Genomic DNA, 45,394 nt, shown 5'->3' with positions numbered 1-45,394 from the left:
CCGAGGCGTCCTCTACGACGAGGGCGTCCACCAAGCCAACCGCAACCGAGCCCTCGGCAACGCCGCCTGAGCCGGTGGTTGACAGAGGGTGTCTCACCGTCGCTGCATGCCCACGCGCGGGGCCGGCCGACACACGATCACGCGTCAGCCGAGGTGCTCCCGGAACCAGCGCACCTGGGCCGGTGCCGACCGCGCGAAGGCGTCGCCGACGTAGGCGTCGAAGTGCCCGACCGGCAGCAGGACCAGCTCCTTGGGCTCCCGGGCGCGGGCGTAGTACTCCAGCGAGAGGTCGGCGACGGTCAGGTGGTCGCGGGTGGCCACCACCATCATCAGCGGGGTGGGCGAGATGTCCGCGATGTAGGCGCCTGGCTCGTACTCGACGAACATCTCCACCGAGCGCAGCGTCACCTCGTTGCGCCAGGACGGCGCGCGCTCCTGCACGGGGCCGAAGAAGAAGTCGTGGGTGTCCTCGGTGGGCAGCGCCGCCACCTCGGTCGGCTCCTTCTCCCAGGCCACCGGAATCATGCCCGGCGGCTGCCCGGCGTAGCGGGCCGCGCGGTCGGCGTCGAACATCCCGCGCAGGCCGGCGAACGCGTCGGCACGGATCAGCCGGCGTGCGTTGGCCAGGCCGCTCACCAGCGGCACCTGCGAGACGACGGCCCGGACCCGCCGGTCCAGCGCGGCCACCACGAGCACGTGCCCGCCGCTGTAGCTGGAGCCCCACACCCCGATGCGCTCGGGGTCGGTCCACGGCTGGGTGCCCGCCCAGGTGATCGCCGTGCGGTAGTCGCGGATCTGCTGCCAGGGGTCGATCTCCCCGCGCGGCGTCCCGTCGCTGGCCCCGAGGTTGCGGTTGTCGTAGACCAGCACGCCCAGCCCGCCGGCGGCGAAGCGCTCGGCGAAGTCGTCGAGCAGGTGCTCCTTGACGGCGGAGAAGCCGTGCGCCATGACCACCAGCGGGGCGGGGGCGTCGGCGGCGGCGCCCTCGGGGGAGTAGTGCCACCCGCGCAGGGTGACGCCGTCCTCGGTGCGGAACTCGATGTCCTCTCGCATGCCGCGACCCTGCGCCGGTGGGCCGCGCCGGTCACGACGACGCCTGCACGGGACCGGGCGTTCCCTGCACGTCCGCCGCGGAGGGCCGCGAGCGGGGAGGCCTTGCGCGGGCCGGGGACCGGCGGGTTGGGTGCGGACAGGCAGCGCGGCCGACGGGAGGACGCCCATGGCCCTGACGGCGGAGCGGTGGAGCACGGCGGCGCTCCCGGAGCCGGACCGGGTCGACGCCCTCCGCGAGATCGTCAGCGCCACGCACCTCCCGTGGGCGCTGACCCCGGCCGGTGACGACGGGGGGCCGCCGGTCGGCGCCGAGCTCACCCGGTACCGGCTCGGGGACGTCTCCCTCGTGGACTGCCGGTGCGGGCCATGCGCGGGCCGGCGCGGCCGGCCGCAGCTGGCGGCGACCGACGACGACGTGGTCGGGGTGCTGTTCGTGCGGTCCGGCAGGGAGGAGGTAGAGCTCGCCGGCCGGCGGCTCGTCGTCCCGGCGGGGTCGGCCCTCGTGTGGCACGCCGACGAGGCGGTCCGCTTCCGGGTCCCCGGACCGCTGCACAAGCAGACGCTCCTGGTGCCGCGGACCCGGCTGCCGCTGCCCGGCGACCGTCGCCTCCTCGGGCCGGCCGCGGCCGGGTTGGTCACCGGGGTGCTCTCCGCGGCCGTGGCCGGAGCGGGCCGGCTGGACGGCCGCCTGGGCGCCACCGTGGCCGACGCGGCGATCGACCTCCTGGCCGCGGCGCTGGCCGGCGACGACGGCCCGGCCGACGACGCCACCTGGCGGCGGGTCACCGCCCACGTCGACGCGCACCTGGGCGACCCCGGCCTGACGCCCGAGGCGCTGGCCGCCGCGGTCTGGGTCTCGGTCCGTTCGCTGTACGGCGTCTTCGCCGCCCGCGGGCTCACCCCGGCCGGCTACGTGCGCCGACGGCGGCTCGAGGCGGCCCGGCGGGAGCTGCAGCGGCGCGGCACCGCCGTCACCGTGGCGGAGGTGGCGCACCGGTGGGGGTTCCGGGAGCAGGCCACCTTCTCCCGCGGCTTCCGCGCCGCCTTCGGCAGCACTCCCGACCAGGTGCGGCGCGGCGGCGCTCAGACCCGGACCGGGACCGCCCGCTGATCCACGGCGGACCACTCCGTCGCCTCGCGGCCCATGGTCACCGCCGCCTCCGTGCGCAGCGAGCCGGCCAGCCAGAGCAGCACGTCGTGCAGCCGCAGCCGGGTCACCCGGTGGCCCAGGACCGCCGCCACCCGGGCCTCCAGCAGCGCGAAGGCCGCCGCGTTCGCCTGCAGCTCGCGCAGCACCACCGCGTGCACCCCGCTGTCGCCCTCGGCGGTGTGCGGCCACAGCTGCCGCCGCGTGATGCCGTCCAGCAGCGGGAACAGCTCCGGGCGGCGGTGGTGCAGCGCCGCCAGCACGTGGGGCCCGTGCGGCCCCTCGGCCAGCGACCGCAGCGCCGATCCCACGGTGCCCGGCTCGGCGAGCACGCTCGTCTCCTCCTCGGGCAGCTCCCAGAACGCCCGCCGGGCGGCGCGCCGCAGCGCCCGCTCGGCCACCGGCAGCGCCGCGTCCAGCGCGGCGCGCACCGCGCTCCAGCCCGCCGGGTCGAGCCGGCCGTGCAGCCCCTCGGCGAGCAGGACGTCCCGGTCGGTCATCCGGGGCCCGGTCTCCGGCGGTTGCCGGTCGAAGCGGTCGAAGGCGAACGCCCGCACCCGCACCCACCGGCCCTCGCGGGCGTTGGGCGCGCGGAAGCGCAGCGGGCGGCGCCCGAGGGCGTAGCCGACGACGGCGTCGAGCGCGTCGTCCACGCCGATCGGTTCTGGACCGGCGCTGGGCAGCATCAGAGTGACGTCCATCGGATCCCCCTCCGACGTCGGCGTCCCCGCTGACCGTACCCATCACCGCGCGGTCCGGCCGGGCGAGTGCTCAGGTCAGGGTGACCAGCTCGGTCGTGCGCGCGTCGTCGCAGGTCACCGCCGCGAACGCCGGCCCGCCGGCGTCCGGGACGACGAGGGCGTCCACCGACGACCCGGCGCACAGCGGCACGCCGGGCCCGGCCCGGCCGGTCGCCAGGTCCACGGCGGTGACCGTGACGGCGTCGGCACCGATCGGCTGCCGCAGCCCGCCGAGGTAGGCGAACCGGCCCTCCGGGTCGACGGCGAGGGAGTCCACGACCTGCTCCTCCGACACGGTGGCCACGCGGGTCGCCGTCGCCGCGCCCGGTGCGACCAGCACCAGCGCCAGCACGTTCGCCTCGTCCCCGATCGCGCCGTCGTGGACCACCAGGACCGCGGCCCCCTCGGGTGTCACCGCCAGCCGGCGGACGTCGTACGCGGGTGTCCCCGGCAGCAGGGGCACCGTGCCGGCCGGCTCGAGCGCCGGGCTGAAGCGGGCCAGCTCGGCGGTCTGCGCGCCCTCGGGTGCTGTGTGGGTGTCCAGGCCCACGAACACGGTCCCGTCGGCCGCCACCGCGATCGCGTCGGCGCGGTTGGACCCCTGCCCGGTGGACGGCACCACCCGCTCGACGGTGACCGCGCCGGTGCCCGCGTCCACGGCGAGCAGCCGGAGGGGCTCGCCCACCCGATGCACGGCCAGGTAGAGCGTGGTGCCGTCCGGGGAGAGGGCGGTGGCGCTGACCAGGTCGGTGTCGGGGCGCAGCCCGGCGGTGACGGCAACGGTGCTCACCGTGCCGTCCGGCGCGATCCGCGAGACGGCCACGGACCCGCCGGTCCAGCCGGCCACGACCACGGTGCCGTCGGGTGCGACGTCCAGCCCCGACTCCCGGATCGGCCGGTCGTAGGCGTCGAGCACGACCTCCGCCCAGCCGTCCCTCGCCGTGGGGCGGACGACGGCCAGCGGCCCGCCGGCGTCGACGTCGACGGCGAACAGCAGCACCGGCTCCCCGTCGGGACCGACCGCGACGTCCTCCGGGGTGGTCAGCGTGCCGCGCTCGGGCACGGGGAGCGATCCGGCGACCGTGTCCAGGGCGCCGCCGTCGGCGGCCGGCTGCGTCACGGCGGGCCGGTCGGCACCGGACGGGGGAGCCGGGGAGGCGGTGCAGCCGGCGGCGAGCAGCAACGCGGCGACCCCGAGGACGGGGACGGCGCGGACGGCGACGGCGCGGACGGGGACGGAACGGGCGGGGACGGAACGGGCGGGAACGGCGCGGGCGGGGACGGAACGGCGGGACACGGCGGCTCAGCCGATCAGCGAGACGGTGGAGGTCGCCCCGACGCGCACGAAGCAGGCCGAACCGGTGGTGACGGTCCGGGCGTCGGCGGCCAGGACGACGAAGCCGACGCCACCCCCGCCGTCCCCGCACAGCGGCACCGACGCGACGACCTCGCCGGTGGTGAGGTCGAGCGTGACCAGGGTGGGCTCGTACGTGGTGGTGTTGTACGGCAGGTAGGCGTAGCGCCCGTCGGGGTCGGCCGCGAGGTGGTGCGGGGCGTCGGAGGTGTCCTCCAGCTCGATCGACTCCACGACCTCGCCGCCGCGGACGACGACCAGCCGCGGGTCGCCGGTGACGTAGTGGCCGGCGGTCACGGTGGCCAGCACGGTGCCGTCGGGCCGCACGTGCAGGGCGCCGGTGACGCTGTCGGGCTCGTCGGCCACGAGCTCGACCGGCTCGGCGGCGGGCTCCAGGTCCCGGTCGTAGCGCGCCAGGACGGCGCCGGACTCCTCCCCGTCGGCGTCCCGGTCGAGCGCGGCCAGGGCGAGCAGGTCACCGTCGGGGCCCACCGCGAGGTCGTAGAGCACCGCCTCGCCCGGCGTCTCCAGGCCGAGCGGCGCGCTCTCCTCGACCTCGCCGCTGCCGACGTCGACGGCCAGCAGCCGGCTGCCCTCGCCGTCCTCGCGCCAGTACCCGGCGACGTACACCGTCGTGCCGTCGGGGCTGAGCGCCGCGGCCGTCGTGTCCGGCGTGCCGTCGACCCCGGCGTCGACGAGGTGCTCGACGACCTCGCCGTCGTGCACGGCGGCGACGGTGAGCCCGTACCCCTCCGCGCCGGGGGCGACGCCGACCACGACCACCGTGCCGTCGCCGGCGGTGAGGACCTGCGAGTACTCGACGAAGCCGGGCAGCTCGGTGACCTCCTCGACCTGCAGGCCGCCCGGCCCGGGCACCAGGCGCACCAGCCAGCCGGTGCGGCCGTACCCGTCGGGGTCGCCGAGCAGGGCCAGGGTCGAGCCGTCCGGCTGGGCGGCGAGGTCGAACAGCCGGGCGCCGGGGTTCCCGACCGCCTCCACCAGGTCGAGGTCGCCGAGCTCCTCGGTGAGCGGACCGGCGCTGACCGCCGGCGGCCGCTCGTGCGTCGCCACGCCGGGCACGGCGGTCGAGCAGCCGGCGACCAGCAGCAGGCCGGCGCCGAGCAGGGTGGGCAGCGGGGGTCGGGCGGTCATCGGGGGCTCCGGGGGAGGTGGGGAGGGACGCCGCCAGGATCGGATCGGGCGCTTGCACGCCACTCGGACCCGTCTTGGGGACCGCCGGGCCGCCGGCCGGCGGGGGGCGTCGCTCAGCGCAGGAGGACGGCGACGTCCTCCCGGTCGCCCTCGCCGCAGCCACCGCCGGCGACCAGTTCGGTCCCGTCGGACCCGACCGCCACGGTCGCCGCGAAGCCCGGGCCGTCGCACAGCGGGACCTGCGCGACCGCCTCGCCGGTGGCGAGGTCCACCGTGGTGACGCCGTGGGTGTCGCCGTCCCCACCGGTCCACGGCACGTAGAGGTAGTGGCCACCGGGCCCGAGGTCGACGTCGTCGGGGACGGCCTCCAGGTCGACCACCTCGTCGAGGGCGTGCACCCGGTCGACCGCGCCGTCGCGGACGACCACCAGGCGGACCCGCGAGGACTGGTAGGTGCCGTCGACGGCGACCGCGAGCCAGCCGCCGCCGGGCAGGGCGAACAGCTCCCGGCTGATGCTCTCCACCGCATCGGGCAGCAGGGTCACCGGCTCGCCGACCGGCTCCAGGCCGGCGTCGTACTCGACGAGCACGGCGCGCGGGGTGTCGTCGCCGGCCCCGTCGTCGTAGGCGCTGACCAGGACGGCGACGCCACCGGCGGGGCGGACGGCGAGGTGCCGGCCGTAGTGCCCGCCGGGGCCGCTGCCGGGGTCGACGTCGACCTCGTCCAGGACCTCGCCGGTGGCCGCGTCGAAGGCGACGACCCGCCCGGGGACGTCGTCGTGGTAGCCGAAGGAGACGTACAGGACCCGCCCGTCCGGGCTGAGCGCGGTGCCGCCGACCTGCGGGAGGAAGTCGCCGTACGCGTGCTCGAGGTCGACGGTCCCGGCCGAGTCCGCGCCGGGGGCGACGGTGGCGAGCACGACCTGCTCCCCGGTGTCCTCGGCGTCGGCGGTGCCGACGACGACGACGGTGCCGTCGGCGGCCACGTGCAGGCCGGGGTCGTCCTCGATCGGCGGGACCGGGACGGTGCCCAGCACCGCGAGCCCGTCCTCGCCCGGCGCCAGCCGCACCACGACCGCGTCCTCCTCGGAGGTGCCGGCCATGAGCGCGACGACGGTGCCGTCGGGTGCGGCGGCGAGGTCGGCGAGGTAGTGCTGCGGGTCGTCGATGACGTCGGTCAGCGACACCCCGTCGACGCGCTCGGTGAAGGCCGTGCCGAGGTCGGGCGCGGCCGTGCCGGCGACGGCGGTGGTGCAGCCGGCGAGGGCGGCGGCCATCAGGGCGGGGACCAGGGCGCGGGCGGGGGTCGGGCGTGTCACGCGCTCAGCGTCGGGTGCGCTCCTTGCGGCGCGCTGGTGCCCGGCTTGGTCCCCGCGCCGGGGCACGTGGTCTGATGCCTGCGAAGGGTTCCCGACGCAGAAGAGGTGCACGCGTGTCCGAGTCCGGCTCCGGCGAGGTCCTGCTCGAGGTCGACGGCGGGGTGGCCGTCGTGACGCTGAACGCGCCCGACCGGCGCAACGCGCTCACCCCGGGGATGGCCCGGGAGCTGATCGGGGTGCTCGAGGAGGTCGACGCCCGTCCCGAGGTCGGCGCGCTCGTCGTGACCGCGGTCGGCAAGTCGTTCTGCGCCGGGGGCGACGTCGCCACGCTGACCGCCGCCGGCGAGGACCCGGCCCGCCCCGACCTCTACGACGGCATGACGTCGATCTACGACTCCTTCTACCGGCTGGGCCAGGTGAAGGTGCCCACGATCGCCGCCGTCCGCGGCTCGGCGGTCGGCGCCGGGATGAACATGCTGCTGGCCACCGACCTGCGCGTCGTCGCCTCCGACGCCCGGCTGCTGGCCGGCTTCCTCAAGCGCGGCATGCACCCCGGCGGCGGGCACTTCGTCATCCTGTCCCGGCTGATCGGCCGGGAGGCCGCCGCGGCGATGGTGCTGTTCGGCGAGGAGATCAGCGGCGCCAAGGCCGTCGAGCTGGGGCTGGCCTGGGAGGCCGTGGACGCCGACGCCGTCGAGTCCCGCGCCCGTGAGCTGGCCGCCCGCGTCGCCGCCGACCCGGAGCTGGCGCGGGTGACCGTGGGCAACTTCCGCAAGGAGACGGCGACCGCGGTCTCGTGGGAGGTCGCCACGCAGTTCGAGCGTCCGGCGCAGATGTGGTCCATGCGCCGCCAGGCCGCGAAGAAGTAGCCGAAGTAGCCACTTCGGCGGGGTTCCCCGCCGAAGTGGCTACTTCGGCTAGGTATCCCCCCGCCGAAGTAGCCACATCGGCGGTCAGGGGCGCAGCAGCACCTTGACCGCCTCCCGGGCGTCCATCGCCCGGTAGCCCTCGGCGGCCTCGCGCAGCGGCAGCTCCCGGTCGAACACCCGGCCGGGGCGCAGGCCGCCGGTGAGGACGGCGTCCAGCAGCCCGGGCAGGTACGTGCGCACCGGCGCGACCCCGCCGCCGGCGCGGACGTTCCTCATGAACAGGCGGCGGAACGGCAGGACCGCCTGCGGCGCGCCGACGAAGCCGACCGCGCCGCCCGGGCGGGCCAGCGCCACGGCGGTGTCGACGGCGTCCTGGCTGCCCACGCACTCGCACACCGCGTCGGCGCCGTCGCGGCCGAGCAGCTCGCGGACCGCGGCCACGCCGTCCCGGCCGCGCTCGGCGACGACGTCGGTGGCGCCGAGCTCCCGGGCCAGCGCCGCCCTGGCGGGGTGCCGGGACATCGCCACCACCCGCGCGGCGCCCAGCCGGCGGGCGGCGAGCACCGCGCACAGGCCGACCGCCCCGTCGCCGACGACCACCACGGTCGAGCCGGGGCCGACGCCGGAGCTCACCGCCGCGTGGTGGCCGGTACCCATGACGTCGGCCAGCGCCAGCAAGTCGGCGTCGGTGACGTCGGCGGGCCGGTCGCCGGGGACGCGGACCAGCGTGCCGTCGGCCAGCGGCACCCGGACCAGCTCCGACTGGCCGCCCACGGTGGGCAGGCCCTCGGCGTCCGGCAGCCCGTAGAAGGACAGCCGCGCGCAGGACCCGGGGACGCCGCGGCGGCAGCTGGCGCAGCTGCCGTCGACGACCGCGAAGTGCGGGACCACCAGGTCGCCGGGCGCGACGGTGGTGACGGCCGGGCCGACGTCGGTGACGACGGCGAGGAACTCGTGGCCCATGAGCAGTGGCAGCCCGGCGCCGGCCCCGCGGTAGGAGTGCAGGTCCGAACCGCAGATGCAGGTGGCGGTGACCCGCACGAGCGCGTCGGTGGGCCGCTCGACGACCGGCTCGGGGACCTCGCGGACCGTTACCGTGCGCGCGGCGTCGAGGCTGGTGGTCAGCACGGCCAGGAGTGCAGCACACCGGAGGTCCCGCACGGGGTGGCGCGCGACGTCCCACCCGGCACCGCAGACCTCGGGCGTTCCTGCGGCGACACCGCGGCGTAACGCCGCGCGCCTAGCGTCGGTGGGCGTGAGCTTCCGGGTGCCCGTCGTCGACATCTCGCCGTACGTGATCGGGGAGGGGGACCGGGCGGCCGTCGCCGCGGCCTTCGACGCGGCCTGCCGCGAGGTCGGCTTCGTCCAGGTGGTCGAGCACGGCGTGCCGGACGACGTGGTCGCCGGCCTGACGAGCGCCATGGACGAGTTCTTCGCGCTGGACCCCGCGACCAAGAAGACCTACCGGACACCGCCGGAGATCAACCGCGGGTACAGCCCGCCGCGGTCGGAGGCGCTGTCGCTCTCCCTCGGTGTGGACGCCGCCGGCAACGACTTCTTCGAGGCGTTCAACGTCGGCGCCGCGCGGTCCACCTACGGCCGCGACGACCTCCCTGCCGACCACTACGCGGAGAACCTGTGGCCGGCGGAGGTGCCGGGATTCGCCGACCGCGTGTGGACCTACTTCACCGAGGCCCGCCGGGTCGCCCGCACGCTCACCCGGGTCGCCGCCGACGCGCTCGGCCTGCCCGCGGCCTTCTTCGACGCCTACCTCGACCACTCCGTCGACGTCCTCCGGATGAACCACTACGCGCTGCCGCCGGGCACGGCCGACGTCGGCGACGACCTGACCGGCATGGGCGCGCACACCGACTACGGGATCCTCACCGTGCTGTGGGCCGACCCGGTGCCCGGCCTGCAGGTGCTCGGCGGCGACGGCGCCTGGCACGACGTCCGCCCGGCGGAGGGCGCGCTGCTGGTCAACCTGGGCGACCTCACCGGCCGCTGGACCAACGACCGCTGGCTGTCGACGCTGCACCGGGTGAAGCCGCCGGTCGTCGACGGCACCGTGCAGCGGCGCCGGTCGGCGGCCTTCTTCTGCGACGGCGACATCGACGCGGTGGTCCAGACGCTGCCGCAGTGCGTGGACGCCGCGCACCCCGACCGGTACCTGCCGGTGACGGTCGGGGAGCACCTGACGGCGAAGCTGGCCGGATCGCGGGCCGGCGTCCGCAACCCGAGCACCGGGCGGGAGACCGAGCGGGTCCTCGCGAGCCGGGAGTAGCCCTCGTCACCGTTCCGTGACCGCGCCGGACTGCCGATGAGGAGGGCATGGCAGGACGACGGCGCATCGGGGACGGCCTCGCGACCCTCGGCGGAGCCCGGCCGGAGCTGCTGGAGGTGGCCCCGGGGGCGCGGCCGCGGTTCGTGGCGCTCGGCGGCGTGCTGCTGAGCACCGGCGGGCTCGCCGTCCTGTCGATGGCCTTCGCCGTGGCGATGGCGCTGGGCGTGTGGTGGCCGATCGCGGTGCTGGTGGGCCTGGGCTGGGGCTTCGTCGTCGTCAACCTCGACCGGATGCTGCTGGTCGGCATGGCGCACGACGCGTCGGTGGGCCGCAACATCGCGCTGGCGATCCCGCGGCTGGGGCTCGCCCTGGTGCTGGGGGTGGTGATCGCGACCCCGCTGACGCTGCAGGTCTTCCACAAGGAGATCGACACCGAGATCGTCACGATGCAGGCCGAGGCCGCCGACGGGTACCGCACCTCGCTGGAGGCCGACGCGCGCTTCGCCGGGCTGCCGGAGCTGTCCGAGCGGGTCGCCCTCGGGGAGCAGATCGTGGCCACCGGCGGCGCCGCCGACCCGGCGCTGGCCGGCGTGCAGACCGAGGTCGCCGCCCGGCAGGCCGCCCTGGACCAGGCCGTCGCCACCCACCAGGAGCTGCAGGCCCGCGCCCAGTGCGAGCTCGACGGCACCTGCGGCACCGGCGCCGCCGGCACCGGCCAGGCCTACGTCGAGGCGCGCGCCGCCGCCGACGCCGCGGCCGTCGCGGTGACCGCCGCGCGCACCGCCCTGGACGACGCCCGCGCGGCCGCCGCCGACGCCGAGGACCGCAGCTTCGCGCTGGCGTCGTCCTCGCTGGCGACCGACCAGGAGCAGCTCGCGCGGCTGACCGCCGAGCAGGACCGGCTGCAGGCGCAGTTCGACGACACCAACGAGGGGTCCGGCGGCATCCTGCTGCGGCTGGAGGCCCTGGACCGGCTCAGCGACAGCAGCACCACGCTGTGGGCGGCCAAGACGATGCTGTCGTTGCTCTTCCTCTGCGTCGAGCTGCTGCCGGTGCTGGTCAAGCTGCTGCTGAACTTCGGCCCGCCGTCGGCCTACGACGAGCTGGCCGCGCTGCGCGACCGCGGCGACGTCGAGGTCGAGGAGCTGCAGAAGCGGTCCCGGCTGGAGATCGCGCAGGCGCAGGAGGAGCTGCTGGTCCTGGCCGAGAAGGAACGGGTCGACCGGCAGAAGGAGGCCGTCCTGGCCCGCCGGCGGACGGCACTGGCCGCGGCCGCCGCAGCCGCCGCGGCCCGGCAGCAGCCGGCCGCCCCGGCGCCGGCGCCCGCCGAGGCTCCGGCCGCCGGTGGCGACGACCCGCTGCGCGCCCTGTGGGACACGGGCCCGATCCGGCTGGCCCGCAGCGCCGCCCGGACCGTGCGCACCGCCCGCCGCCGTCCCGGGGTGCCCGCGTAGCCGGCTCACCCCTTCGGGCCACGGCTCTCGCCCGACCGTGTCCCTGCCCCGCGCCGGCGTGTTCCCTGATCAGGGATCGCGACGACGAGGGAGGGCAGGGATGGGCTGGTTGTTCGGGTGCGACCACGGCGTCGTCGGCCGCTGCCCGGCCTGCAGCCGCCTCGCCGAGCCGGGCCGGGCGACCACCGAGCCGGGCCGGGTGACCACCGAGCCGGGCCGGGTGACCACCGGGTCCGCCGCCGGGCAGGCCGTGCCGGACGCCGGGGAGGCCGTGCCGGACGCCGGGGAAGCTGTGCCGGACGCCGGGGAAGCTGTGCCGGACTCCCGCGACGTCCCCCGGTGGCGCCGCAGCGCCGGCCGCCCCCGCTGAGCTCCGCTCTCGACGCTGCGGCCGCACCCTTGTAGTTTCCGCGGGCAACCTCCCGTGTGACCCGCGCCCTCGGCGCGCGTCCGGAAGCTCCAGGAGCGCAGCGTGGCGCGACCCTCGGCCGACGAGCCCCTCGACGCGTTCCGCGCGCGCGTGCGCACGTGGTTCGCCGAGCACGTCGCCCTGACCGGCGGGGTTACGGAGTCGCCGGACGGCGTGGAGGTCGCCCGCCGGTTCCAGGCCGCGCTGTTCGACGCGCACCTGGCCGGGATCACCTGGCCGGTCGAGTACGGCGGGCAGGGGCTGACCACGGCGCACCAGTTGGCGTTCAACGAGGAGGCCGAGCCCTACGCCGTCCCCACGCTGCCGCTGCTGATCGGGCTGGGCATGTGCGCGCCGACGCTGCTCGAGGTGGGCAGCCAGCAGCAGCGCGACCGGCACCTGGCGCGGATGCTGCGCGGTGACGAGGTGTGGTGCCAGCTGTTCTCCGAGCCCGGCGCGGGGTCCGACGTGGCCTCGCTGCGCACCCGGGCGGTGCGCGACGGCGCGGACTGGGTGGTCGACGGGCAGAAGGTGTGGACCTCGGGCGCCCACTACTCCGACTTCGGCCTGCTGCTGGCGCGGACCGATCCCGACGTCCCCAAGCACCGGGGGCTGACGATGTTCGTCGTCGACATGCGGGCACCGGGGGTGACGATCCGGCCGCTGCGGCAGATCAGCGGCGGGGCGAACTTCAACGAGGTCTTCTTCGACGACGTGCACCTGCCCGGGGACGCCGTCGTCGGCGAGGTCGGCCGCGGCTGGCAGGCCGCCGTCACGACGCTGATGAACGAGCGGGTGTCGATCGGCGCGGGCAGCGGCGGGCTGGGCCGGCGGGCTGGGCGGTGGGGAGTTCGCGGCGCTGGCCGACCTGGCCCGGCGCCGCGGCGGGCTGGCCGACCCGGTGCTGCGGCAGTCGCTGGCGTCGGTGTTCGTGGAGGAGCGGCTGATGGAGCTGCTGTCGAGCCGGATCCGCGAGGACGTCAAGGCCGGCCGCACCCCGGGTCCGCAGGGGTCGGTGGCCAAGCTGGCCGGCGCGCAGCTGTCCCGGCACGCGGCCGAGGTGGGGCTGGAGCTCCTCGGCGCCGCCGGAACCGCGTGGCCGGCCGACGACGCCGACGCCGAGCGCTGGACGCAGGCGCTGCTGGGCGCGCCGGGCGGCGCCATCGCCGGCGGCACGCCGGAGATCATGAAGAACATCCTGGGCGAGCGGGTGCTCGGGCTGCCCCGGGAACCGGCGGTCGACCGGGACGTGCCGTTCCGCGAGCTCAAGGCGGGGGGTGGCCGCTCGTGACCTCGGTGGCGGAGGACCTGCGGACGACGGTGCGGGGCTTCCTCGAGTCGGTGGTGCCCGAGGCGGAGGTGCGGCGGATCGCCGACTCGCCGACCGGGTTCGACGCGGGGCTGTGGGCGCGGCTGGCCGACCTCGGGCTGACCGGCCTGGTCGTCCCCGAGGAGTTCGGCGGGGCCGGCGCCGGGTTCGGCGAGCTCGGCGTCGTCCTGGAGGAGGCGGGCCGGGCGCTGCTGCCCGCGCCGCTCCTGTCCACCGTGGTGCTCGGCGCCTCGGCGCTGCTGCTGGCCGGGGACGGCGCGGCGCACGCGAGGTACCTGCCCGGGATCGCCGACGGGTCGCTGCGGGTGGCCGTGGGCGGCCTGGCCGGAGCGCCGTCGTGCGAGGCGGTCGCCGGGTCGCGCGGCTGGCTGGTGGACGGGACGACGGACGGCGTCGTCGAGGGCGCGGGCGCGGACCTGCTGCTGGTGTTCGCCGCGTGCGAGGGCGGGACGTCGCTGTTCGCGGTGGACACCGCGGCCGGCGGCCTGTCGCGGACGCCGCTGCGCACGCTGGACCTCACCCGCCGGCAGGCGCGGGTGGAGCTGCACGCGACGCCGGCGACGCTGGTGGGCGGGCAGGGCGACGGCGACCGGGTGCGCGCGGCGATGCTGGACCGGGCGCTGGCCGGGCTGGCCGCCGAGCAGGTGGGCGGAGCGCAGCGGGTGCTCGAGACGGCCGTGGAGTACGCGCGGACCCGCTACCAGTTCGGCCGGGCGATCGGGTCGTTCCAGGCGGTCAAGCACCGGTGCGCGGACGTGCTCATCGACGTCGAGCGGATGCGGGTCGCGGCCGCGGCGGCGCTGGCGGCGGTGGACGCCGGCTCGCGCGACCTGCCGATGGCCGCGCGGGTGGCGGCGTCGTTCTGCGGCGACGCGTACTTCGAGGCGGCGGCGTCGAACATCCAGGTGCACGGCGGGATCGGGTTCACCTGGGAGCACCCGGCGCACTTGTACTACCGGCGCGCCAAGAGCTCGCAGCTGCTGTTCGGCTTGCCCGCCGAGCACCGCGAGGCGCTGATGGGGCTGCTGGCCGGCTAGGGACTACACCAGTTCGGGGCTACACCAGTTCAGGCACCCGCAGGTGGGAGAGGACGACGTCGGTCTCGGCGACGTCGAGCACCCGCGCGCCGACCGACCGGGTGAACTCGTCGCGCATCATGCGGGCGCGGTCGCGCACCGCCTCCAGCGCCACCCGGCTGTGGAAGGTGACCGTGCTGACCGCGCGGTCGTTCGCCCGGTCGGCGAGCAGGCTGAGGCTGCAGAAGTTGGGCAGCTCCTCCAGCCGCGGCACGAGGACCTCGCGGTAGGCCTCGAGGAACCGGTCCATCTGCCCGTCGTCGACGCGCACCCAAGTCAGCCGGGCGGCGCCGCGGTCGTGCATGGCGTGCGCCCGGTGCAGGACGGCGATCTCCCACTCGTGCACCTCGATCTCGGCGCCGAAGGCCGCGACCAGCTGGTTGCGCATCGGGTGCACGAGGGCGGCGCTGGCGTGCATGGCCTCCTCGTCGCGCCACGCGGAGGTGGCGATGGAGCGGCCGGTGTCGCGGTCGACGAGCAGCGACAGCCCGACGCAGCCGGGCATCTGCTGGACGGCCGGCAGCGCCTCCTCGCGCATGTAGGCGATGCCGGCGTCGACGGCGGCGGTGAGGCCGCGGATGGTGGTGGATCGGGCGTACACGGTGTTCCCCCTCCCGGACGGCGACGCTGCCGCCGGGTGCCAGGGTCCTCGCCCGCGCGGTCCGCGGCCAGGGATCGGTGCGTCGCCGACCGCTAGGAAGAGCCCATGGACACCACGAGGATCCCGTTCGGGCACGTCACCGGGGCGGTCGAGAGCTCCAGCGACCCGGGGGAGATCGCGGCCTTCGCGCTGGCGGTCAACGACGACGACCCGCGCTACCAGGACGGCCGCGCGGTGCCGCCCACGTACGCGGTGGTGCCCGGGCTGCAGCCGTTCCTGGCCTCGGTGCTGCGCCCCGACCACGAGGCGCTGACCGGCGGGCGGGGCGCCGGGCACGGCGAGACCGACCTGTACATCCACCGCCCGCTGCGGCCGGGGACGGTGCTGCGGACCACCGCGGAGGTCGGCTCGGCCGTCACCAACCGCGGAGGGCTCAACCTGTTCAGCCGCGTCGCCAGCGTCGACGAGGCCGGCGACCTGGTCTACGAGCACTTCTGGTCGGTGATGTACCTGGGCGAGGTCACCGGCGGCGACCGGGGCCGGCCGATGGCCGACCACACGTTCCCGGAGGAGGCCCGCTCGCGGCGGGTCGGCTCGCTGGTCCTGGCGACGACGGCCGACCAGACCTTCCGCTACGCCGGGGCGTCGGGGGATCGGGCCGTGATCCATGTCGACGACCGCGCGGCGCGGCCCATGACCGGCGACCGCGGGAAGTTCCTGCAAGGGCTGTGCACGCTCGGCATCGCGAGCCGGGCGCTGGTGGCGCTGGCCGCGGGCGGGGAGCCGCACCGGATCCGGCGGATCGCGGTGCGCTTCGCCCGCTACGCGTTCCCCGGCGACGAGATCGCGGTGGGGGTGTACGACGCGGGGCCCGCGGACGGCGGCCGGCACGCGTTCGCGTTCGAGGCGGAGTCGGGCGGGCAGACGGTGCTGCGGCACGGCCGGGTGGAGGTCGACCCGGCCTGAGGTCGCCGTCCCCAGGTCGACCCGGCCTGAGGTCGCCGTCCCCAACCCGGGGCCCGATCCACAGATCGCGGACGGCGGGGCCTGCGCGCGGAGCGCCGGCGGAGGGTCGTGGCATGACCCGCTCACGCTCCTCCCTGCCGCTGTTCGACTCCTCCTCCGCCGGCCGCCTCGACGTGCCGGTGCTGGCCGAGCTCGGTCCGGTCCGGTCGACCTCGGCCGACCTGCCGCCGCCGGGGCCGCTGCGGCTGGGCGAGGTCTACCTGGGTGCCGGCCGGCCGGTCCGGGCGACCCCGGCGCCGGCGATGTGGCTGACCGACGAGGAGGTCGTCGGCGGTGCGCAGCGGTGGCGGGGGCTGGTGGACCGGTTCCCCGACACGGGGCTGTGGCCGCTGCTGACCATGCCGCTGGAGTACGCGGCGACCCAGCGGCCCTGGGACGCGGGCGAGTTCGACCCGGTGCCGGTCGCGGACGTCGAGGCGCTCGACCCGGCCGAGCTCCTGGCCGGCGCGTGGGCGGGCTGGCTCGTGCCCATGGGCGAGAACCCGTACGTCGAGCACCTGCGGCCGTTCGGCGCGCCCTTCCCCGGGCTGGCGCCGCCGCTGCCCGTCCGCGGGGAGCCGGCGTCGGTGCCGGGGGACCGGCTCGACCGCTTCGGGCTGTCGCGGCTGGGCCTGGTGCGCTGCGACCGACCGGCGGACGCGGTCGCCGTGATCGGCTGGTACGGCGCCTGCAACTACCGCCGCACCGAGGAGGTCGCCGCGGTGCTGCGCAGCTGGGAGGACCGGTTCGGCGTCGTCCTCGCCGGGCTGGGGTTCGCCCGGATGACGCTGCTGCTGCCGCACCCGCCGGCGTCCCTGGAGGAGGCGCTGCCGATCGCCGCGGAGGTGACCGCGCTGTGCCGCGACGTCATCTCCCTCGACGGGCCGACGGACGCCTTCGGCTGGCGGGCGGGCGGCACGGTCGAGGGCCTGGCCCGCTGCCTGGTCGGCGAGCCGGTGTGGACGCTGTGGTGGGACTGAGCCGCGCCCGATGAGGTCCGCCGCCGTCGCCGGTCTGCAGTGGCGGACCGACCGACCGGCACCCGAGTCATCGATGACCGCGAGCTACACCTGGGACGTCTTCAGCAGCATCGACGGTTTCGGCTCCTACGACGAGTTCGGGGACTGGGGCGGCTACTGGGGCAAGCAGGGGCCGGAGTTCCTCGCCCGCCGCCTCGCGCAGTACCGGGTCGACCAGCGGCTGGTGATCGGCGGCACCACCTTCCGGCAGTTCGTGGGGTTCATGGGCGACGCCACGGGGGTGTCGGAGGCCGACGACCCGATCAACCACCGCATGACGCACATGCCGACGACGGTGGTGTCGACGACGCTCGAGGGCCCGCTCGACTGGCCCGACGCGACGCTGGCCGTCGGGGACGCCGTCGACGTCGTGGCCCGGCTCAAGGAGGAGTCGCCGGTGCCGCTGCGCTCGCACGGCAGCCTGTCGATGAACCGGTCGCTGATGGCCGCCGGCCTGGTCGACCGCGTGCAGCTGACCCTCTTCCCGGTGATCACCGGCCGGACCGGCACGGACCCGGTCCTCGCCGGCGCGGCCGACTTCGACCTCGAGCTGCTGGAGAGCCGGACGCTCGACGGCCGCACCCTGGAGCTCGTCTACCGGCCCACGCTGCATTGAGTGCTGAGCCGCGCCCCCGAGGTGCTACCGCGGTAGCATCCCGGTGTGAAGCTCAGCGTCAGCCTGACCGACGAGGACGTCGCGCTCGTGGACGACTACCGCCGCAGGTCCGGTCTCACCACGCGGTCGGCGGTCATCCAGCGCGCGCTCCACCTCCTCCGGCAGCCGGACCTGAGGGACGACTACGCCGCCGCGTGGGACGAGTGGGTGAGTTCCGGGGAGCAGGAGGCCTGGGAGTCGACGGTCGCCGACGGGGCGGCGGATGCACCGCGGTGAGGTCCGACTCATCGACCTGGAACCCGTGCGGGGCAGCGAGGCGAACAAGCGCCGGCCCGCCGTCATCGTCAGCAACGACCAGGCGAACGCCACGGCGGCCCGCCTCGGCCGAGGGGTCGTGACGGTCGTGCCGCTCAGCAGCAACGTGGCGCGGGTGTTCCCGTTCCAGACCCTCCTGCCTGCCGACGCCTGCGGCTTGCGCGTCGACTCCAAGGCGCAAGCCGAACAGGTCCGGTCGGTGGCGGTGGAGCGCGTCGGTCCGGTCCTGGGGCGGCTGCCGGAGGACCTGCTCCTGGCGCTCGACGACGCGCTGCGCCTGCATCTGCAGCTCTAGAGGCGGGGTGCGTCCGCGTCAGCGGCCGAGGAGCCAGGCGCGGGTGGCGCCGTCGGCCAGGCAGACGCCGGTGACCACGAGGATGTCGCCGTCGAGGGAGAGGACGGTGGCGCCGAGGCTGCCGAAGCCGTCGCACAGCACGGTCTCGCCCACCTGCTCGCCGTCGCGCAGGTCGAACGTGGCGACGCGGGCCTCCTCCTGCAGCGCGGCCAGCGGCACGGTGGCGTAACGGCCGTCGGGGCTGACCACCAGGTCGAGGCCGGAGTCGGCGCTGCGGCCGAGGTCGACGGTGAGGCCCACCTCCTCGCCCGTGACGGTGAGCAGCCGGCCGGAGTCGGCGGTGGTGAGCGTGACCACGACGGTGTCGTCGTCGGTGACCTGCAGGTCCGCCGGGCGGGTGGCCTCCTTGGGGACCAGCTCGACCGGGTCGCCGTCCGGCCGTAGTTCGGCGTCGAGGCGGAGCAGCGCGGTGCCCCGGCCGTCGTCGGTCGCGAGGAGGGCGGCGACCCCGCCGTCGGGACGGGCCGCCAGCCGGGTGACGGTGCCCGCCGGCACCTCGCCGGTGGCGGTCGCCTGCCCGGTGGCGGGGTCGACGGCGATCAGCTGCCGGTCGGCCGCGGCCACGACGAGGGTCGTGCCGTCGGGGGTGAGGGCCGCGGCGACGACCTCCGGTGCGGCGCCCAGCGAGGTGGTGGCCGGGCCGTCGACCAGCTCGAGCGTGTCGCCCGTCGCGCCGGTGCCGACGACGAGCGGGATGCCGCCCGGGGTCACGAGCACCTCGCCGCTCGAGGCCACGGGCGTGGCGTCCCCGGCCCGCGGCTCGCCGTCCTGGACCAGGAGGTCGACCAGCACCCCGCCGTCGCCGGTGTCGAGGAGGACGACGGCGCCACCGGTCGGCCGGGCGGCGAGGGACGACATCCGCGCGTCCGTCCCCACGGCCTCGTCGAGGTCGAGGGTGCCGAGCACCTCGTCGAAGGATACGTCCGGCGCCGGCTCGTCCGCGGTCGCCGTGCACCCCGGAGACACCGCCAGGAGCAGCGCGAGCAGGGCGGTTCGCTTCCGGGCGGTGGGCACGGTCGCTCCTCCCTGGTCCTTCGGCCGGACCCCATGGTGGACCCGTCGGCTCAGAGGACGCCACAGACGCGGAAGCCGCCGCGTTCCCAGACGACGAGCACCTCGCCGACCCATCCAGAGCCACCTCCGCCGGTCAAGGCGAGGGTGACCGCGAAGCCGTCGCCCTCGGCGGGATCCGCGCTCCGCATGCCGATGACGTGCGAGTCGGGGGCGTACGGGTCGGGATGTGTCCGCCGCAGCTCGGCGATGGACCGCAGATAGGCCTGACGCGAACCCAGCTTCTGCTGCTCGGCACGGCACATGAGCTCCCAGCGTGATTCGCCGTCGAAGGTGCCTGTGGTGGCGAAGTAGGCCTCGACCGCCATGCGTGGGGTGAGCGGTCCGGCTAACGCGGGGCGGGAGTCGCCGTCGAGTGCGAACAGGCCTGCGGCGGCCGTCACGAGCGCGAAGCCGAGAGTCGCTGTCGACCGGCTCCGGAACCGACGTCGCGGCACGGCGGCGGGGACGGGACGGGCGAGCCTGCCAGGCGGAGCGGTTGGGAAGGGCGGGAGGGACGTCGTCATGGCGGGCACCGTGGCAGCTCGCCACGACTCATCTCCCCGTTGTCCACAGATCCCGTCCGGCCCGAGCGTGAGTGTGGACGGCCCGAGACCGGTCGTCCCCGGCTCCTACGCTCGATCCGTGCCCGAGGAGCTCCGCATCCTGCTCGCCGACCCGGTGGTCCGCCGGTCGGTCGGCGAGGACGCGTTCCGCCGCGGCGCCGCCTACGCCCGCGACGGCCGGGTGCTCGACCTCGAGCTCCGGCCCGGCGGGCTGGAGGTCGGCGCCGACGTCGCCGGCAGCGGCGGGTTGCTCTACCACGCGTTCGCCCGCTACGACCGGGCCGACGACCGCTGGCGGGGGGCGTGCAGCTGCCCGGTCGCGGTGAACTGCAAGCACGTCGCCGCGATGCTCCTCACTGCCCGCGACCGCGCGGTGTCCGTCGACCCGTACGGGACACCGGCCGCCGTCCCGGCGCCGCAGCCGACGTGGGAACGCGTGCTCGCCGACCTGGTGCAGGAGCCCGGCCGGCCGGGGGCGCGGCCGTTCGTGCCCATGGGCGTGCAGTTCCAGGTCGAGGAGCGGCCGAACCGTCCGACGACCGTCCGGCTGCAGCCGGTGGTCCCGGGCGCCCGGGCGAAGTGGGTGCGGACCGGGGTGTCGTGGCGGAACCTCCCGCACGAGCGGCACACCAACCGCGACCCGGCGCACGTGGCTGCGCTGCTCGGGCTGTACGAGGCCTCCCGCGTGCGCGGGCAGAACCACTGGTACGGCAACACGGCCGAGCCGCCGGTGGTGCTGGAGGAGTTCGGGCCCGGGGTGTGGCCGGCGCTGCGGCGCGCGGTGGAGGACGGCGTCACCCTGCTGACCCGGGACGGCCGGCCGGTGCGGCTGCTGCCCGAGCCCGGCGAGCTCGTGGTCGACGTGCACGACGACGGCATGGGCGGCCTCCGCCTGGAGCCGGTCGTGCACCTGGCCGACGACGTCCGCGTGCCCGCCGGGGACCTGACGCCCATCGGCGACCCGGCGCACGGGGCGGTGCTGGTCCCCGACGGCGGCGGGCTGGTGCTCACCGCGCTGGAGCAGGTGCCGCGCGGGGTGCAGAAGCTGCTGTCGGCGCGGGTCGTGCGGGTGCCCGCCGCCGACCGGGAGCGGTTCCTCGGCGGCTTCTACCCGGCGCTGCGCCGCGCGCTGCCGGTCCGCTCGACCTCGGTGGAGCTGCCCGAGGTGCGGCCGCCGGAGCTGTGCCTGCGGGTCGAGCACGAGCCGGGCCACCGGGCCGCGCTCGGCTGGTCGGTGCTCTACCGGACGGGGGACGACGTGCGGCGGCTGCCGCTGGCCCGCGGCACGGGCGTCGTCCCCGACACCGGGCGGGACGCCGCCGCCGAGGACCGGCTGATCCGCGCCCTGCCGCTGCCGCCCGAGCGGCTGACCCGGCTGTTCCGCGGGCACCCCCAGCGGCCGGTGCCCACCGCGGAGCTGCAGGGCATCGACGCCGCCGTCCTCACCGCCGAGTGGCTGCCCCGGCTGGCCGCGGCCGGCGTGCGGGTCGAGCAGGTCGGCGAGCCGCCCGACTACCGCCGGTCCGACGCCGCGCCCGTCGTGACGGTGTCGGCCACCGACACCGCCGACGGCGACTGGTTCGACCTGGGCGTCACCGTGCGCGTCGACGGGGAGGAGATCCCGTTCGTCCAGGTCTTCGCGGCGCTGGCGCTGGGCGAGGAGTTCCTGCTGCTGCCCAGCGGCACGTGGTTCGACGTCCGCCGGCCGGAGTTCGACCGGCTGCGCCGGCTGCTCGACGAGGCGCGGGCGCTGCAGGAGACCGATGCCACCGACGAGCCCGACCTGCGGATCAGCCGTTACCAGGCCGGGCTGTGGGAGGAGCTCGTCGAGCTGGGCGTGGTCGACGAGCAGAGCGAGCGGTGGGAGCGCGACGTCGGCCGGCTGCTGGAGGTCCAGGCCGCGCCGCCGTCCCCGGCACCGGCGTCGCTGGCCGCGCGGCTGCGGCCCTACCAGCTCGAGGGCTACCAGTGGCTGTCGGTGCTGTGGGACCTCGGCCTGGGCGGGGTGCTCGCCGACGACATGGGGCTGGGCAAGACGCTGCAGACGCTGGCGCTGCTGTGCCGGGCGCACGAGGCCGGCGAGCTGACCGCGCCGGTGCTGGTAGTGGCGCCGACCAGCGTGGTGTCGAACTGGGCGCGGGAGGCGGAGCGGTTCGCTCCCCGGCTGCGGGTGGTCCCGGTGACCGGTCGCAAGCGGGGGACGTCGCTGGCCGACGCGGTGGCCGGCGCGGACGTCGTCGTCACCTCGTACGCGCTGCTGCGGCTGGGGGAGGCCGACTACCGGGAGCTGGCGTGGAGCGGGCTGGTGCTCGACGAGGCGCAGTTCGTGAAGAACCACCGGGCCAAGACGTACGCGGCGGCGCGGCGGGTGCCGGCCCGGTTCCGGCTGGCGATCACCGGCACGCCGGTGGAGAACGACCTGATGGACCTGTGGGCGATGCTGTCGATCGTCGCGCCGGGGCTGTTCCCGAACCCGAAGCTGTTCGCCGAGCACTACCGGGTGCCGATCGAGCGCAACCGCGACGCCGAGGTGCTGGCGGCGCTGCGCCGGCGGATCGCGCCGCTGATGCGCCGGCGCACCAAGGAGCAGGTGGCCGCCGAGCTGCCGCCCAAGCAGGAGCAGGTGCTCGAGGTCGTGCTGGCCCCGAGGCACCGCAAGGTCTACGACACCCACCTGCAGGCCGAGCGGCGCAAGGTGCTCGGCCTGGTCGACGACCTGCAGCGCAACCGGTTCACCATCTTCCGGTCGCTGACGCTGCTGCGGCAGCTGGCGCTGGACCCGGTCCTGGTCGACGACGGGTACGCCGGGATCGGGTCGAGCAAGGCCGAGGCGTTCCTGGAGAACCTGCGCGAGGTGGTGGCCGAGGGGCACCGGGCCCTGGTGTTCAGCTCGTTCACCGGCTTCCTGCGCACGGTGCGCGAGCGGCTGGACGCCGAGGGGCTGCCCTACGCCTACCTGGACGGGTCGACCCGCGACCGCGATGCCGTCGTCTCCTCGTTCCGGTCCGGCGAGGTCCCGGTGTTCCTGATCAGCCTCAAGGCCGGCGGGTCGGGGCTGAACCTGACCGAGGCCGACTACGTGTTCGTGCTCGACCCGTGGTGGAACCCGGCGGCCGAGGCGCAGGCGGTGGACCGGGCGCACCGGATCGGCCAGGACAAGACGGTGATGGTCTACCGGCTGGTCGCCGCAGGAACGATCGAGGAGAAGGTGCTGGCGCTGCAGGAGCGCAAGCGCGACCTGTTCGCCCGGGTCGTGGAGGACGACGACGGCGCGCTGACCGGCCCGCTGACCGCCGAGGACATCCGCGGCCTGTTCACCTGACCGGCCCGCTGTTCCCGCGGGAGGACCGGGACCTGGTGCGGTCGTGGCCGCAGTCGAGGTCGCTCTGTCGCAGACCGCCGTCGATCGCCGAGGCCGCGGCCCGTCCGGCTCAGGAGTGGGTGTCGACCACCTGCAGTCCCTCGGTCTCCCAGGCGGCGAGGAGGTCGCGGTCTCCGGAGGCCACGACGAGATCGGGATCGGCGATCACCAGTGCTGCAGCGCAGTGCACGGCGTCGTATCCGCGGAGGGAGTGCTCGCGCGCGAGCGCGGCCGCTCGCCGGACGAGGGGCTCGTCCACGGGGAGGACCGTGACCTCGTCCCAGAAGTGGTCGAGCAGCGTCAGGCTCTGATCTTGCTGGTCGTCGGTCACCCTCCCCAGCCGGGCGGCCTGCGCCAGTGCTGCGGCCGCCTCGACGTAGCCGATGCGGCTGCACACGACGTCGGCAGCGGCGTCCCACAGCGCAGTGCACGTCTCGCTGGCCGGCTCCTCGATGAGGAGCGGGATGATCGCCGAGGTGTCGAGGTAGGCGATCACCCGCGTTGTTCGGGAACGAGGTCGCTGACCGTGCCCTGTGCCCGCACCGGCTCGGGGAGCGACCCCTTGCGCCGTCTCGGCGGCTGCACGATCCCCTCGGCGATGAGCCTCTCCAGGGCCGTGGGCCGGTCGACGGGGACGATGCGAGCGACCGGTCGGCCGTGGTCGGTGACCGTCACCGTCCCTCCCGTGCGGACCTCGGCGAGGTACCGGCTCAGGCCGTCGCGCAACTCGCGCACCCCGACCGTGCTCATCCGCGCCCCCTGTGGCCACATCGGCACCGGCAACTGTAGCCACAACGGCCATGTCGTGCACCCTGCGCCGGGTGATCTCCTCGAGCTGAGCGACTGCCGCACGTCCGGTGCGGCACGGCCCGATCGGGCCGGGCGCGCCCTAGCGTGCGACCTGACGGTCTCCGCCGGGGTCGTCCTGCCGTGTCGTCGAGGAGTGTTCCCGTGCCGTCCCGTCCTCCCGCACCTCGTACTCGCCGTGGCGGGGGAGTGCGGTGGCTCGCGTCGGCCGTGGCCACCGGCTTCCTGCTCAGCGTGGCGGTGGCCTGCGTGTCCGACGGCGACCCCGACCCGGCCCCGTCGTCGGCGACGCCGCCCGGGGTGTGGCCGCTGACCGGGGTGGACGCCGCCGGCGACGACACCGCGCGGCCGGCGCTGGCGGTGAAGGTGGAGAACTCGGCGGCCGCCCGCCCGCAGACCGGGCTGAACGCCGCGGACGTGGTGTGGGAGGAGGTGGTCGAGGGCGGCATCAGCCGCTACGTCGCCGTCTACCACTCCACGGTGCCGCCCGCGGTCGGGCCGGTGCGCTCGGTGCGGCCGATGGACGCGCCGATCGCCGCGCCGCTGCGGGGCCTGTTCGCCTACACGGGCGGGCAGGCGCCGTTCGTCGAGGCGGTGCGCGCGGCGGGGCTGCAGGACGTCAGCGCCGACTCCGGTGCCGACGGCTACTACCGGGCCCCGGGGCGCGAGGCGCCGCACAACACCTACGTCGACCCGGCGGCGCTGCTGGCCCAGGCCGACGACGCGCACCGCGACCCGCCGCCGCAGCAGTTCGCCTTCGCCGCCGAGCCGACCGCGCCGGCCGAGGGGACGCCGGCCGCCGGGCTCGACCTGGCGCTGTCGCCGGTCGCCGAGCCGCAGTGGGACTGGAGCGCCGAGGAGGCCGCGTGGCTCCGCTCGGAGGGCTCGGCGCCGGCGGTGGACAGCGACGGTGTCCGGCTGCGGGCGACGAACGTCGTGGTGCTTCGGGTCGACGTGGTCGACACCGAGTTCACCGACAGCATCGGCAACCCGGTGCCGGAGACGGTGGTGGTCGGTGAGGGCGAGGCGCTGGTGGCCACCGGCGGGCACTCGGTCGAGGCGTCCTGGTCGAAGGCGTCGGTGGGCGAGCCCGTCGTCCTCACGCTCGCGGACGGGTCGCCGGTGACGCTGGCACCGGGGACGACGTGGGTGGAGCTGGTGCCGAACCGGACCGGCTCCGTCGCCACCGGCTGATGCGCGAAGCCCGTCTGGCTGGTACCAGTCCGATACCATCGGATCGTGGCCATGACTCTGCGTACGGACGACGAACTGGACCGGGCGCTGTCCGCGCTCGCTGCTGCCGAGGGCACGTCTCGGCAGGAGATCGTGCGCCGGGCTGTGCTCGAGCGGTACGAGCGCAGCGGTCATACCGCCCGCGTCGAGCAGAGTGCGCGGCGCCTCGCCGAGCAGTGGAACGACGTCCTGCGCCGTCTCGGCGACGCGTGAACCCGGTCGAGTACCTCGATCTCGAGGACCTCCTCGGGCTGACCCGGCTGCTGGGTGCCGGTCCCGTGCGGGACGTCGGCCTCCTGGACTCCGCTGCGGCAAGGCCTCGGTCCCAGGTCTTCGGGCGAGACGCCTACGAGACCCTCCCTCTCAAGGCAGCGGCGCTGCTCCACTCACTGGTCGGCCACCACGCGCTGGTCGACGGCAACGAGCGTCTCGGGTGGCTGGCGACCGTCGTCTTCCTGGACCTGAACGGAGCCGCACCCGGCCTGGACGACGAGTCCGCCTTCGCCCTCGTGGTGGACGTGGCCGCAGGCTCGGTCGACGTCGGGCGCATCGCCGCGCGGCTCGACGTGGTGGCGCGCTGAGTCCCGCCGACTGACCCGGTCGGGGGAGCGGGCCGCCGCGTACCCGGGCGCCGGGTGCTTCGCGTGCCAGGGTGGTCCCGTGGTCGACGACCTCCTGGTGGCGCGCAACCCCGAGCCGGACTCCTCGCTGCCGTACCTGATCCGGGTGCCGCTCGGGCCCGACGGCATCGTGGTCAAGGCGCGGGAGACCTGGCCGGGCGCGACCAAGGTCTACTGCCACCGCGCCGCCGGCTGGCCGGCCGACGCCGAGGTCCTGGAACGGCACGCGGTGCGCTCGTGCACCCGGCGCGGCCCGGCCATCGACCTGGTGCTGACGCGGGCGCGGCAGAACCGGTCCCAGCTGGTGCTCACCCGCGCCCGCGGCCGGGAGGTGATCTTCTGGCAGACGCCGAGCACCACGAAGCAGGCCCGCCCGGGGGTCGCGCTGCCGACGGCCCGGGCGGCCGGGCGGGTGCTGGAGATCGCCGTCGACACCGGCGAGAAGTACCCGTGGGCCTTCGGCCACCAGCAGGCCGTCACCGCCCGGCGGCGCCTGTCCGCCGGTGACTACGCGGTCCTCCGCGACGACGAGGTGCTCGCCGCGGTGGAGCGCAAGAGCATCGCCGACCTGGCCGGCAGCCTGCGCTCGGGCAAGCTGACCTACGCGCTGGCCGAGCTGGCGGCGCTGCCGCGGGCGGCCGTCGTCGTCGAGGACCGCTACAGCCGGCTGTTCGCCCTCGACCACTGGCCCGGCGCGGCCGCGGCCGAGGCGCTGGCGGAGGCGCAGGCGCGCTTCCCGTCGGTGCCGATCGTGTTCTGCGAGACGCGTCCGCTGGCGCAGGAGTGGGCCTACCGGTGGCTGGGCGCCTGCCTGGCCGAGCTCGACGCCGCCGCGGCCACGGCCGGTGCCGAGGCGACGTTCGCCTCCGCCGGGCCGGTGCCGGCCGCCGCGCCGCGGCCCGCCGACGTCCGGCGGTGGGCGGTGCAGAACGGGGTGGTGGTCAGCGACCGCGGTCGCGTGCCGGCCGACGTCGTCCGTCGTTACCTCGAGGCGATCACGGCGGCGGCTGGTTCCCCGGGCTCGGGTCCCCGCCGGTAGCCGAGGTGCCCGGCCGCGCGGTCAGAGCCGGATGACCGCGGGGCCGCCGAGGTCGGCGAGCGCGTCGAAGTCGGTGTCCTGGCTCACGACCGGCACCCCGTGGGCCAGCGCGGTGGCCGCGATCCAGGTGTCGTTGACTTTCAGCCGCCTGCCCGACCTCGCGAGGCGCAGCCGCAGTTCCGCCCATGCGTCGGCGACGGAGGCGTCGATCGGCAGGGGGTTGAGGTCGGCCACGGTCTGCAGGGTGGTGAGCCGGCGCGAGCGCACGGACAGGTCGTCGGCGGCGAGCACACCGGCTCGGAGCTCCCCGTACGTGATCACCGAGACGGCGACCTCGTCGGGCAGGAGCGTGACGTCGAGGGCCCGGTCCTCGCGAGCGATGAAGACGCTGGTGTCGAGCAGTCCGCGGGTCACGGCAGCGGGCCGAGCTCGTCCGTTCCCCCGGCGAGGCCCCGCAGCTCCTCGGACAGGGCGGGGTCGGACTGGCTCCGCGCGAGCCGTTCAGCCAGGGCAGTGCCGCTCGTCCAGTGCGGTCGGCGCCCGCGCAGCGGCCCGAGCTCGGCGACCGGCTCGCCGTTCACCGTGATCTCGACGGACTCGCCGGCCGCGGCTCGGCGGAGGACGCCGGCCGTGTCGTTGCGGAGTTCCCGGGAGGCGACGCGCACGGCTACGACCGTAGCACTTCTGTAGGCCAGAGATGTCCTGCTCATCACGCCGGCCACTGCCCGCGGGGGAGGACGGAGACGGCGGCGCGGCCGTTGCCGACGTGGAGGCTGCAGTCGAGGCCGGCGCGGTCGCGCAGCACCGCCTCGACGGCCGAGGACCACGCGTGGTCGTCCGGGGAGAGGCCGGCCGGGCCGCGCCGCTCGACCAGCATCGCCAGGTGCAGCTCGCCCGGGTCGACGTCCTCGGACCCGGCGACCGTCTGGTGGAGCAGCGTGAGGTTGCCGAGCACCTCGCGGTCGGGCTCGAGCGGTACGTCGTCCACCGGGATCAGCAACGGCACCATCGTGCCGTCGCGGCGCAGCCAGGTCAGCCACAGCGAGCGGCGGACCGGCGGGCCGTCGAGCTGCAGGAGAGCGGCCCAGCGCTCGGTCAGCTCGGCGTCGCTGGTCGTGCGGACATCGGGACTCGGTCGGGTCGACATGCGCCGGGACTCTGGCCGATCCGGGCGACCGCTGCGGCCGTTGTCCACAGGTGGCGCCTCTTCAGCTGCTTCGGACGCTCGGCCGAACGTGAGGAGATGGGTCTGGAGCGCCGCGGAGCTCGTCAGCTGACGACACCCGCTGCGAGGTCGGCGAGCAGCGAGTCGAGCACGGCCTCCTCGTGCACGGCGCGGCCGCTCTCGCGGAGAGCCGGCTGCAGATCCGGGTCCCACGGCGTCGCCACCTGGGTGCCGGTGAGCGGAACGCCGGCGCCGATCGGCAGCGCGGCTCGGTAGTCGGCTGCGGACAACCGCCACGGGACGGCGCCGCGGGCCAGCACCCGTCCGGCGATGGCCAGCCCGGGCCAGTCGAAGTCGCCGTGGTAGCGGATCCGGGCGCCATCGGCGAGCAGGCGGTCGACCAGGAGCGACCCGGCCGCGGACGGGTTGCCCTGCAGGCAGACCAGCGGCCCGGGCACGTCCCGGTCGGCAGCCGCCTGCACCACCTGGGGGTTCTCGCAGGCGTGCACGACGGCGCCGGGCACCGCCCACGGCCCGTCCGCCCTCCTGAGCTCGCGCAGCGTCAGGTGGGTGGCCAGCCCGAGCTCGGCTCGCTCGCGCATCATGCCGGCCCACCGGCCGGTGCCCGGGGGACGCCAGCCGAGCACCAGCACGGTGCCGGACACGTCGTCGGTGCGGACGTCCGCGCTCGCCCACAGCCGGCTGCGGTCACCGGCCGTCGCCGGCGGCGGCTCGCCGCGCCGGGCGGCCAGGCCGCGCAGCGCCACGCGCCCGGCCCGGCGACCGGGGTCCAGCGCATGGGCGTCCCCGGCCACCAGCGCGGCCAGCTCGCCGAGCGTCCGCGGCGCCGGATCGGCGAGCACCCGCGCGACGGCGGCGACGGCGACCGGCAGCGCACTCGAGGACGACGGTCCCAGCAGGCCGTCCGCCCGCAGACCGGCCGTCCACCGCGCCACCCACGGGCCGGCCAGATCGGCCCCTGCGAGCAGCGCCTCCCACGCCTCGTCGATCCCCTGCCGCAGGCCGGCCGCGGCCGCCTTCTCGGCCGGGCGGTCGCGCAGCGGCCCGCCGAGGGCCGTCATGACCTCGACCAGCGACGCGGCGGCGGGGGAGCGGCGCAGGACGGCGTCCAGGTCGGCCAGCGCGAGCCGCCGTCGACCCGGCCGCAGGCGACGGCCGAGGATCCCGCCGAGCAGGTCGGCGGCGACGGCGTCCAGCGGGACCTCCACCTGCCCAACGGGCTGCAGCCCGGTGGCCTCCAGCCGCCGGCGGACGCCGGTCCAGACCGGCGCGAGCGCCGGTGCGCGCAGCTCGGCCCAGAGAGCAGCGGCGGGTGCGGTCACCGGAACACGTGCCGGCTCGTGCCGTCCCAGTGCACCCGGGTGGTGATCGCCGGCGTTCCCTCGGCCCGGCGCACCTCGTAGACGTCGAGCGCCGGCACGCCCGGCCCGAAGCCCCACAGCGCGTGGCCGGTCATCACGAAGTCCAGGTCGAGCTTCACCAGCTGGGCCATGAGCTCGCCGATCGTCCGTTCGTCGACCTTGGCGAAGGCGTCGTCGAGCAGGATCAGCCGCAGCGCCTCCGGGTCGGGCAGGCCGGCGAAGAACGCGTCGGCCGCGGCGAACAGCGCCAGGTAGCTGACCACCCGCGTCTCGCCCTGGGAGAGGCGGGCGCGCCGGCTGATCCGCCGGCGGTCCCCGGCGGCCGGGCCGAGGATGAAGACCTCGACGGTGTGCCAGGACCGGTGGTCCAGCGCCGCGCGGAGTGCGCCGGCGTACCCCTGCGCCGGGTCGGTGCGCAGCTGCTCCTCGACCCGCGCGCGCAGCAGGTCGGTGAGCTCGGTGTTGGCCTCGGCGGAGCGGGCCGAGGCGCGGGTCGCCACCAGCTCCTCCAGCCGGGCGGTCGCGCCGCTCGCGTCCTCGGCCAGCGGCCAGCGGATCTCCACGCCGATCCCGTGACTGGTGCGGATGCCGGCCAGGCGCTCGTTCATCAGCTCGACCTGCCGGGTCGACCAGAGCAGCTGCTGGCGCAGCTCGTCGGCGACCGAGCCGAGCACGAAGGTGGTGAAGATGCGCTGCTCGCGCTCGGTCAGCGCAACCCGGCCCAGGTCGCGGCGGCGCACCATCTCGGCGACCGCGCCGGGCAGCGTCCGTCGGCCGGTGGCCTCGGCGATGGCCACCAGGTTCACCCCGTCGACCACCGAGGTGAGCAGGTCGTAGTCGGCCGGGTCGCGGTTGCGGTCCAGCTCGCGCAGCGCCTTCTGGTAGCCGTCGGGATCGGGTTCCGGCAGCGGGTCGGGCAGGCCGGCCAGCACGGCGTCGACCAGTGGCCCGGCCGCGGGCAGGTCGGGGAGGCCGGCCGCCTCGGCGAGGCCGGGCAGCTCCGCACGCCGGCGCAGCGCCGCCTCCGCCGCGTCGGCCTCGATCCGCGCCGCACCGGCGGCCGCGGCGGCTGCGCCGGCTACGGCCTCCGTGCGCACCAGCGCGTCACGGGTGTCCTGCCGGTGCTGCTCGGTCGCGTGTTCGGCGGTCCGGGCATCGAGCACCGCCCGCTCGGCGGCCCGCAGCTCGGCCCGCGCGGTGTCGGCGTCCAGCCCGGCGGCGAGCTCGGCGGCGGCCAGCGCGGTGGCCGCCTCGTGCCAGACGGCGCGCTCCCGCTCCGCTGCTGCCTCGGCGGCGGTCCGGTTCTCCCGAGCCTGGTCGGCCGCTGCCGACGCCTCCGCCACCCGGGCCAGTGCGCGGCCGAGGTCGCCGAGGGACGTCGCCGCCGCCTCGGCGGCGACGGCGACGTCGCGGGCACGGTCGCGGGCGGTGGTCAGGACCGGCTCCTCGGGCGCCAGGCCCAGGCGCGCGCAGGCCTCGGCGTGCCGCTGGTGACCGAGGTCCCAGGCGCGGCGCAGCTCGCCGGCCTCCCGGTCGAGCCGGGCGGCGGCCGCCGCTTCGCGCTCCAGCTCGCGCTCCGCGCTCCGGCGAGCCGCGGCCGCGTCGCGCACGGCACCCGAGCGGGGGGCTGCGCGTACGTGCTCGGCGAGCTCACCCAGCGCCGTGGACAGCTCGGCGCTCCGGGCGTCGAGCGCATCGGCACCGGCCTGCACCCCGGCGAGCTCGGCGTCCAGCTCGGTGATCCGCTCGGCGCGGTGCCGGGCCCGCGCGGTCGCGCCGATGTGGCGGGCGTGCGGAACGGTGTGCCGGCCGGTGAGCGCACCGAGCCGGAAGGAGCCGTCGGCGGCCAGCCAGCTCGAGCCGGTCCGGTCGGCCCAGCCGATCCGGTCGAGGACGGCGGCCACCTGATCGGCCGGCGCGCCCCCGTCGGGATCGGGCACCAGCACCTGCGACAGCGGCCGGGCGGCGCGTTCCCCGGCCGCGCTCACCAGCAGCTCGCCGCTGCCCGGCGCCACCACCCCGTCCGCCGCGAGCACGGCAGTGAGCAGACCGGAGCCTATGAGCGCGGCCTCGACACCGGCCTGCTCCGCCGGGTCGACGCCGGCGGCGAAGTCGACCGCCCGCCACAGCGGGACGCCGGACTGCTGGGCCGTCCAGCCCGGCCGCTCGGGCTCCGGATCGTGGTCGTTCCGCAGCGCGGCGAGCGCCGCGGCCAGCTCCTCGGTCCGCTCGACCAGGAATTCGCGCTGCCGCCGCACGTCGGCGCGCTCGGCGAGCAGCCGCTCGGTCGCCTGCACGGCGGCGTCGGCGGCGGCGCGGTCCAGCCGGTCGAGGGCGTTCCCGTCGAGCTCGCCGGGGTCGTCGCCGGCCGCGAGCAGCAGTCCCACCGCGGTGGCCGTCCAGTCGACGTCGCCGAGCCGCGCGGCGGTCTGCGCGTCGCCGGTCCAGGCTCGCCACCGGTCCTGCAGCGCCGCGCGTGCGGCGAGTTCCGCTTCGACGGCGGCGTCGCGCCGGGCGGCGCCGTCCCGCTCCCGCTCCGTCGCCTCGTCGCGCCGCTGCTCGGCCCGGAGCACGGCGTTCTCCTCGCGGGACAGCCGCCGGTGCTCGCCGAGCCGGGTGTCGACGAGGGCGCGCCGGTCGGTCGCGGCCTGGCGGACCGCGCCGGCCGCCGCGCGCAGGCCCGCCGGATCGGCGTCGCCGAGGTCCACGGTCGCCCGGGACGGGCGGATGTGCGGCTCGAGGTCGCCGTCCGGTCGGCCGCGCACGGGTTCGGTGGCGCCGGGCTCGTCGACGAGCCGGGCCGCGAGCTCACCCGGGAGGGTGCTCGGCACGCCCGCTCCTGCGGCCCGCTCGGCGAGGTCCCCGAGCCGGGCCGAGGCCCGGGCCGCGACCTCGACGGCCTCCCGGGCTTCCCGGTGGACGCGGCCGGCCGCCTCCTCCTCGGTCCGCCGCGCTCCGGCGGACCGGTCGGCGGCGACGCCGGCCGTGGCTCGCTGGGCCGCGACCGTCCGGGCGCGTTCGAGCAGGTCGCGGTGCTCGGCGGACTCCTGCAGCCCGCGCAGCGTCGCCTCGACCTCGCCGAGGTGCTCGCGGGCCTCGGCGTGCGCGGCGGCGGCAGCGGCGGCGGCGGTTCGCGCGTCGGCGTGGGCCTGCTGGGCAGCGGCGTCGGCCCGATCGGCCCGGCGGCGGTCCCGGGCCGCGTCGCGCGCCCGCCCGGTGGCGGCGGCGAGCTCGCCCCGGGCGTACCGGCGGTAGGCGCCGAGGAACTTCTCCAGGTCGGCGACGCCGCGCTCGAGCCGCTCCTGCAGGGCCCGGGTCTCGGAGATCTCGTCGAGCTTGGCGCCGGCGGCGTCGAGGGTGGCCTGGGACAGCGGCGGCAGCGCGTCGGACAGCAGCGCGGGCAGGCGGCCCTCGTCGATGCGGTTGCCGACGTCGGGGGAGCGCAGGGTGTGCAGCAGCTGGGTCAGCCCGTCGAAGCGCTCCTCGGCGCGGGCGTCGTCCAGCCCGAAGACGAGGCGGCGGACCCGTTCGCGGTGCGCGTCGGCGGAGTCGGTGACCTGCTCGGTGCCGACGAGGCGGCCCAGTTCGTCCCGGGTCAGGGCGTGCCGGTCGGCGTCCAGCAGCGGCAGGTCGTGCCCGACCCGGCGGTCGGTGGTGAACCAGTGCACCTTCACCGTGCCGGTCGACGACGACCAGCGCAGGTGCGCACCCAGGGTGAGGAAGCGGGCAGGCGGGGCGGTGCTGTCGGTGTGCGCGAGCTCGAGCCACAGGTAGCCGACCCGGTTGCCGGTCTCCGGGCCGCCGACCCGCATCAGCCGGTCGAGGCTGACCTGACCCGAGCCGCTGGAGTCCATCCGGCGGCGGTCGGCGTCGAGCAGGAAGGGCAGCAGCAGTTCGAGGGCGCGGGACTTGCCCGAGCCGTTGGTGCCGCGCAGGACCATGCGCCCGCCGGTCAGCCGGAACTCGGTGTCCCAGTAGTGCCAGACGTTCTGGATGCCGGCGCGGTGCAGCCGCCACCGGGGTGTGCCGGTCACGGCGCCTCCTCCAGGTCGAACAGCCCCGGCCCGTCCGCGACCGGTTCGGCCGGGCGGGCGGGCGCGCGGGAGTGGGTCACCTCGGTCCGGTAGCGCGCGGCGACGGCGTGCACCCGCAGGCCGTCGCCGTCCGCCGTCGACAGCGACAGCGAGGTGAGCAGGTCGACCACCTCGGCGCGCAGCGCGCCGGGGTCCTCGCGTAGCCGGCGTTCCCAGCCGCGGCCGTACCGGGCGAGCAGCGCGGCGAGGGCGGTGTCGACGGCCGCCCACGGAACGGCGACCTCCGGTGGATGCGCGCCGGTGGCCCGGCGCGCGTCGGGGTCGGGCATGTGGTCCAGCACGAGCTGCTCGACCAGGAGCAGCGCCGCCTGCCGGACCGTGCCGATGCCGGGAAAGGTCAGGTCGGACAGCGAGGCGTCGGGGTCGTGGGCGAGCACGCCCTCGGCCCGGGTCTCGAGCACCAGGCCGAAGTGCTCGTCGAGCTGCCGGGCGGTCTCTCGGCGCTCGCGGGAGAGGACGTCGGCGGTGTCGCCGTCCAGCGCCGCGCGGGGGACGACGGGGTGCTCCACCAGCAGCCGGCGCAGGCGGCGGCGCGGCTGGTCGTCGGCGGCCGGCGCGAGGATCGTCGCGGCGTCGGCCCCCGACGGGAGCGGCCCGGTGAGCAGGTAGGGCAGCAGCGGCCGGTGCACGGTGAGCAGCGCCTCGTCGCGCCGCTCGGCCCAGCCGGTGGTGCTGCCGTCGGTCTCGGAGAGCACGCCCCACCGCACCAGCAGGTCGATCGCGGCGACGAGGGACCGGCGCTCGGTCAGCGTGTCGGGGATCGCGAGGCCCTGTCCGGCGGCGTCGGCCCGCACCTGCTCGATCAGGTGGGAGAGCAGCACCTGCTCCCCGGCCGAGGGCGACAGCAGCGCCGCACCGACCAGGCACAGGTGCAGGTAGCTGCGCCGGGTGAAGGGCTGCCGGTCGGCGCGGCGGGCGGGACGGGCCGGGAAGCCGGGCTCGGGCGGTGCCTTGAGCAGGCGGGCGAAGGTGGACTCGACGACGAGGACGTAGCCGAGCTGGGTGGCGAACAGCGCCCGCAGCGCCGGGCCGTGCCGGCGGACCAGCCGCATCGTCTCGGGGTGCCGGTCGAGGGTGAGCACGGGGGTGAGCAGCAGCGCGCGGGCGGCGATCCGTCGTTCGGCCGCGTCGTGCGCGGAGGTGGTGACGGCGGCGGTCATCGGTCGTCCCCGTCCACGACGTCCGCGCCGACGACGGAGAGCGCCAGCCCGTGCACCGTCGTCCGGCCGTCGGCGGCGTCGACGACGGTGTCCGCGCCGGGCTCGACGCGCAGCGTGAACCCCAGGTCGGCGTCGAACCGTTCCGCCGGCCGGTCGAGCAGCTGGTCGACGGCGATGACCGCGGCCAGCTGGTCCAGCAGCAGGTCGCGGGCGGCCGGCGACAGCCGCGCCCCGTGCAGCCGGCCGGCCGCGGACAGCTCGGCGGCCGCCGCGCGGAGGGTCGCCGCCTCTGCGTCGGCCTCGGCGAGCAGCCGCGCGCGGTCCAGCCCCGGGTCGGGCACCCGCGCGGAGCGGCCGCGGGCGGTGCGGTCGCCCTGCTCGCGGACCGACACCGGGACGTCGACCGGTGGGGCGTCCCACCACGACTCCGTCGGCGGGATGCGGCCGTCGTCGTCCTCGGGTCCCAGCGCTAGGTGCCGCGCCGGGGCGGCGCCGAAGGTGGCCGCCCACAGCCGGTGCGCGGTCTCGTCGTCGTCGCAGGCGGCGAAGACGGCGGCCAGGCGGAGCAGGTCGTCGCGACGCGACAGGCCGGTGCCGGCGGCGGACACCATCCGCTTGGCGTTGGTGAGCAGCTGGCCGAGGGCCTGTTCGGCGGCGGCGCGCAGCCGGTCGGGCCCCGACCGGCCCGCGCCCTCGGTGAACCAGGTGGCGAACTCGGCCCAGTCCCGTTCCGTGCGGCCGGGCAGCCGCTCGACGCGATCGCCGGTCAGACCCGGGAGCTCCGCCAGCCGGGCGACGACGGTGGGCACGTGCGGCTGCAGCTCGGCGAGCCGGTCGACGACCAGGGGAGCGTGCCGGCCGACGTCGGAGCCGAGCAGGTCGACGTAGTCGAGCAGTACGCCCTTGAAGGTGGCGTACTCCTCGCCGGCCAGGTCGTAGCGGCTGAGCACCGTGGCCAGGTAGGCGTAGAAGTCGGCGAGGCTGTCGAGGAACACCCGCTGGTTGCCGAACAGCGTGGTCACCTCGGCGGCGAGCCGCTCGGGGTCGACCGTTTCGCCGGTGGCGAGCCGGCGGATGAGCGCGAGCCGGTCGGCGGTGCCGGCCAGCAGCTCGCGGGCGACCTCACGCGCGCCCTCGGTCGTGGTGAGCAGCTCGTCGACCTGGCGCTGCACCCGGCCGCCGAGCTTGGAGATCTGGTAGCGGGTGCGGGCGCGCTGCCAGTCGGCGATCGTGCGCACGCGGGCGTCGCGGACCGAGCGGACGAGGTTGCCCCAGCGGACGAGCTGGTCGCAGCGGTCCTCGACGGTGTCGACGTCGAGCGGGGGGCCGGCGCGGCCCGGTTGCTCGGCCAGCCGCTCGGCCAGCTCGGCGGCGGAGAGGTCGATGAGCAGCCCCGAACCGAACAGCCGCATGATCGCCAGGTAGTCGCCGGTGTGCTCGGCGCCGCCGACGTAGCGGTACAGGTCGAGCCGCGCGGCGGACGCGTCCAGGGCTGCCTCGTCGTCCCCGGTCGGCGCGGGCTCGGTCGCGTCCACGGGCCCATGGTGGCCGATGCCCCCGACAACTCCGCTCACCCACCCCGGGGTCCGCCCCCGGGAACGGGCCGGGGACCTCCGGTCAGCGATCGCGCTGCAGCCAGGTCGCGACCTGCCGGACGAACTCCTCGAGGTCGCGTCGAGCCACGGGCACGGCCGCCGCGACGATCGCCAGGTCCGCTCGGGCGTACTCGTGCACGAGGAGGTTCCGCAGCCCGACGGCTGCGACCAGCGACTGCGCCAGGCCGGCGTCGATGAGGCCGTGCTCGGCCGCTCCCCGGACGGCATCGCGGTACGTCGTCGGCACCGACGCCGACTGCGCGGCGAGCACGTGGCCGCACACCGCCACGACGAGATCGACGGCCTGGGTCAGGGCTCGCTCCACGGCCAGGCGGAGCAGCACGTCCTGGCCCAGGCGGGCGCCGTCGACCTCACCGACCAGGTCGAGCGCGGAGCGCAGGTCGTCGAGCGAGCGGAGCTTCGCCTGGACGGAGGCGGGGTCGAGGCGGCGTGGCGTCACGGTGCCGACATCCGCTCCAGTTCCAGGTCGCGCAGCCAGGCCGTCTCGTAGAACTCGAGGGCCGCGGCCATCTGGGTGCGGGCGAACAGACCAGCCGACGCCTCGTACAGCGGTTCGCCCTCGACCAGGCCGGCGAAGCGGGCCGTCGGAGAGGCGCCGTCGAGGACCAGCAGGTCGACGTCGTCCCCGGCGGTCAGGTCGGCGAGCTCCCCGATGAGCGCCACGACGGTGTGCGTCCCGGCCGGCAGGCTGACGGCGACGTCGAGGTCGCGGGCGTGCCCGGGATCGCGGAGGGCGCTCCCGAACACGGTGATCACGCCGATGCCGTGCCGCTGCGCGAGGTCGTCGAGCCGCCCGTCGTCCGCGGCAGCGCGCAGGCGCGAGAGCGAGTCGGCCACGGACACGACGCGAGTGTAGGGAGCCGGCTCACCGCAGGTCCCCACTCGCCGGACCCGGCCGGGCACGCCTGCGAGCGGCTGCGCGGTCGTAGGCTGCCCCGACGGCGGGTCGTGGCTCTGGAAGGCGATGCCGATGATCCCGGAAGGACTTCTCGAGCGGGCCGCGGAGCTCAAGGGGCAGCTGATGGAGCACGCCCGGCGGCCCCGCTACGACCGGGCCTTCCGGGAGATGCTGGCGGGGAGCGGCGAGCCGGGTGACGTGCTGGACGAGAACCAGTTGATGCTGCTGTGGGACTCTTTCCTGCTGGAGCACCGCCAGCGGGACGGCCGGACCCTCGTCGACCACTTCGTCGACGCGCACCCGGACCTCCCTCCCGACGACCGGCAGATGGTGCTCGGCTGGCGCGACGTCGTCTCGGGGGTCTTCGAGGTGCAGCGCCGTGACCGCGACGCGGTGCTGCTGGTCAACCTCGTCGACGACCTGACCTACCGGGCGCACTCGACGGTCGGCCCGTCGGTCTTCCGCCAGATGCCGCGGCGGTCGTTCCTCCTCACCCGGCTCGTCGCAGTGGCCGACGAGTGGACGTTCAGCGGGCCGACCACGGTGTTGCGCCCCGGGGATCGGGACGCCGCTGCGCGCGCGGCGATCGACCTGTCCCTGCGCTCGCCGGCGGCAGTGTTCCGCAACCCCGCGAAGCTGACCCAGGCCTGGGAGCTCCAGCGGGAGGAGCGGCAGCGCTTCATCCGGTTCTTCGGCGCCGACCTGGTCGTCGTGCCCGGCGGGCAGGCTCAGCGTCGACTCGACGACTTCCATGCCTTCCGCCAGGCGGAGGTCGTCCGCGAACGACCGCAGCCGCCGCGCGGGGTGCCGCGCCCGCCGGCTCGGGTGCTGGAGCTGCCGCCGGAGCTGGTCGAGTCCGACACCGTCGCCCTCGTGTACGACGAGGACGACGGGCTCGGCTTCTTCGCCGACTTCGGCCTGGTCGAGGAGGCTTTCGCCGACCCGGAACTGCTGCGGCGGCGCCGCTACCGGGAGCAGGTGCTGTCGTACCTGCACGACGACAGCGTGTCGCCGACCGTGCTGCGCCGGCTGGCCGAGCGCGACCCCGCCCGGGCGAGCGCGGTCTTCCGCCGGCTGCTCCAGCGGCGGAGCTTCGACTGGGCACGGGACGGCGAGGAGTTGCTGCGCTCGGTCAGACCCGACTACTTCGCGCAACCGCGCCTGCCCTCGGTCACGCCGGTCGGGGAGCTGCTGGCCTCCTACACCGGGCACCGCTGACCGCCCGCGGAGGGCGGATCGGGTCACCGGCCGGTCGGCCGCCGCGGATGCGGGAGCAGGCCCGGGAGGCTCACTCCCCGGGCGCGTCCCGCAAGGCGGCCGACGGGCCGTGGCGGCGAGCTCAGACCGTCTCCGGGACCCGCAGGTGGGCGAGCGCGAGGTCCATCTCCTGCACGTCCAGGATCCGGGCGCCCATGGCCCGGGCGAACTGCTCGCGCAGGAACCACGCCTGCCGGCGCACCAGGGCGATCGCCTCGCGGCTGTCGAAGCTGGTCACGCTGACGGTGCGGCCGGCCCGCCGGTCGACCAGCAGGCTCACGCTGCAGAAGCCGGGCAGCTCCCGCAGCCGCGGCAGCAGGTTCAGCCGGTAGGCGTCGAGCAGCCCGTCGACGTGGTCGGCCGGGATGCGCGCCCAGGTGACCTGCGCGCCGGCGCCGTCCCCGGCCATCCGGTCGCGGTGCAGGACGGCGATCTCCCACTCGTGGACGTCGGAGTGCCGGCCGCCGACCATGTGCTCGAGCCGGTGCCGGGTCGGCCGGACCTCCTCGGCGGTGGCCCGCATGGCCTCCTTGTCCGCCCACGCGGTGGCGACGATGACCCGGCCGGTCTCCCGGTCGGTGAGCGCCGAGAGCCCGTAGCAGCCGTCGGCCGCGGCGAGGTCGGGCAGCACCTGCTCGCGCAGGTACCTGACGCCGTCGTCGATCCGGGCGGGATCGGCGTGGATGTTGGTGGACCGTGCGTGCATGCCGCCGCTCCCGTCGGTGGGGCGGCGCCCGGGCGGCATCGCCTCGTGCGGCTCACTGTGTCCCCGGTCACTCCCGCGGGCAAGCTGCGGCGGCCGGGATCGCGGCGGCGGCTACCGGGGGCTGGTCGGCTGGAGGACGGCCTCGGTCAGCGCCTGGGTGCGGAAGTGGGTGAACTGCTGGTACTCGGGGTCGGCGACCATCCGGCTGAACGCCTCGCGGCTGGGGTAGCGGACGAGGAGGACGGCGTCCCAGGCCTGGCCCTCCTCGGCGACCAGCGGCGTGTGCCCGTCGCCGGCGTAGACGACCTCGCCGCCGTACCGCGGCAGGTAGGTCTCCTTCAGCGCCGCGGAGTACGTGGCGTAGGACTCGCGGCCGCCCTCGGCGAAGCGCAGCAGGTTGAGCATGACGACGGGACCGCCCGGGTCCTCGGCGAGGAAGCGCTTGAGGTCGGCGCCGCGTGGGTCGATGGCCATGGCCCCGGAAGCTACTGGGCCGGTCCCGGGCCCGCGCCGCGCGCGGGATAGCCGGGCAGCCAGCGGGCCACCTCGCCGTCGACGTCGACTGTGGCGCCGAGCGAGCAGAGGACGCCGACCGTGCCGGTGGCGACCCGCTGCAGCAGCAGGTGCCGCGGCGGCACCGACAGCCGGCGCTGGGTGCGCGAGGCGGCGCCGAGCGGGTCGGACGCCCGGCGGGTCTGCTCCTGCAGCCACCGCCGGGTGAACGTGTACGGGCGTTCGCGCAGCGGGTGTATGTAGGGGTCGAGCAGGTCGGCCAGCGCCGTCGCGGCGACCTTGCCCGGCTGCAGCAGGTGCGCGTCGTCGGCGATGCGGTGCAGCTCGGCCGCGGCGCCGTCCCGCCCGGCGGCGAGCAGCGGACCGAGCCGCGCCGGCCAGCCGGCGGGCATCGGCTCGGTGGCGCCGAAGTCGAGGACGCCGAGCCGGCCGTCGGGCAGCAGGCGGAAGTTGCCCGGATGCGGGTCGCCGTGCAGCCGGCCGGTGCGCACCGGGGCGGAGGCGAGCAGCCGCACCAGCAGCGTGCCGGCGCGGTCGCGGCCGGCCGGGGTGCCGTCGGCGATGACGCGGGACAGCGGCGTCCCGTCCAGCCACCGGGTGACCAGCACCGGGCCGGCCGCGGCGACGACCTCGGGGACGGCGACGTCGGGGTCGTCGCGGTAGGCGTCGGCGAAGGCGGTCTGCGCCTGCGCCTGCGCCTCGCGGGCGTAGTCGACCTCCTCGACCAGGCGGGTGCGCAGCTCGGCGATCAGCTCGCGGGCGTCGAGGCCGGGCGCGGCGACGCCGATCACCGGGGCGAGCGCGTCGAGCATCTTGAGGTCGGCGACGAGCGCGTCGCCGACGCCGGGGTACTGGATCTTGACGGCGACGGGTGTGCCGTCGGACCACGTGGCGCGGTGCACCTGGCCGATGCTGGCCGCGGCGACGGGCGTGTCGTCGAACTGCCGGAACGGGTCGCGGTCGAACGCCCGGTCCAGCTGCTCGCGGACCATGCCCGCGGGCATCGCCGGCGCGGCCTCCTGCAGCCGGGTCAGGGCCTCGCGGTAGGGGCCGACCAGCTGCTCGGGGAGTGCTGCCTCCATCGCCGACATCGCCTGGCCGACCTTCATCGCGCCGCCCTTGAGCTGGCCGAGGGTGGCGAACAGCTGCTCGGCGGTGCGCTGCTGCACCTGCGCGGCGACCGCCTCGGCCGGCCGCCCGCCGATCCGCTTGCCGAGACCGAGCGCCGTCCGCCCCGCGTACGCCGCGGGCAGGGCGGCCAGCCGCGCGGTGCGGGCGAGGCGGCTGCGCGGGGGCCTGCCGCTGTCCGGGGAGTCCACCGGCGCTCCGTAGCGGCGGGTCGGCGCCGGGCGGGTCTGGCGGTCCAGCGGCATGCGTGGATCCCCTGAGGTCGGACGCCGCAGCGGTCCGGTGTCGTCGCTGCGCCGGGCGCACCCGTGCCCCGCGGCCGGTCGGGCTCGTGGGGTGGGTGGGTGCATCGTGCGGTCAGGTGCGCAGCGGCGCGGAGATGACGATCTCGGTGCCGTCGGGGCGGTAGGTGCGCCATCGCTGTCCGGGCGGGGCGGTGTCGTCGCGTTCTACGCGATACCCGTGGTGGACCTTCGTGTGATGGCGTTCGCAGAGCAGCCCGGAGTTCTCCGCCGAGGTCGTGCCGCCGTGGGCCCAGTGGACCAGGTGGTGGACGTCGCAGAACCAGCGGGGTGCTTCACAGCCGGCGAACACGCAGTGCCGGTCGCGGAGTTCGACGGCCTTGCGGATGTGGGCCGGGACGATCCGCTGCTCGCGGCCGACGTCGACCGGCAGCCCGTCGGGGTCCAGGACGATCCGGGTCAGGGTGGCGTCGCAGGCGAGCCAGCGCGTGCGGGCGGCGGAGAGAGCGGCGCCGAGGCCGGTGTCGGCGGCGGCCGGCCCGGTGCCGGGCTGGACCAGGTCCTCGAGGCCGATCGTGGCGATGACGTGGGGCTTGACGGTGCGCAGGACCGGCAGCTGGCCGGAGGCCAGCGCCAGGTCGGCGAGTTGCACGAGGGCGTCGCCGGTGCGCTGGGCGCGGCTGCGGTTGTCCGCGGCACAGCGGCCGGCGGCGGCGATGGACTCGAGCGCGGTGGCGACCTTCTGCCCGCCGACCGCATCGAGGGTGCCGCCGACGGTCCAGGAGCCGTCGGGGTGCTGCACCAGGGTGAGTGAGCGTTCCTCGGTGGGGTCGGGTTCGGGGCCGTCGGGGTCGAGCTTGGCCAGGTACTCGCCGACGGCGATCTGCAGCTCCCGGTGGGTGCCCCGGCAGGCCAGCTCGACGAGGGCGGTCTCCACCGCGGCCACGTCGATGCCCTGCTCCGCGGCCAGCTCGAGGTTGGCAGGCTTCGCGATCTCGGCGATCACCTCGACCTGGTCCGCGCCCAGGGCGCCGTCGGCGAACGCCCGCTCGGTGGCCGGGAGCTGCTCCAGGAGCCGACCGCGAGTCACGAGGTCCCTGGCCAGGGAACCGGAGACCCGCGCATGTCCGCGCAGCCAGGACTGCATCGTCTTCGCCCCGTCGTACTCGCACGCGGCACGGACGTCGGCGCGGCGGGTCACACGGGTGGCGTGGGCGGTCAGCCGGTTGGCGGCCGCGAGAACCTCCCGCAGGTGCTCCAACAGCACCCCGTCGGGGAGCTCGTCGAGGTCCAGGACGGCGAGAGCGTCGAGTGCAGTCTGCAGCTCGCGCATGACCCCTCCTCGACTCTTCGAACCTGTGTTCGAGGATACCGGATCACGGTGGGCTCCGCCGTATGAATCCCCAGGTCAATGGCCTGTCCACAGTTCTCACTCGGCCTCTTGACGAGCGGTTTCCGAAGCCGCTCGGAAGGCCGGTGCGGACGTCGTCCTCAGCTTCGCGTCCGTGCGCTGACCCGGTGGGCATTGCCGGTCCGACCTCCAGCGCCCTCGACGGATCGGCCGTGAGCCACCACGCCAGGAGCGCGGCATGCCCGCTGCGCCCACGACCGGGGTCCTGGGCCGATCAGCCGCGGGCGAGTTCCTCGATGGGTGCGGACCACGCGGCGGGCGAGGTCCAGACGAAGCTGTGCGCGCCGGGGAGGGTGCGGAAGCGGCCGTCGGGTGCTCTGGCGGCGACTTCGCGGGCCCAGGCCTCGGTGCAGAGCCGGTCGGTGTCGCCGTAGAGGACGAGCACCGGCTGGGGGACCCGCGCGACGGTCTCCTCGAGGCGGTCGGCGAGGTGGACGCCCAGCGCATGCCGGACCCGGCGCAGGCTGGCGCGCTTGCGCTCGGGGGCGTGTTGCGCGTCGAGGTCGGGCGGCTCGAGCGCGTGGTTGCGCCGCCAGGCGAGGAGGACTTTGCGGAGGCTGCGGAAGGCCGGGTCGATCGTCGGGGAGGCGAGCACGAGGGCTTTCACCGCCGGCTCCCGGACAGCCACGTGAGCAGCGACCTGGGTGCCGCTTGAGTGCCCGACGAGGACGACCTGGTGCAGGCCGGCGGCGGCCACCCACTGGACGACGGCGTCGGCGAACTGGGCGACGTCCATCGGGTGCGGCGGCTCGCCGCTGCCGGAGAAGCCGGGCAGCTCGACCAGGTGCGCGCGCGTCCAGGTGCCGAGCGCCTCCACGGCCGGCTGCAGGTAGTTCGAGACGGCGAGGCCGGGGACGACGACGACCTCGGGGACGCCGGGCCGCGGCGTGCCGGCCGTGCGGCTGCGCATGACGCCCCAGCCGGTGGGGCGGTGCTGCAGCTCGACCGCCACGTCGGCCGACGCTAGTGCGGTGGTGGTCCGGTCGCCCTGCGGGACGGCGGAGGCGCTGGTTGGGTGGGGGTGGGCGGTGAGCCAGCGCCGTCCTCTCGCTCGCTCCAGGAGTTCGCGATGGCCAAGAAGACCGCGGCAGGGACGTCGAAGCAGGACATGGCGAAGGCGCTGGGCGCCGCGGGCGCGGCCTTCGGGCTGGTGACGTGGTCGCGCCGCGGGCGGTGGCGACCGCATATGGCGTGCCGGTGACGCCGGGCGGGCTGCAGCTGCAGCGGCTGTTCGGCAGCCGCGCGCTGGCCCTCTCCGCGCTGGCGCTGACGGCGAAGACCGAGGAGGAGGTCGACCGCGGGCTGGCCGCGGTCGCGGCGGTCAACGTGCTCGACACGCTCACCGCGCTGGCGGGCGCGGGCAAGGCCGGCGGGCGGACCACCCGGCGGGCGGTCGTCAGCTCCCTGGCCTACGGCGCCGCGGCGTTGTGGGTCCGCTCGATGAAGCGCTGACCCGGTAGGCCGTCAACACTCGGATGCCCCCAGGTCGCCGTCGCTGGGCTGTGCGGCAGACAGCGGTGCCTCGGCCACGGTGCGGCCGGTCCGCAGGTCGACGGTGGTGATGGGCCTTCACCCGTCGCCGTGGACGTGCGGCAGGAAGACGGAGCGGCCGGTCGGGTCACCGGCTACGGGGTAAGGGGGCACGCCAGCGGGCACGATAGGGTCACCGGTCACCGCGCTGTCCCGGGCGACGACGAGGCGGGATCTGCGCGCGCCCGTCGGCCCTGCCGATCCGTCCGGCACCACGGTGCCCTCCGTGAAAGCCGCGAGCGCGGGGGTCGGCGGTGAAGCCGACGGCGTAGGGGGCGGTTCGCCGCGGAAGCCGTCCTGGACGAGCGCGGTGACGCCGCCGTCCAGCGGCAGCGAGGTCGCTGACGTCGACGACCGTCGGCCGGTTTGGTTCCGTGGTGACGGTCGTGGCCGTGGGCCTGACCCGGTCGCGGCATTGGCGCCTATACGTTGACGTCGGCGACGCCGTTGCCGTTCAGGTCCGAGCCGGGCCCGAAGCACTCCTCAACGGTTGCGGTGCCGTCGGAGCAGCGGACCTCGAGGTCGGAGGAGTCGTAGTAGGGGTCGTCCGGATACGCGTCCTCGCGGACGCAGCCGTAGTCCTCCTCGAAGTACCAGCCGCCCGGGAAGCCGCCCTCGGCGTCGATGACCTCCTGCGCCGCGGCCGCCTCGCGCGCGCCCTGCTCGGCCGCCGCCTCTGCGGCTGCCCGGGCGGCTGCCTCGGCGGCGAGCCGGGCGGCGGTCTCCTGCTCCGCGGCCTGCTGCGCGGCGGCGGCGCCCTGTGCCAGGGACGAGGCTCGCGCGTGGGCGGCCGCGGACGAGGCCAGCGACTCCAGCTCGGCCTGGACGCCGTCCTGCGCGGCGCGGGCCGCGTCGGCAAAGACGGCGTCGAGCGCAGGCGCGGCGGCCGGCGAGGACTCCGAGCCGCAAACCCGCGAGCAGGCCGGCGGCGAGCAGAGCGAGGACGGGTAGGCGCGAGCGCATCAAGAGGACCCCCGGATCGGCGCCGTTCCCCGTGGACGGCGCGGCAGGGAGCGTCGCACGCAGGGCGACGGAAGCGAGACGCCACGGTCCGCCCTCGCCGATGCAGGTGACGCCTCATGGGTCGGCCGCGCCGACGACGAAGGCGGTGGTGGCGAGGCCGTTCCGCCGCGCGCAGGCGCCGTTGGCGGCGTTGAGCTGGTCCTGCGGGTGGAAGCGCCTGTCCATGAGGACCGCCTCCTGGCGACGTTCCGCGAGCACTACGGAGTCGGCAAGGTCGGCCACGTCATTAAGGGCAACATCCGAGAGACGCTCACTCGGACGTCGGTCGACGGCCGGGGGGTTGTCAGGAACGGCGACGTCTATCGGGTCGAAGGCCGTCAGATCTCTGTCGTTCGTGTGCCAGTGGACGCCGACACGCTGCGAACAGTGAGTCAGGTCCCGCCAGAGGAGATCGACCTAGCCCGGGGCTTTCACGGCGGAGTGGCGTGAGCGGGTGTTGATCAACTGAAAAGTGCTCCTGACCAGCAAGGATGGGTCTTGTCTAGGGACCTGTCC

46 protein-coding genes and 1 pseudogene are annotated in these 45,394 nt (G+C 76.0%); 22 read left to right on the top strand and 25 right to left on the bottom strand.

The annotated features are described in order from the left end of the window. Window positions 1-144 precede the first annotated feature (144 nt). On the bottom strand, window positions 145-1,053 hold the full coding sequence (locus ACK586_RS18175; protein WP_409331901.1) for an alpha/beta hydrolase: 909 nt from the start codon (window positions 1,051-1,053) through the stop codon (window positions 145-147). A 166-nt stretch (window positions 1,054-1,219) separates the two neighbouring features. Here ACK586_RS18175 and ACK586_RS18170 point away from each other — a divergent pair, with 166 nt between their 5' ends. Further along, complete coding sequence (locus tag ACK586_RS18170) at window positions 1,220-2,164, top strand: helix-turn-helix domain-containing protein (protein WP_409331900.1); 945 nt, start codon at window positions 1,220-1,222, stop codon at window positions 2,162-2,164. Here the strand turns inward: ACK586_RS18170 and ACK586_RS18165 are convergent. From ACK586_RS18165 to ACK586_RS18150, 4 genes are all read right to left on the bottom strand, one after another. Continuing rightward, entirely contained in the window at window positions 2,137-2,901 is a 765-nt protein-coding gene (locus ACK586_RS18165) for a DUF6308 family protein (protein WP_409331899.1), read from the bottom strand. The two genes, ACK586_RS18170 and ACK586_RS18165, sit on opposite strands and share 28 nt — an antisense overlap. Window positions 2,902-2,971: 70 nt before the next feature. Next, window positions 2,972-4,237, bottom strand: a complete 1,266-nt coding sequence (locus ACK586_RS18160; protein ID WP_409331898.1) for an SMP-30/gluconolactonase/LRE family protein — start codon at window positions 4,235-4,237, stop codon at window positions 2,972-2,974. Window positions 4,238-4,243: 6 nt separating this feature from the next. Beyond that, window positions 4,244-5,446, bottom strand: coding sequence for a hypothetical protein (locus ACK586_RS18155; RefSeq protein WP_409331897.1), 1,203 nt, complete (start codon window positions 5,444-5,446; stop codon window positions 4,244-4,246). A 113-nt stretch (window positions 5,447-5,559) separates the two neighbouring features. After that, window positions 5,560-6,765: a lactonase family protein gene (locus tag ACK586_RS18150; RefSeq protein WP_409331896.1), complete on the bottom strand. Its 1,206-nt coding sequence runs from the start codon at window positions 6,763-6,765 to the stop codon at window positions 5,560-5,562. 113 nt (window positions 6,766-6,878) lie between these two features. On the opposite strand from ACK586_RS18150, the gene ACK586_RS18145 reads away from it, so the two are divergent. Next, complete coding sequence (locus ACK586_RS18145) at window positions 6,879-7,634, top strand: enoyl-CoA hydratase-related protein (protein WP_409331895.1); 756 nt, start codon at window positions 6,879-6,881, stop codon at window positions 7,632-7,634. Window positions 7,635-7,718: 84 nt separating this feature from the next. Here ACK586_RS18145 and ACK586_RS18140 read toward each other — a convergent pair whose 3' ends face one another. After that, the gene (locus tag ACK586_RS18140) at window positions 7,719-8,762 is read right to left on the bottom strand and encodes a zinc-binding dehydrogenase (protein WP_409331894.1); all 1,044 of its coding nucleotides are present in this window, start codon (window positions 8,760-8,762) and stop codon (window positions 7,719-7,721) included. 127 nt (window positions 8,763-8,889) lie between these two features. On the opposite strand from ACK586_RS18140, the gene ACK586_RS18135 reads away from it, so the two are divergent. The 6 genes and pseudogenes from ACK586_RS18135 to ACK586_RS18110 all read left to right on the top strand — a co-directional run bounded on the left by ACK586_RS18135 (window position 8,890) and on the right by ACK586_RS18110 (window position 14,148). After that, complete coding sequence (locus ACK586_RS18135; protein WP_409331893.1) at window positions 8,890-9,918, top strand: isopenicillin N synthase family dioxygenase; 1,029 nt, start codon at window positions 8,890-8,892, stop codon at window positions 9,916-9,918. A gap of 47 nt (window positions 9,919-9,965) precedes the next feature. Continuing rightward, a complete protein-coding gene (locus tag ACK586_RS18130; protein ID WP_409331892.1) occupies window positions 9,966-11,372 on the top strand; it encodes a DUF4407 domain-containing protein in 1,407 nt (468 codons plus the stop codon). 100 nt (window positions 11,373-11,472) lie between these two features. Further along, window positions 11,473-11,742, top strand: a complete 270-nt coding sequence (locus ACK586_RS18125) for a hypothetical protein (protein ID WP_409331891.1) — start codon at window positions 11,473-11,475, stop codon at window positions 11,740-11,742. A 102-nt stretch (window positions 11,743-11,844) separates the two neighbouring features. Next, a pseudogene (locus ACK586_RS18120) lies at window positions 11,845-12,438 on the top strand (acyl-CoA dehydrogenase family protein); the annotation flags it as partial. Between the two features lie 244 nt (window positions 12,439-12,682). Continuing rightward, a complete protein-coding gene (locus ACK586_RS18115) occupies window positions 12,683-13,072 on the top strand; it encodes an acyl-CoA dehydrogenase family protein (protein ID WP_409331904.1) in 390 nt (129 codons plus the stop codon). Beyond that, complete coding sequence (locus ACK586_RS18110; RefSeq protein WP_409331903.1) at window positions 13,069-14,148, top strand: acyl-CoA dehydrogenase family protein; 1,080 nt, start codon at window positions 13,069-13,071, stop codon at window positions 14,146-14,148. The genes ACK586_RS18115 and ACK586_RS18110 overlap by 4 nt, the downstream gene beginning before the upstream one ends. A gap of 19 nt (window positions 14,149-14,167) precedes the next feature. Here ACK586_RS18110 and ACK586_RS18105 read toward each other — a convergent pair whose 3' ends face one another. Beyond that, complete coding sequence (locus ACK586_RS18105; protein ID WP_409331890.1) at window positions 14,168-14,788, bottom strand: antibiotic biosynthesis monooxygenase; 621 nt, start codon at window positions 14,786-14,788, stop codon at window positions 14,168-14,170. A 105-nt stretch (window positions 14,789-14,893) separates the two neighbouring features. Between ACK586_RS18105 and ACK586_RS18100 the strand changes: the two genes are divergently transcribed. From ACK586_RS18100 to ACK586_RS18080, 5 genes are all read left to right on the top strand, one after another. Next, window positions 14,894-15,754 carry a MaoC/PaaZ C-terminal domain-containing protein gene (locus tag ACK586_RS18100; protein ID WP_409331889.1) on the top strand — a complete coding sequence of 287 codons (861 nt, stop codon included), beginning with the start codon at window positions 14,894-14,896 and terminating at the stop codon, window positions 15,752-15,754. Window positions 15,755-15,867: 113 nt separating this feature from the next. Beyond that, a complete protein-coding gene (locus ACK586_RS18095; protein WP_409331888.1) occupies window positions 15,868-16,773 on the top strand; it encodes a DUF4253 domain-containing protein in 906 nt (301 codons plus the stop codon). Between the two features lie 73 nt (window positions 16,774-16,846). Beyond that, the gene (locus ACK586_RS18090; RefSeq protein ID WP_409331887.1) at window positions 16,847-17,428 is read left to right on the top strand and encodes a dihydrofolate reductase family protein; all 582 of its coding nucleotides are present in this window, start codon (window positions 16,847-16,849) and stop codon (window positions 17,426-17,428) included. A 45-nt stretch (window positions 17,429-17,473) separates the two neighbouring features. Then, complete coding sequence (locus tag ACK586_RS18085; RefSeq protein ID WP_409331886.1) at window positions 17,474-17,704, top strand: ribbon-helix-helix protein, CopG family; 231 nt, start codon at window positions 17,474-17,476, stop codon at window positions 17,702-17,704. Continuing rightward, window positions 17,691-18,038 carry a type II toxin-antitoxin system PemK/MazF family toxin gene (locus ACK586_RS18080; protein WP_409331885.1) on the top strand — a complete coding sequence of 116 codons (348 nt, stop codon included), beginning with the start codon at window positions 17,691-17,693 and terminating at the stop codon, window positions 18,036-18,038. Before ACK586_RS18085 ends, ACK586_RS18080 begins: the two co-directional genes overlap by 14 nt. 18 nt (window positions 18,039-18,056) lie before the next feature. Here ACK586_RS18080 and ACK586_RS18075 read toward each other — a convergent pair whose 3' ends face one another. Further along, window positions 18,057-19,112, bottom strand: coding sequence for a WD40 repeat domain-containing protein (locus ACK586_RS18075; protein ID WP_409331884.1), 1,056 nt, complete (start codon window positions 19,110-19,112; stop codon window positions 18,057-18,059). A gap of 50 nt (window positions 19,113-19,162) precedes the next feature. Then, window positions 19,163-19,552: a hypothetical protein gene (locus tag ACK586_RS18070; RefSeq protein WP_409331883.1), complete on the bottom strand. Its 390-nt coding sequence runs from the start codon at window positions 19,550-19,552 to the stop codon at window positions 19,163-19,165. Between the two features lie 241 nt (window positions 19,553-19,793). On the opposite strand from ACK586_RS18070, the gene ACK586_RS18065 reads away from it, so the two are divergent. After that, window positions 19,794-23,036: a DEAD/DEAH box helicase gene (locus ACK586_RS18065; RefSeq protein ID WP_409331882.1), complete on the top strand. Its 3,243-nt coding sequence runs from the start codon at window positions 19,794-19,796 to the stop codon at window positions 23,034-23,036. A gap of 109 nt (window positions 23,037-23,145) precedes the next feature. On the opposite strand, the gene ACK586_RS18060 is transcribed toward ACK586_RS18065, so the two are convergent. Together ACK586_RS18060 and ACK586_RS18055 are read right to left on the bottom strand one after the other, a co-directional pair. Continuing rightward, window positions 23,146-23,571 (bottom strand): type II toxin-antitoxin system VapC family toxin, encoded by a 426-nt coding sequence (locus ACK586_RS18060; protein WP_409331881.1) that lies wholly within the window; start codon window positions 23,569-23,571, stop codon window positions 23,146-23,148. Continuing rightward, window positions 23,568-23,825, bottom strand: coding sequence for a type II toxin-antitoxin system Phd/YefM family antitoxin (locus ACK586_RS18055; RefSeq protein WP_409331880.1), 258 nt, complete (start codon window positions 23,823-23,825; stop codon window positions 23,568-23,570). The genes ACK586_RS18060 and ACK586_RS18055 overlap by 4 nt, the downstream gene beginning before the upstream one ends. Before the next feature lie 267 nt (window positions 23,826-24,092). Here ACK586_RS18055 and ACK586_RS18050 point away from each other — a divergent pair, with 267 nt between their 5' ends. The 4 genes from ACK586_RS18050 (at window position 24,093) to ACK586_RS18035 (ending at window position 26,774) form a co-directional block, all read left to right on the top strand. Next, window positions 24,093-25,076: a DUF3048 domain-containing protein gene (locus ACK586_RS18050; RefSeq protein ID WP_409331879.1), complete on the top strand. Its 984-nt coding sequence runs from the start codon at window positions 24,093-24,095 to the stop codon at window positions 25,074-25,076. A gap of 51 nt (window positions 25,077-25,127) precedes the next feature. After that, on the top strand, window positions 25,128-25,328 hold the full coding sequence (locus ACK586_RS18045) for a ribbon-helix-helix protein, CopG family (RefSeq protein ID WP_409331902.1): 201 nt from the start codon (window positions 25,128-25,130) through the stop codon (window positions 25,326-25,328). Beyond that, the gene (locus tag ACK586_RS18040; RefSeq protein WP_409331878.1) at window positions 25,325-25,696 is read left to right on the top strand and encodes a type II toxin-antitoxin system death-on-curing family toxin; all 372 of its coding nucleotides are present in this window, start codon (window positions 25,325-25,327) and stop codon (window positions 25,694-25,696) included. Before ACK586_RS18045 ends, ACK586_RS18040 begins: the two co-directional genes overlap by 4 nt. 79 nt (window positions 25,697-25,775) lie before the next feature. Then, entirely contained in the window at window positions 25,776-26,774 is a 999-nt protein-coding gene (locus tag ACK586_RS18035) for an ERCC4 domain-containing protein (RefSeq protein WP_409331877.1), read from the top strand. 21 nt (window positions 26,775-26,795) lie between these two features. Here ACK586_RS18035 and ACK586_RS18030 read toward each other — a convergent pair whose 3' ends face one another. From ACK586_RS18030 to ACK586_RS17990, 9 genes are all read right to left on the bottom strand, one after another. After that, the gene (locus ACK586_RS18030) at window positions 26,796-27,188 is read right to left on the bottom strand and encodes a type II toxin-antitoxin system VapC family toxin (RefSeq protein WP_409331876.1); all 393 of its coding nucleotides are present in this window, start codon (window positions 27,186-27,188) and stop codon (window positions 26,796-26,798) included. Next, window positions 27,185-27,439 (bottom strand): type II toxin-antitoxin system Phd/YefM family antitoxin, encoded by a 255-nt coding sequence (locus tag ACK586_RS18025; RefSeq protein ID WP_409331875.1) that lies wholly within the window; start codon window positions 27,437-27,439, stop codon window positions 27,185-27,187. The genes ACK586_RS18030 and ACK586_RS18025 overlap by 4 nt, the downstream gene beginning before the upstream one ends. Before the next feature lie 44 nt (window positions 27,440-27,483). Continuing rightward, entirely contained in the window at window positions 27,484-27,921 is a 438-nt protein-coding gene (locus ACK586_RS18020) for a hypothetical protein (protein WP_409331874.1), read from the bottom strand. A 122-nt stretch (window positions 27,922-28,043) separates the two neighbouring features. Further along, window positions 28,044-29,282: a TIGR02679 family protein gene (locus tag ACK586_RS18015; RefSeq protein ID WP_409331873.1), complete on the bottom strand. Its 1,239-nt coding sequence runs from the start codon at window positions 29,280-29,282 to the stop codon at window positions 28,044-28,046. Then, on the bottom strand, window positions 29,279-33,355 hold the full coding sequence (locus ACK586_RS18010) for an SbcC/MukB-like Walker B domain-containing protein (protein WP_409331872.1): 4,077 nt from the start codon (window positions 33,353-33,355) through the stop codon (window positions 29,279-29,281). Before ACK586_RS18010 ends, ACK586_RS18015 begins: the two co-directional genes overlap by 4 nt. Beyond that, window positions 33,352-34,575: a TIGR02678 family protein gene (locus ACK586_RS18005; RefSeq protein ID WP_409331871.1), complete on the bottom strand. Its 1,224-nt coding sequence runs from the start codon at window positions 34,573-34,575 to the stop codon at window positions 33,352-33,354. Before ACK586_RS18005 ends, ACK586_RS18010 begins: the two co-directional genes overlap by 4 nt. Further along, entirely contained in the window at window positions 34,572-36,110 is a 1,539-nt protein-coding gene (locus tag ACK586_RS18000; RefSeq protein WP_409331870.1) for a TIGR02677 family protein, read from the bottom strand. Before ACK586_RS18000 ends, ACK586_RS18005 begins: the two co-directional genes overlap by 4 nt. A gap of 82 nt (window positions 36,111-36,192) precedes the next feature. Next, the gene (hepT, locus tag ACK586_RS17995) at window positions 36,193-36,630 is read right to left on the bottom strand and encodes a type VII toxin-antitoxin system HepT family RNase toxin (RefSeq protein ID WP_409331869.1); all 438 of its coding nucleotides are present in this window, start codon (window positions 36,628-36,630) and stop codon (window positions 36,193-36,195) included. Further along, window positions 36,627-37,034, bottom strand: coding sequence for a nucleotidyltransferase family protein (locus tag ACK586_RS17990; protein WP_409331868.1), 408 nt, complete (start codon window positions 37,032-37,034; stop codon window positions 36,627-36,629). Before ACK586_RS17990 ends, hepT begins: the two co-directional genes overlap by 4 nt. 127 nt (window positions 37,035-37,161) lie before the next feature. On the opposite strand from ACK586_RS17990, the gene ACK586_RS17985 reads away from it, so the two are divergent. Further along, window positions 37,162-38,307 carry a hypothetical protein gene (locus ACK586_RS17985; RefSeq protein ID WP_409331867.1) on the top strand — a complete coding sequence of 382 codons (1,146 nt, stop codon included), beginning with the start codon at window positions 37,162-37,164 and terminating at the stop codon, window positions 38,305-38,307. Between the two features lie 121 nt (window positions 38,308-38,428). Here ACK586_RS17985 and ACK586_RS17980 read toward each other — a convergent pair whose 3' ends face one another. The 5 genes from ACK586_RS17980 to ACK586_RS17960 form a co-directional block, all read right to left on the bottom strand. Continuing rightward, the gene (locus tag ACK586_RS17980) at window positions 38,429-39,052 is read right to left on the bottom strand and encodes a hypothetical protein (RefSeq protein ID WP_409331866.1); all 624 of its coding nucleotides are present in this window, start codon (window positions 39,050-39,052) and stop codon (window positions 38,429-38,431) included. 111 nt (window positions 39,053-39,163) lie between these two features. Further along, window positions 39,164-39,526, bottom strand: coding sequence for a DUF1330 domain-containing protein (locus ACK586_RS17975; RefSeq protein WP_409331865.1), 363 nt, complete (start codon window positions 39,524-39,526; stop codon window positions 39,164-39,166). An 11-nt stretch (window positions 39,527-39,537) separates the two neighbouring features. Further along, window positions 39,538-40,938, bottom strand: a complete 1,401-nt coding sequence (locus ACK586_RS17970) for an ABC1 kinase family protein (protein ID WP_409331864.1) — start codon at window positions 40,936-40,938, stop codon at window positions 39,538-39,540. 112 nt (window positions 40,939-41,050) lie between these two features. After that, on the bottom strand, window positions 41,051-42,268 hold the full coding sequence (locus ACK586_RS17965; RefSeq protein ID WP_409331863.1) for an HNH endonuclease signature motif containing protein: 1,218 nt from the start codon (window positions 42,266-42,268) through the stop codon (window positions 41,051-41,053). Window positions 42,269-42,560: 292 nt separating this feature from the next. Next, window positions 42,561-43,298 (bottom strand): alpha/beta fold hydrolase, encoded by a 738-nt coding sequence (locus ACK586_RS17960; protein ID WP_409331862.1) that lies wholly within the window; start codon window positions 43,296-43,298, stop codon window positions 42,561-42,563. 117 nt (window positions 43,299-43,415) lie between these two features. On the opposite strand from ACK586_RS17960, the gene ACK586_RS17955 reads away from it, so the two are divergent. From ACK586_RS17955 to ACK586_RS17945, 3 genes are all read left to right on the top strand, one after another. Continuing rightward, window positions 43,416-43,547, top strand: coding sequence for a hypothetical protein (locus ACK586_RS17955; RefSeq protein WP_409331861.1), 132 nt, complete (start codon window positions 43,416-43,418; stop codon window positions 43,545-43,547). Continuing rightward, window positions 43,538-43,798 (top strand): hypothetical protein, encoded by a 261-nt coding sequence (locus ACK586_RS17950; protein ID WP_409331860.1) that lies wholly within the window; start codon window positions 43,538-43,540, stop codon window positions 43,796-43,798. Before ACK586_RS17955 ends, ACK586_RS17950 begins: the two co-directional genes overlap by 10 nt. Before the next feature lie 1,248 nt (window positions 43,799-45,046). Continuing rightward, window positions 45,047-45,328 (top strand): hypothetical protein, encoded by a 282-nt coding sequence (locus ACK586_RS17945; RefSeq protein WP_409331859.1) that lies wholly within the window; start codon window positions 45,047-45,049, stop codon window positions 45,326-45,328. Window positions 45,329-45,394: the final 66 nt, after the last annotated feature.

The sequence above is a fragment of the Trujillonella humicola genome (genome assembly GCF_046233715.1).
GTDB classification, from domain to species: Bacteria; Actinomycetota; Actinomycetes; order Mycobacteriales; family Geodermatophilaceae; genus Trujillonella; species Trujillonella humicola.
This window is presented reverse-complemented; position numbering and strand designations above follow the sequence as displayed.

What these genes read in the sequence shown, in the direction of transcription:
- ACK586_RS18175 (WP_409331901.1), bottom strand. Translation starts at nt 1,053, where the DNA reads ATGCGAGAGGACATCGAGTTCCGCACCGAGGACGGCGTCACCCTGCGC.
- ACK586_RS18170 (WP_409331900.1), top strand. Translation starts at nt 1,220, where the DNA reads ATGGCCCTGACGGCGGAGCGGTGGAGCACGGCGGCGCTCCCGGAGCCG.
- ACK586_RS18165 (WP_409331899.1), bottom strand. Translation starts at nt 2,901, where the DNA reads ATGGACGTCACTCTGATGCTGCCCAGCGCCGGTCCAGAACCGATCGGC.
- ACK586_RS18155 (WP_409331897.1), bottom strand. Translation starts at nt 5,446, where the DNA reads ATGACCGCCCGACCCCCGCTGCCCACCCTGCTCGGCGCCGGCCTGCTG.
- ACK586_RS18130 (WP_409331892.1), top strand. Translation starts at nt 9,966, where the DNA reads ATGGCAGGACGACGGCGCATCGGGGACGGCCTCGCGACCCTCGGCGGA.
- ACK586_RS18125 (WP_409331891.1), top strand. Translation starts at nt 11,473, where the DNA reads ATGGGCTGGTTGTTCGGGTGCGACCACGGCGTCGTCGGCCGCTGCCCG.
- ACK586_RS18100 (WP_409331889.1), top strand. Translation starts at nt 14,894, where the DNA reads ATGGACACCACGAGGATCCCGTTCGGGCACGTCACCGGGGCGGTCGAG.
- ACK586_RS18095 (WP_409331888.1), top strand. Translation starts at nt 15,868, where the DNA reads ATGACCCGCTCACGCTCCTCCCTGCCGCTGTTCGACTCCTCCTCCGCC.
- ACK586_RS18090 (WP_409331887.1), top strand. Translation starts at nt 16,847, where the DNA reads ATGACCGCGAGCTACACCTGGGACGTCTTCAGCAGCATCGACGGTTTC.
- ACK586_RS18080 (WP_409331885.1), top strand. Translation starts at nt 17,691, where the DNA reads ATGCACCGCGGTGAGGTCCGACTCATCGACCTGGAACCCGTGCGGGGC.
- ACK586_RS18055 (WP_409331880.1), bottom strand. Translation starts at nt 23,825, where the DNA reads ATGAGCACGGTCGGGGTGCGCGAGTTGCGCGACGGCCTGAGCCGGTAC.
- ACK586_RS18045 (WP_409331902.1), top strand. Translation starts at nt 25,128, where the DNA reads ATGACTCTGCGTACGGACGACGAACTGGACCGGGCGCTGTCCGCGCTC.
- ACK586_RS18020 (WP_409331874.1), bottom strand. Translation starts at nt 27,921, where the DNA reads ATGTCGACCCGACCGAGTCCCGATGTCCGCACGACCAGCGACGCCGAG.
- ACK586_RS18005 (WP_409331871.1), bottom strand. Translation starts at nt 34,575, where the DNA reads ATGACCGCCGCCGTCACCACCTCCGCGCACGACGCGGCCGAACGACGG.
- ACK586_RS17985 (WP_409331867.1), top strand. Translation starts at nt 37,162, where the DNA reads ATGATCCCGGAAGGACTTCTCGAGCGGGCCGCGGAGCTCAAGGGGCAG.
- ACK586_RS17980 (WP_409331866.1), bottom strand. Translation starts at nt 39,052, where the DNA reads ATGCACGCACGGTCCACCAACATCCACGCCGATCCCGCCCGGATCGAC.
- ACK586_RS17975 (WP_409331865.1), bottom strand. Translation starts at nt 39,526, where the DNA reads ATGGCCATCGACCCACGCGGCGCCGACCTCAAGCGCTTCCTCGCCGAG.
- ACK586_RS17970 (WP_409331864.1), bottom strand. Translation starts at nt 40,938, where the DNA reads ATGCCGCTGGACCGCCAGACCCGCCCGGCGCCGACCCGCCGCTACGGA.
- ACK586_RS17965 (WP_409331863.1), bottom strand. Translation starts at nt 42,268, where the DNA reads ATGCGCGAGCTGCAGACTGCACTCGACGCTCTCGCCGTCCTGGACCTC.
- ACK586_RS17955 (WP_409331861.1), top strand. Translation starts at nt 43,416, where the DNA reads ATGGCCAAGAAGACCGCGGCAGGGACGTCGAAGCAGGACATGGCGAAG.